Source organism: Comamonas sp. F1-6 (assembly GCF_039581415.1).
GTDB lineage: Bacteria > Pseudomonadota > Gammaproteobacteria > Burkholderiales > Burkholderiaceae_C > Comamonas > Comamonas thiooxydans.
Map to the genome: position 1 here is coordinate 1 of NZ_JBCPWN010000008.1, position 56,568 is coordinate 56,568.

52 protein-coding genes, 1 tRNA gene, 1 other RNA gene and 1 pseudogene (1 of these 55 only partly in view) are annotated in these 56,568 nt (G+C 60.7%); 27 read left to right on the forward strand and 28 right to left on the reverse strand.

The features are described from left to right. Positions 1 to 416: 416 nt before the first annotated feature. A pseudogene (rdgC, locus tag AAIL66_RS10195) lies at positions 417 to 700 on the forward strand (recombination-associated protein RdgC); the annotation flags it as partial. Positions 701 to 1,283: 583 nt separating this feature from the next. Further along, positions 1,284 to 2,477: a GGDEF domain-containing protein gene (locus AAIL66_RS10200; protein WP_343496652.1), complete on the forward strand. Its 1,194-nt coding sequence runs from the start codon at positions 1,284 to 1,286 to the stop codon at positions 2,475 to 2,477. Between the two features lie 247 nt (positions 2,478 to 2,724). Here the strand turns inward: AAIL66_RS10200 and AAIL66_RS10205 are convergent, their stop codons facing one another. After that, positions 2,725 to 3,027 (reverse strand): hypothetical protein, encoded by a 303-nt coding sequence (locus AAIL66_RS10205; protein WP_034357033.1) that lies wholly within the window; start codon positions 3,025 to 3,027, stop codon positions 2,725 to 2,727. A 272-nt stretch (positions 3,028 to 3,299) separates the two neighbouring features. On the opposite strand from AAIL66_RS10205, the gene AAIL66_RS10210 reads away from it, so the two are divergent. Further along, on the forward strand, positions 3,300 to 3,617 hold the full coding sequence (locus AAIL66_RS10210; RefSeq protein WP_343496653.1) for a hypothetical protein: 318 nt from the start codon (positions 3,300 to 3,302) through the stop codon (positions 3,615 to 3,617). An 810-nt stretch (positions 3,618 to 4,427) separates the two neighbouring features. On the opposite strand, the gene AAIL66_RS10215 is transcribed toward AAIL66_RS10210, so the two are convergent. From AAIL66_RS10215 to AAIL66_RS10245, 7 genes are all read right to left on the reverse strand, one after another. After that, positions 4,428 to 4,503 (reverse strand) — tRNA-Val (locus AAIL66_RS10215). Between the two features lie 14 nt (positions 4,504 to 4,517). Continuing rightward, positions 4,518 to 4,790, reverse strand: a complete 273-nt coding sequence (locus tag AAIL66_RS10220; protein ID WP_003056615.1) for an HU family DNA-binding protein — start codon at positions 4,788 to 4,790, stop codon at positions 4,518 to 4,520. Positions 4,791 to 5,197: 407 nt separating this feature from the next. Next, positions 5,198 to 5,761, reverse strand: a complete 564-nt coding sequence (gene pgsA, locus AAIL66_RS10225) for a CDP-diacylglycerol--glycerol-3-phosphate 3-phosphatidyltransferase (protein ID WP_003066269.1) — start codon at positions 5,759 to 5,761, stop codon at positions 5,198 to 5,200. Positions 5,762 to 5,821: 60 nt separating this feature from the next. After that, positions 5,822 to 7,774, reverse strand: coding sequence for an excinuclease ABC subunit UvrC (gene uvrC / locus AAIL66_RS10230; RefSeq protein WP_343496654.1), 1,953 nt, complete (start codon positions 7,772 to 7,774; stop codon positions 5,822 to 5,824). A gap of 205 nt (positions 7,775 to 7,979) precedes the next feature. Then, the gene (locus AAIL66_RS10235; RefSeq protein WP_034357028.1) at positions 7,980 to 8,966 is read right to left on the reverse strand and encodes a tripartite tricarboxylate transporter substrate binding protein; all 987 of its coding nucleotides are present in this window, start codon (positions 8,964 to 8,966) and stop codon (positions 7,980 to 7,982) included. Positions 8,967 to 9,045: 79 nt separating this feature from the next. Then, positions 9,046 to 10,038 (reverse strand): hydroxymethylglutaryl-CoA lyase, encoded by a 993-nt coding sequence (locus AAIL66_RS10240; protein WP_343496655.1) that lies wholly within the window; start codon positions 10,036 to 10,038, stop codon positions 9,046 to 9,048. Continuing rightward, on the reverse strand, positions 10,035 to 11,267 hold the full coding sequence (locus AAIL66_RS10245) for a CoA transferase (RefSeq protein ID WP_052088887.1): 1,233 nt from the start codon (positions 11,265 to 11,267) through the stop codon (positions 10,035 to 10,037). The genes AAIL66_RS10240 and AAIL66_RS10245 overlap by 4 nt, the downstream gene beginning before the upstream one ends. Before the next feature lie 164 nt (positions 11,268 to 11,431). Here AAIL66_RS10245 and AAIL66_RS10250 point away from each other — a divergent pair, with 164 nt between their 5' ends. From AAIL66_RS10250 to AAIL66_RS10275, 6 genes are all read left to right on the forward strand, one after another. After that, positions 11,432 to 12,346, forward strand: a complete 915-nt coding sequence (locus AAIL66_RS10250) for a LysR family transcriptional regulator (protein WP_343496656.1) — start codon at positions 11,432 to 11,434, stop codon at positions 12,344 to 12,346. A 4-nt stretch (positions 12,347 to 12,350) separates the two neighbouring features. Beyond that, complete coding sequence (gene earP / locus AAIL66_RS10255) at positions 12,351 to 13,472, forward strand: elongation factor P maturation arginine rhamnosyltransferase EarP (RefSeq protein WP_343496657.1); 1,122 nt, start codon at positions 12,351 to 12,353, stop codon at positions 13,470 to 13,472. 194 nt (positions 13,473 to 13,666) lie between these two features. Beyond that, positions 13,667 to 14,221 (forward strand): elongation factor P, encoded by a 555-nt coding sequence (gene efp / locus AAIL66_RS10260; protein WP_003056627.1) that lies wholly within the window; start codon positions 13,667 to 13,669, stop codon positions 14,219 to 14,221. Between the two features lie 170 nt (positions 14,222 to 14,391). Beyond that, a complete protein-coding gene (aat, locus tag AAIL66_RS10265) occupies positions 14,392 to 15,141 on the forward strand; it encodes a leucyl/phenylalanyl-tRNA--protein transferase (protein ID WP_034357018.1) in 750 nt (249 codons plus the stop codon). Between the two features lie 28 nt (positions 15,142 to 15,169). Then, positions 15,170 to 15,940 carry an arginyltransferase gene (locus AAIL66_RS10270; RefSeq protein ID WP_034357015.1) on the forward strand — a complete coding sequence of 257 codons (771 nt, stop codon included), beginning with the start codon at positions 15,170 to 15,172 and terminating at the stop codon, positions 15,938 to 15,940. Between the two features lie 98 nt (positions 15,941 to 16,038). After that, positions 16,039 to 16,872 carry an IclR family transcriptional regulator gene (locus AAIL66_RS10275; protein WP_003080783.1) on the forward strand — a complete coding sequence of 278 codons (834 nt, stop codon included), beginning with the start codon at positions 16,039 to 16,041 and terminating at the stop codon, positions 16,870 to 16,872. Positions 16,873 to 16,982: 110 nt separating this feature from the next. On the opposite strand, the gene pbpG is transcribed toward AAIL66_RS10275, so the two are convergent. The 7 genes from pbpG to AAIL66_RS10310 all read right to left on the reverse strand — a co-directional run bounded on the left by pbpG (position 16,983) and on the right by AAIL66_RS10310 (position 26,450). After that, complete coding sequence (pbpG, locus tag AAIL66_RS10280; RefSeq protein WP_034357008.1) at positions 16,983 to 18,197, reverse strand: D-alanyl-D-alanine endopeptidase; 1,215 nt, start codon at positions 18,195 to 18,197, stop codon at positions 16,983 to 16,985. Positions 18,198 to 18,309: 112 nt separating this feature from the next. Further along, positions 18,310 to 19,848 carry a 2-isopropylmalate synthase gene (locus AAIL66_RS10285; protein WP_343496658.1) on the reverse strand — a complete coding sequence of 513 codons (1,539 nt, stop codon included), beginning with the start codon at positions 19,846 to 19,848 and terminating at the stop codon, positions 18,310 to 18,312. Between the two features lie 103 nt (positions 19,849 to 19,951). After that, positions 19,952 to 21,625: a 2-isopropylmalate synthase gene (leuA, locus tag AAIL66_RS10290; protein ID WP_034393178.1), complete on the reverse strand. Its 1,674-nt coding sequence runs from the start codon at positions 21,623 to 21,625 to the stop codon at positions 19,952 to 19,954. 231 nt (positions 21,626 to 21,856) lie between these two features. Continuing rightward, entirely contained in the window at positions 21,857 to 22,726 is an 870-nt protein-coding gene (pssA, locus tag AAIL66_RS10295) for a CDP-diacylglycerol--serine O-phosphatidyltransferase (RefSeq protein ID WP_003056635.1), read from the reverse strand. Between the two features lie 199 nt (positions 22,727 to 22,925). After that, on the reverse strand, positions 22,926 to 23,942 hold the full coding sequence (gene ilvC, locus AAIL66_RS10300; protein WP_003056637.1) for a ketol-acid reductoisomerase: 1,017 nt from the start codon (positions 23,940 to 23,942) through the stop codon (positions 22,926 to 22,928). A 73-nt stretch (positions 23,943 to 24,015) separates the two neighbouring features. Continuing rightward, the gene (gene ilvN, locus AAIL66_RS10305) at positions 24,016 to 24,507 is read right to left on the reverse strand and encodes an acetolactate synthase small subunit (protein WP_003056638.1); all 492 of its coding nucleotides are present in this window, start codon (positions 24,505 to 24,507) and stop codon (positions 24,016 to 24,018) included. 155 nt (positions 24,508 to 24,662) lie between these two features. Then, a complete protein-coding gene (locus AAIL66_RS10310; RefSeq protein ID WP_034383852.1) occupies positions 24,663 to 26,450 on the reverse strand; it encodes an acetolactate synthase 3 catalytic subunit in 1,788 nt (595 codons plus the stop codon). Positions 26,451 to 26,715: 265 nt separating this feature from the next. Here AAIL66_RS10310 and AAIL66_RS10315 point away from each other — a divergent pair, with 265 nt between their 5' ends. The 6 genes from AAIL66_RS10315 to AAIL66_RS10340 are packed head-to-tail and all read left to right on the forward strand — an operon-like array spanning position 26,716 to position 30,167. Then, positions 26,716 to 27,285 carry an RNA polymerase sigma factor gene (locus AAIL66_RS10315; RefSeq protein WP_003066234.1) on the forward strand — a complete coding sequence of 190 codons (570 nt, stop codon included), beginning with the start codon at positions 26,716 to 26,718 and terminating at the stop codon, positions 27,283 to 27,285. Further along, positions 27,282 to 27,737: a DUF3619 family protein gene (locus AAIL66_RS10320; RefSeq protein ID WP_034356997.1), complete on the forward strand. Its 456-nt coding sequence runs from the start codon at positions 27,282 to 27,284 to the stop codon at positions 27,735 to 27,737. Before AAIL66_RS10315 ends, AAIL66_RS10320 begins: the two co-directional genes overlap by 4 nt. Positions 27,738 to 27,759: 22 nt before the next feature. Continuing rightward, positions 27,760 to 28,575: a DUF3106 domain-containing protein gene (locus AAIL66_RS10325; RefSeq protein WP_034356994.1), complete on the forward strand. Its 816-nt coding sequence runs from the start codon at positions 27,760 to 27,762 to the stop codon at positions 28,573 to 28,575. Between the two features lie 58 nt (positions 28,576 to 28,633). After that, on the forward strand, positions 28,634 to 29,167 hold the full coding sequence (locus AAIL66_RS10330; protein WP_034356991.1) for an RDD family protein: 534 nt from the start codon (positions 28,634 to 28,636) through the stop codon (positions 29,165 to 29,167). A gap of 11 nt (positions 29,168 to 29,178) precedes the next feature. Beyond that, entirely contained in the window at positions 29,179 to 29,577 is a 399-nt protein-coding gene (locus tag AAIL66_RS10335) for a diacylglycerol kinase (protein WP_034356988.1), read from the forward strand. Further along, a complete protein-coding gene (locus tag AAIL66_RS10340) occupies positions 29,574 to 30,167 on the forward strand; it encodes a TIGR00730 family Rossman fold protein (RefSeq protein WP_034356985.1) in 594 nt (197 codons plus the stop codon). The genes AAIL66_RS10335 and AAIL66_RS10340 overlap by 4 nt, the downstream gene beginning before the upstream one ends. 143 nt (positions 30,168 to 30,310) lie before the next feature. Here AAIL66_RS10340 and AAIL66_RS10345 read toward each other — a convergent pair whose 3' ends face one another. Together AAIL66_RS10345 and AAIL66_RS10350 are read right to left on the reverse strand one after the other, a co-directional pair. Beyond that, positions 30,311 to 30,649, reverse strand: coding sequence for a P-II family nitrogen regulator (locus AAIL66_RS10345; RefSeq protein ID WP_343496659.1), 339 nt, complete (start codon positions 30,647 to 30,649; stop codon positions 30,311 to 30,313). 51 nt (positions 30,650 to 30,700) lie between these two features. Beyond that, complete coding sequence (locus AAIL66_RS10350; RefSeq protein ID WP_343496660.1) at positions 30,701 to 32,347, reverse strand: NAD+ synthase; 1,647 nt, start codon at positions 32,345 to 32,347, stop codon at positions 30,701 to 30,703. Between AAIL66_RS10350 and AAIL66_RS10355 the strand changes: the two genes are divergently transcribed. Continuing rightward, positions 32,346 to 33,707 carry a GNAT family N-acetyltransferase gene (locus AAIL66_RS10355; RefSeq protein WP_343496661.1) on the forward strand — a complete coding sequence of 454 codons (1,362 nt, stop codon included), beginning with the start codon at positions 32,346 to 32,348 and terminating at the stop codon, positions 33,705 to 33,707. The genes AAIL66_RS10350 and AAIL66_RS10355 overlap by 2 nt on opposite strands. Before the next feature lie 60 nt (positions 33,708 to 33,767). On the opposite strand, the gene AAIL66_RS10360 is transcribed toward AAIL66_RS10355, so the two are convergent. From AAIL66_RS10360 to AAIL66_RS10375, 4 genes are all read right to left on the reverse strand, one after another. After that, the gene (locus AAIL66_RS10360) at positions 33,768 to 35,537 is read right to left on the reverse strand and encodes a methyl-accepting chemotaxis protein (protein ID WP_343496662.1); all 1,770 of its coding nucleotides are present in this window, start codon (positions 35,535 to 35,537) and stop codon (positions 33,768 to 33,770) included. Between the two features lie 435 nt (positions 35,538 to 35,972). Beyond that, the gene (locus AAIL66_RS10365; protein WP_343496663.1) at positions 35,973 to 37,736 is read right to left on the reverse strand and encodes a methyl-accepting chemotaxis protein; all 1,764 of its coding nucleotides are present in this window, start codon (positions 37,734 to 37,736) and stop codon (positions 35,973 to 35,975) included. A gap of 138 nt (positions 37,737 to 37,874) precedes the next feature. After that, positions 37,875 to 38,402: an inorganic diphosphatase gene (ppa, locus tag AAIL66_RS10370; protein ID WP_003056663.1), complete on the reverse strand. Its 528-nt coding sequence runs from the start codon at positions 38,400 to 38,402 to the stop codon at positions 37,875 to 37,877. Between the two features lie 226 nt (positions 38,403 to 38,628). Beyond that, complete coding sequence (locus tag AAIL66_RS10375) at positions 38,629 to 39,153, reverse strand: Mpo1-like protein (RefSeq protein ID WP_045839647.1); 525 nt, start codon at positions 39,151 to 39,153, stop codon at positions 38,629 to 38,631. 61 nt (positions 39,154 to 39,214) lie between these two features. On the opposite strand from AAIL66_RS10375, the gene AAIL66_RS10380 reads away from it, so the two are divergent. The 6 genes from AAIL66_RS10380 to AAIL66_RS10405 all read left to right on the forward strand — a co-directional run bounded on the left by AAIL66_RS10380 (position 39,215) and on the right by AAIL66_RS10405 (position 44,529). After that, positions 39,215 to 40,027 (forward strand): Crp/Fnr family transcriptional regulator, encoded by an 813-nt coding sequence (locus AAIL66_RS10380; RefSeq protein WP_045839648.1) that lies wholly within the window; start codon positions 39,215 to 39,217, stop codon positions 40,025 to 40,027. A gap of 182 nt (positions 40,028 to 40,209) precedes the next feature. Further along, on the forward strand, positions 40,210 to 40,791 hold the full coding sequence (locus AAIL66_RS10385) for a DUF2889 domain-containing protein (protein WP_034357051.1): 582 nt from the start codon (positions 40,210 to 40,212) through the stop codon (positions 40,789 to 40,791). A gap of 97 nt (positions 40,792 to 40,888) precedes the next feature. Continuing rightward, positions 40,889 to 42,031: a GTP 3',8-cyclase MoaA gene (moaA, locus tag AAIL66_RS10390; RefSeq protein WP_343496664.1), complete on the forward strand. Its 1,143-nt coding sequence runs from the start codon at positions 40,889 to 40,891 to the stop codon at positions 42,029 to 42,031. Further along, positions 42,024 to 42,689 (forward strand): molybdenum cofactor guanylyltransferase MobA, encoded by a 666-nt coding sequence (mobA, locus tag AAIL66_RS10395; RefSeq protein ID WP_034393159.1) that lies wholly within the window; start codon positions 42,024 to 42,026, stop codon positions 42,687 to 42,689. The genes moaA and mobA overlap by 8 nt, the downstream gene beginning before the upstream one ends. Before the next feature lie 86 nt (positions 42,690 to 42,775). Beyond that, on the forward strand, positions 42,776 to 44,149 hold the full coding sequence (locus AAIL66_RS10400) for a molybdopterin-binding protein (RefSeq protein ID WP_343496665.1): 1,374 nt from the start codon (positions 42,776 to 42,778) through the stop codon (positions 44,147 to 44,149). A 53-nt stretch (positions 44,150 to 44,202) separates the two neighbouring features. Then, positions 44,203 to 44,529, forward strand: a complete 327-nt coding sequence (locus AAIL66_RS10405; protein WP_343496666.1) for a thioredoxin family protein — start codon at positions 44,203 to 44,205, stop codon at positions 44,527 to 44,529. Between the two features lie 27 nt (positions 44,530 to 44,556). Here AAIL66_RS10405 and rnhA read toward each other — a convergent pair whose 3' ends face one another. Together rnhA and AAIL66_RS10415 are read right to left on the reverse strand one after the other, a co-directional pair. Beyond that, positions 44,557 to 45,006 carry a ribonuclease HI gene (gene rnhA / locus AAIL66_RS10410; RefSeq protein ID WP_003066200.1) on the reverse strand — a complete coding sequence of 150 codons (450 nt, stop codon included), beginning with the start codon at positions 45,004 to 45,006 and terminating at the stop codon, positions 44,557 to 44,559. Beyond that, the gene (locus AAIL66_RS10415; protein ID WP_034356964.1) at positions 45,003 to 45,836 is read right to left on the reverse strand and encodes a class I SAM-dependent methyltransferase; all 834 of its coding nucleotides are present in this window, start codon (positions 45,834 to 45,836) and stop codon (positions 45,003 to 45,005) included. The genes rnhA and AAIL66_RS10415 overlap by 4 nt, the downstream gene beginning before the upstream one ends. A 19-nt stretch (positions 45,837 to 45,855) precedes the next feature. Between AAIL66_RS10415 and gloB the strand changes: the two genes are divergently transcribed. After that, on the forward strand, positions 45,856 to 46,629 hold the full coding sequence (gene gloB / locus AAIL66_RS10420; RefSeq protein ID WP_034356961.1) for a hydroxyacylglutathione hydrolase: 774 nt from the start codon (positions 45,856 to 45,858) through the stop codon (positions 46,627 to 46,629). After that, positions 46,629 to 48,161 (forward strand): transglycosylase SLT domain-containing protein, encoded by a 1,533-nt coding sequence (locus AAIL66_RS10425; protein WP_343496764.1) that lies wholly within the window; start codon positions 46,629 to 46,631, stop codon positions 48,159 to 48,161. Before gloB ends, AAIL66_RS10425 begins: the two co-directional genes overlap by 1 nt. A gap of 130 nt (positions 48,162 to 48,291) precedes the next feature. On the opposite strand, the gene recR is transcribed toward AAIL66_RS10425, so the two are convergent. From recR to dnaX, 3 genes are all read right to left on the reverse strand, one after another. Beyond that, on the reverse strand, positions 48,292 to 48,882 hold the full coding sequence (gene recR / locus AAIL66_RS10430; protein ID WP_003066191.1) for a recombination mediator RecR: 591 nt from the start codon (positions 48,880 to 48,882) through the stop codon (positions 48,292 to 48,294). Positions 48,883 to 49,010: 128 nt separating this feature from the next. Then, on the reverse strand, positions 49,011 to 49,343 hold the full coding sequence (locus AAIL66_RS10435) for a YbaB/EbfC family nucleoid-associated protein (RefSeq protein ID WP_003066189.1): 333 nt from the start codon (positions 49,341 to 49,343) through the stop codon (positions 49,011 to 49,013). A gap of 27 nt (positions 49,344 to 49,370) precedes the next feature. Further along, positions 49,371 to 51,530: a DNA polymerase III subunit gamma/tau gene (gene dnaX / locus AAIL66_RS10440; protein WP_343496667.1), complete on the reverse strand. Its 2,160-nt coding sequence runs from the start codon at positions 51,528 to 51,530 to the stop codon at positions 49,371 to 49,373. A 103-nt stretch (positions 51,531 to 51,633) separates the two neighbouring features. Between dnaX and ffs the strand changes: the two genes are divergently transcribed. Further along, positions 51,634 to 51,729, forward strand: an RNA gene (gene ffs, locus AAIL66_RS10445) — signal recognition particle sRNA small type. Positions 51,730 to 52,064: 335 nt separating this feature from the next. Here the strand turns inward: ffs and rimO are convergent. Continuing rightward, a complete protein-coding gene (gene rimO / locus AAIL66_RS10450) occupies positions 52,065 to 53,471 on the reverse strand; it encodes a 30S ribosomal protein S12 methylthiotransferase RimO (protein ID WP_343496668.1) in 1,407 nt (468 codons plus the stop codon). A gap of 735 nt (positions 53,472 to 54,206) precedes the next feature. Here rimO and AAIL66_RS10455 point away from each other — a divergent pair. Together AAIL66_RS10455 and AAIL66_RS10460 are read left to right on the forward strand one after the other, a co-directional pair. Then, on the forward strand, positions 54,207 to 54,587 hold the full coding sequence (locus tag AAIL66_RS10455) for a MerR family transcriptional regulator (protein WP_034356949.1): 381 nt from the start codon (positions 54,207 to 54,209) through the stop codon (positions 54,585 to 54,587). Between the two features lie 75 nt (positions 54,588 to 54,662). After that, positions 54,663 to 55,250: an NAD(P)H-dependent oxidoreductase gene (locus tag AAIL66_RS10460; RefSeq protein WP_059440463.1), complete on the forward strand. Its 588-nt coding sequence runs from the start codon at positions 54,663 to 54,665 to the stop codon at positions 55,248 to 55,250. Between the two features lie 174 nt (positions 55,251 to 55,424). Here AAIL66_RS10460 and AAIL66_RS10465 read toward each other — a convergent pair whose 3' ends face one another. Then, positions 55,425 to 56,568, reverse strand: partial view of a site-2 protease family protein gene (locus AAIL66_RS10465; RefSeq protein WP_343496669.1) — the 3' portion only. It continues 968 nt past the right edge of the window; 1,144 of the gene's 2,112 nt are visible here — the last part of the coding sequence; the start codon falls outside the window, past its right edge; its stop codon occupies positions 55,425 to 55,427.

A 56,568-nucleotide genomic window follows, 5' to 3' on the forward strand; every position in this document is an offset into this window, starting at 1 on the left:
TCAAAAATATCAGCAACTTGCCCGCACAAGCAGATGAGCCAACCCTCCCCATCAAGACGCTGAGCGATGAATTCGCGTGCCCCGGCATGCACACCGGGCGGCTGGATGAAAAGACCGTTCAATGCCTGAAAGTGAACCAATGACCAGAATCCCCAGTGAAGCAAGCCGCGATTTCACAGTGCTCGGCTGGCCAGCCCTGTCATCTGGAGCGCCTGCCGAGCGCTACATCCAGCCCTGGGACAGCTATGACGGTAAAGAGTTGCGGCGCACACCGGGCATTAGCCGCTTTCGTGTGTTTGAGCTGCCAAGCCGCGCCATGGCCTGCTGATCTACTCCAACAACACGCTGCTCCCCTACCCCCACCCCATCGACAACACGACCCGCTGCTCAGCGGGTTTCGCTTTTCTGGAACCAAGGTGCTCAAGAGCATGATCATTTACCGCATTGCCAAGAGCTGGCAAAACAATCTGCAGGTGCAGGAGGATGGCCTGCAAAGACAATGTTCGAGGAGTGCGGCGCGCCCCACGAACGCGCCGCTGGCTGAGCAATGGGCCATGCGCTTCATGACCGAGACCAAAGTGCTGCCGGCCAGCGGCTCAACCGCAAAGTCAACGAGAAGGCCAACCGCCGCAAGCCTGGCAAGAAAGAGCTCCGCGATCTCAAGGATGAGCTTGAGCTGGATCTGCTGCCCATGGTCTTCGCCAGTGGCTGACATGCGCGCCCAAGGAGCGGAGCTCTAGCGCCCACGTCGCCTGGCATCCAAGGCGGATCACAAAGGCTGGGAGGTGGCATCCAGCCCGAGAAGCTGGATGAGGCAAACCCATAAACGGCTTTGCCAGATGACACAGAAGGCAGACGACAAGCCACCGGAGCCCTCACGAAGCCTCATGGCTTCGCACTGCAGTGCACAGCCAGCCGTACACCCTTCAAAAGGCCGCCCAGCAATACAAGAAGCTGGCCATAAAGGCAGGCTGGCTATTCTGATTCAGGAGATTAAAAAGGTCACTGCATAAGCTTCAAAAATCGCACGGAAGTTACATGCTAGCGATGAATGCGAATCAATAACCTGGAACGATTTTCATTCATAGCAGAAAGTCTTGGCATTGACAATTTTTGACTGATTTACCACTCCAAACAAGAAGCAGGCTGACATAGATGAGGGAGAACGCACGTTGTAATAAATTGTGACGCCAATAGCGAAGCACATGTACGGTGAAAGTAGATTGTCGCTTTTCGCTCAGGAACAGGCGTTACCGCTCTTCGATCGAGGAGGCTCTGGTCATATGTTCGCGAATAACGACCTCTTGGTTCTGACGCCACCTCTGGCGATCTTTGTTCTGGCAGTCATATTGGTCGTGGCCTGGCTCGCCCAACGATCTCAGCGCTTTCTGCTTTGGCAATCTTGCGCCTATTCACTCACTGCACTGCCTCTTGCAGCTCAAACCTTGATGCCCCTGGAGGAGCTCACTCGCTTCGCACTCCTGATTGGCAGTTTCTACCTGCTGAGCGCTTGGTGCCTTGCGAAAAGTTGGGCAGAGAGATGGCGTGTATCGGCCCAGCCACTTGTAGCGCTATTGATTGCCAGTATCACTTTAGCTGCGTTGTATTACTTTAGCCGGATCAACCCCAACGTCTGGGCTCGAGTGAACTCCTTCAGTGTTGGTTCAGGCCTTGTTTTACTGCTACCTATCCTCCAGGTCTATTCAAGGAAGAGCTCATTTGACTGGCTCGACAAGTCACTGCTCTGGCTGAGCATCATTTTCACAGCCTACACCCTTACTCGACCCATGATTATTTCGCTGCTGGGATACCCGGATCCGCAGTCATTTCCAAGATCGCCGTATTGGCTCTTGACACTGGTGAGCATATTGAACTTCGCGATACTCTTTACCGTGGTCATGACCGCCATTGCCGCAAAGGAAACTGTTGGCAAACTACAGAAAGAACGTGACCTTGATACTTTGACCCAGATATTGAATCGCAGATCCTTCCATGAATACGCCTTGAAGCTTTTAACCGACGTGAGGCTCTATCCCATGGCGGTGCTGGCCTGTGATATAGACCACTTCAAACGAATCAACGATACCTGGGGCCATGAATGTGGCGATAAGGTGCTGCAGCTTGTCTCCACGACTCTGCAAAACCATGTACGAGAGCGCGACCTCGTCGCACGGTTCGGTGGCGAAGAGTTTGTGATTCTGTTGACCGACATCGCACTGCGAGATGCAGAAGAAATTGCTCAACGCATCCGACGAGACCTCAGCTCGAATAAAGACACTCTTCTCTCCGGCACAAAATTGACCATGAGCTTTGGGATTTCATCGATCACCGATCCATCCCAGCTGGACCATGCCTTGAGAGAAGCCGATCAGCTTCTTTATCAGGCAAAAAATGCCGGACGTGATCAAGTGCATGTATCGGGAGTGAGTTATCCAGATATCTCTATCGAGAGCACTCATCCCAGCCTCGACCCGTAGTTGCAAGATGACCTGCCGCAGCGCTTTGTGAAAACCCTGCAGCGGGAGCTTTCCCAGCCTGCCACTGAGCGGGCTTTTGGCGCTCGAGCAATGCTCAAGAACATGATCATTTAGTGCCCTGCCATCGACTGGCAGGGCGATCTACAGGTACAGGAGGATGTGCCCCACAACAGACCTTTTTTGCCGACTGCTACTGCTCCACACAGGAGCAGCTCGGAGGTCGCCCATCTTCGCAACCGCTTGGCGGTCAAAGCCAGGAAGCCAGCATCACCTCAATATTCGACCGTATTTTTTCAAGCGTCTCCTTAAAGCGCTTGCCCTCCTCGGCCAGCCTCTCGTAATCGGACTCTTGCTTGCTCTTTAGGGCCGCGAGATGCAGATCTAACTTAGCGCGCTGCCTCATGGCTTGATCCAAAAGCCTCTCCGCTTCCACTTGATCGGCAGCGTTCGCACTCATTTTCTGTGCACGCTTCATCAACACATCGATATGAACCAAGTCCGCTTCAGACTCGCGAATGTGTCTTTCAGCCATCTGTTCAATCGTTTCCATGGCGACCTCCTAGCTAGGGACCGTCGCGTGAAGAGTCCTGCCAAACTGGTTGATATTCCGGTCCTCTCGGAACACACCCATCAAATCAGCCATTCCCTCGCTGTTGCCCTAATCCATAAGGTACCGCATCTGCCCAGCCCACAACAAGTGGGCGCTACCCAACACCATGAGCCCAATGCGCAAAACCGCTGGATTGGAATCTTCAGCACCAGCAATCTCCAGCTTCTCAAGCTGAGCAGCCAGCCACCAAGCAGGCTCGTTTTCTGGAGCCAATGCTTACACCTCAATTCGTGCGGGCACTGCCTGCCAAGCTGATGATTGACCTGTTGACCGGTGCCTGTGATGCCAGTACAGGCATTGAGCAGGCCAGCGGCCGCTCCATTGACACGGGGATCAACCATGACCTGACGCAGTCGGCGCGCACGATGCCAACAACGCCCCTAAAGACTCGCCACTATCGCGCGGACATTCGGAAGATGTACCGCGCGAAGCTACAGGCGGGTAGCCGTAGACCTGCTGAACGTATCCGGCTCACCGGCAAACGCGAGGTAACCGTGGACATAATGCTGCGCATGCTCATGCATGCGTGAGCGCTATAGCGCCCAGGACTTCCCGCCGAGCTACATCATCGATCACCAGGCTGCAGAAGCCTTCCGCAAAAACGACCCGGGAGCGAACGGTCGGCAACAGCGTCAACCCTCTGGCTGATCGTGGCCGGGAACAACAACGAAGCGAGCCCGCACAAACAACCAAATGAGCAGACTTCCTAGCAGTCCTATCCAGTCCCAGTCTTTAAGGCCGTGGATTAGGATTCGCAGGAGATGGCTCAGGCCTCGGCACTGCTGCTCCAGGATCTGGCTGTGGTCGCTGTATTCCCTCCATTGCCGGCGGCCGCGTTTCCAGTTCAGGCTTTGGTGCTTTGTCATCGCAGGCGCTCAGCGCGCCAGCGGCCACCAGCAACGCAATAGCAGATAGAGATTTCATGATTGGCCTCCTGTCATCGAACACATGAGCATGCTAGGCCGACCAGTTACGCGAAATGGAGCCAATTTTGCAAAACTCACACCCTGAGACACTCATCAGTATTCGCTCTGATTTCACCTTATTTATGCTTGTCCGATGAGCGAGACACCAATCTAGAAAGCTCCGGAGACACTTGAAAAGCAGGTATGAGAGCGAGAGCGTAAGAAGCCCGAAAAGATGTAACCCCGGCCCGCCGCCGCGGGCTTTTCTCAAGCGGCCATGAGCTCTCCTGCCGGGCGCCACGCCAGGCTCAGGCAGCTTGGCAAGCAACGATTTTGGTTGGTAGAGGCGGCTTGTGGAGGCTATTTGGGTTGGTAGAGAGGGCAAAGAAAAAGGGCTTAGATCGCTCTAAGCCCTTGATTTCTTTAGTTTTTTAGTGGTGGGTCCTGACGGTCTCGAACCGCCGACCTACTCCGTGTAAAGGAGCCGCTCTACCAACTGAGCTAAGGACCCACTAAAACTGGGTGTCAGTTCAGAGCATCTTTCAATGCTTTGCCCGGACGGAATTTAGGCACCTTGGCCGCTTTGATCTTGATGGAATCGCCGGTGCGAGGATTACGACCGGTGCGAGCTGCACGCTTGCCAACAGCAAATGTGCCAAAACCAACAAGCGATACTGTACCACCTTTTTTCAGTGTTTTCTTCACTGCGTCGATCGTGGAGTCCAGTGCACGCGCAGCTGCGGCCTTGGAAATATCGGCGTTGTTAGCGATGTGCTCAATCAGTTCGGTTTTATTCACAAGATGCCTCTCGAGAAATAAGTGAATGGAATGTCTCTGCAAACGCAGACCTTGCGTAGCAAGAAACCAGTCGCGATGAAGACGGAAGCCAGCCTATCAGTTTCTGCGTATGGGCAAGCCCATTTCTACCTGAAGCCGCTGACATTTTTGACGCCAACTCGCGCTGCGCATTCCAGCGACAGAACCAGATTCTATGCGGTTTTTGAGCGGGTTCGGCCATCCACAGCGGCTTTTTTCAAGCTTCTTCCGTGTCGGCTTCACCGATTGACAACAATTGACAAAATCTGCAGTCCGATCAAGTCATGCAAGGCACCGCCGCAAAGTCTTTTTGCCGCCCCGAAAGCAGCCCGCCAGATAGCAAAAAGCGCTTGATGAACAAGCGCTTTCAGAGAGGTCCATTTCGGATTTCAGAGCCTGGCACGAATTTCGGGCAATGCCTTTTGCAGGTAGTAGACCATGGACCAGACGGTCAGCACCGCTGCAATCCAGATCAGCCACTGCCCCCAGACGCCGGTATCGATCACTCCGAACGCCACTCCGTCATAGAGCAGAAAGGGAATGGCCACCATCTGGGCCATGGTCTTGGCCTTGCCGATCATGTGCACGGCCACGCTCTTGCTGGCACCGATCTGAGCCATCCATTCACGCAGCGCCGAGATTGCGATCTCGCGTCCGATGATGATCAGCGCCACGAACACATCGGCGCGTTGCAGATGAACCAGTACCAGCAGCGATGCACAGACCAGAAATTTGTCGGCAACGGGATCTAGAAAAGCACCGAATGCCGATGTCTGATTGAGCTTGCGCGCAAGATAACCATCGAACCAGTCGGTGGCGGCAAACACGATGAACATCACGGTGGCGATGAGATTGCGGGTCGCCTGATCCAGCGGCGCGTAAAACACCCCCACGATGAGCGGAATCGCCACGATCCGCGTAAGGGTCAGCACAGTAGGGATGGTGAAGAACATGGGTGTCATTGTGTCACGAGCACGCAGCGCCAGCGCGGATTCGCGCTCGCGCAGCCTGCATCAATGCAGTGCCTTGTAGATTTCTTCGGCCAGCGTTGCGGAAATGCCCTCCACCGTCATCAGATCGTCCACGCTGGCATCGGCCACGCCGCGCACGCCGCCAAAACGCTGCAGCAATCGCGCCCGCTTCTTGGGCCCCACGCCGGCAATGTCTTCCAGAGAGCTGCTGCCTGTGCGCACCTTGGCGCGGGCCGCGCGCATGCCGGTGATGGCGAAGCGGTGCGCCTCGTCGCGAATCTGCGCCACCAGCATCAGCGCCGCCGAGTCATGGCCCAGGTAGACCTTGTCGCGTCCATCGGCAAACACCAGCTCTTCCAGGCCGACCTTGCGGCCCTCGCCTTTTTCCACGCCCACGATGCGCGACAGATCAAGGCCCAGTTCCGTGAACACCTCGCGCGCCATGCTGACCTGGCCCTTGCCGCCGTCGACCAGCACCAGATCCGGCAGATGCGGCTGCTTGCCGGTCAGCTCGGCGCCGCCCGCCTCGCGCTGCGCCTCGGCCACGGGCTTGTAGCGACGCGTGAGCACCTGGCGCATGGCCGCATAGTCGTCGCCGCCGGTGATGCCTTCGATATTGAAACGGCGGTAATCGCTGCTCTGCATCTTGTGGTGATGGAACACCACGCAGGACGCCTTGGTGCTTTCACCGCTGGTGTGCGAGATATCGAAGCATTCGATGGTCAGCTCGTCGAGATTCTCGACCGGCAGGTCCAGCGCCTCGGCCAGCGCACGCGTGCGCGCCTGTTGCGAGCCTTCCTCGGCCAGCAGACGGGCCAGCTGGATGTCGGCATTTTTCTGTGCCATCTCCAGCCAGATGCGGCGCTGCTCGCGCGGCTGCTGGACCACGGTGATGCGCACGCCGGTCTGGTCTGTCAGCAGTTCCACCAGTCGCTTCTCCACAGGATGGCTGACGATGAGCGTGGGCGGCACGGCCACGCCGACATAGTGCTGAGCGATGAAGGCCTCCAGCACCAGCTCCTCCACGGGCCGCGCCTCGGCCGCGGCGTCCACCTCGTCCTCGCTGGAGTAGACCGATGCGGCATCGCCCAGATTCGCCGGGAAGTAAGGCCGATCGCCCAGGTGGCGGCCGCCGCGCACCATGGCCAGGTTGACGCAGGCGCGGCCGCCCTGCACGCGCACGGCCAGGATGTCCACATCCTTGTCGTCGGTGGTTTCGATCGCCTGCTGGTGCAGCACGCGCGACAGGGCCGTGAGCTGGTTGCGCACCTCGGCCGCCTGCTCGAACTCCAGCTTGTCGGAGTGCGCCATCATGCGCGCTTCAAGCTGCTGCAGCAGCTCGCTGGTTTCGCCGCGCAGCATGGCCTCGGCATTGCGCACATCCAGCGCATAGGCCTCGGGCGATATCAGATCCACGCAGGGGCCTGTGCAGCGCTTGATCTGGTAGAGCAGACAGGGCCGGCTGCGGTTGGCGAACACCGTGTCTTCACAGGTGCGCAGCCTAAAGACTTTCTGCAGCAGCTGAATGCTTTCCTTGACCGCCCAGGCACTGGGGTAGGGGCCGAAATAGCGGTGCTTCTTGTCCACGGCGCCGCGGTAGTAGGCGATGCGCGGGAACTCCTGAAACGCCGGTTCGCCCTCCTTGCCGTCACGATGCGCCACACCGGTGATCTTGAGATATGGATAGCTTTTGTCGTCTCTGAACAGGATGTTGTACTTGGGGTACAGCGTCTTGATGAGGTTGTTTTCCAGCAGCAGCGCCTCGGCTTCTGAGCGCACCACCGTGGTCTCCAGACGCGCGATCTTGCTGACCATATGGCCTATGCGTGTGCCGCCATGGTCCTTCTGGAAATAGCTGGAAACGCGGCGCTTGAGGTTGATGGCCTTGCCCACATAGAGCAGGACACCGGCAGCATCGAAATAGCGATAGACGCCCGGCAATGGCGGCAGCGCGGCCACCTGGGCCAGCAGTTCGGCGGAATGCGTGGAAGACATGGGCGCTATTGTCTGCGCATGTGGACGAATCCGGCAGCAAGCGGCTCAAACGACCAGGCAGTCTGTAGCACCTCAATAAAAGGAGCTGCTAGCGCCTGATCAGATTGAATTTCAGATAGTTTTCAACCTGAAATCTTTATCAATCGAGCGATAGCAGCTCCTTTTTTAGAGCCAAGGATGCAAGGAAATCCCTGCGGCTTGCAGCTTACTCGGCTTCGATCTTGGACGACTTCACCACCTGCGCCCAGTTGCCGTATTCGGTCTTGACCATGGCCGCCAGTTGCTGCGGGCTCATATAGTCCGCCGTGGCGCCCTGCTCTTCGGCCTTTTTCCTGAAGGCAGGATCCTCCACCACCTTCTTGATATCGGCTGCCAGCTTGTCGATCACGGGCTGCGGCGTAGCCTTGGGCGCAAACACGGCAAACCAAGAGGTGGCGTTCACGCCCGGATAGCCGGCTTCAGCCGTGGTGGGCACATTGGGCAGACTGGGCAGGCGCTGCTTGCCCGTTACGGCCAGCACGCGCAGCTTGCCGCTTTGCACATGGGGCATGAAGGGAGGCGCGGTGCCGAAGGTCAGGTCCACCTGGCCGCCCAGCAGGTCCTGCAGCGCCGGGCCTGTGCCCTTGTAGGGCACGTGCACCATCTTCACGCCGGCCTGCTGCTCCAGCATGGCGCCCGTCACATGCTGCAGCGAGCCGTTGCCCGACGAGGCATAGTTGAGCTTGCCGGGATTGGCCTTGGTGTAGCTCACCAGTTCGGCCAGAGTCTTCACCGGCAGCTCGGAGCGCACCACGATGATCTGCGGTGCCGACAGCACATTGGCCACGGGGGCAAAGTCGCCCTGCTCCCAGCTCTTGGCCTTGGTCAGGTGGGGCGAGATGACGTGGTAGCCCGAGTACTGCATCAGCAGCGTGTAGCCGTCGGCATCCGCGCGCTTGACCAGATTGGCGGCAATGGCGCCGTTGCCGCCACCCTTGTTGTCCACCACAACCGATTGCCCCATCACCGGCGCCAGCGCCTGTGCGGCCATGCGGCCGGCCAGATCTGTGGTGCCGCCTGCGGCTGCGGGCACGATCATCAGCACGGTTTTGCTGGGATAGCTGCCCTGGGCCATGGCCGGGGCGCTGGCCAGACCGGCGGCGGCAGTAGCCGCAGCCAGCATGAAATAAAGGCGTTGACGTTGAACAGTCATGTTTGTCTCCTTGTTGGAATGTTGAACTGCGCCAGCTCCTTCCCCCGAAAGAGCCGCTGCAGCGGGGGCAGAAACCGTCTCAGGCCCTGGCTTGGGCGCGTTCCTTGATCTCGGCAAAATCCGCGGGCGGCCGGTGCAGATCCCAGCGCGCACCGGCCTTGACGATCTGGCTGGGCGTCTCGTGGCCGATCAGTGCGGGCAGGCTGCGCGCGGCCGCCACGATTCGGGCCAGGTCCGTGCCGGTGTCGTAGCCCATGAGCTGCAGCGCATGCACGATCTCTTCGGTGCAGGCATTGCCCGAGGCGCCCGGCGCATAGGGACAGCCGCCCAGACCGCCAATCGAGGCGTCGAAGCGATCCGCTCCCGCAGCGATGGAGGCCAGCACATTGGCCAGCGCCATGCCGCGCGTATTGTGGAAATGCAGGGTCAGGCCCAACTGGGGCCAGCGCGCCTTGAAAGCCTGGACCATGGAATGCACCTGGCTGGGATAGGCCATGCCCGTGGTGTCGCACAGCGTGATGCCCTGCACGCCCAGATCGGCAAAGCGCTGCACCCAGGCCAGCACTTCGGCCTCGGCCACATCGCCCTCCATGGGGCAGCCAAAGCAGCAGGAAAGCGACACGTTGACGGGCGTTGCCGCCTGCTGCGCCGTGGCGATCACCTGCCTGAGCGCCTCGAAGGACTGGCTGCGCTGCATGCGCAGATTGCAGAGGTTGTGCGTCTCGCTGACCGACATCACCAGATTGAGCTCGTCGGTCTGCGCATCGATGGCGCGCTCCGCGCCGCGCACATTGGGCACCAGCGCCGTATAGACCGTGCCCGGTCGGCGCGCAATCTCGCGCATCACGATCTCGCCGTCGCGCAGGGCCGGGATGGCCTTGGGCGAGACAAAGGCCGTGACTTCGATCTTGGACAGGCCCGCCTCGGACAGCGCATTGACCAGCGCGATCTTGTCCTCGGTGGACACAAAGGCCTGCTCCATCTGCAGACCGTCGCGCGTACCGACTTCGTTCATATGGATGCGACGACCCGCACCAATCCACACCGTAGCATTCAGGTCGGCGGCCATCATTGGACAATCCCCTTGGCGCGCAGCTGCGTGATCTGCTCGGCGCTCAGGCCGATCTCGGCCAGCACGGCATCGGTGTCGTCGCCCACATGGGGGGCGCTGCTGCGCACTGTGCCCGGCGTCAGCGAAAGCTTGGGCACCACGCCGGGCACCTGCAGCTCGAAACCATCGCGGGTGCGCTGGGTCAGGATCATCTCGCGTGCCTGGTAATGCGGATCCTCGGCAATATCTTTGGCCGTGTAGACCTTGCCGGCCGGCACGCGTGCCGCGCCCAGCTCGTCCATCACCGTCTGCACGCTGCGTGCCTGCGTCCAGGCGCCAATCGCGGCATCGATCTCGGCCACGCGCTGGACTCGGCCCGCGTTGTCGGCCAGATCGGGCGCATCGGCCAGATCCTGACGGCCGATGGCCGTCATGAGTCGCTTGAAGATGGAGTCGCCATTGCCCGCCACCAGCACCCAGCCATCCTGGCAGGGGTAGGCATTCGAGGGTGCAATGCCCGGCAGCGCGCTGCCGGCGGCCTCGCGCACGGCGCCAAAGGCACTGTACTCGGGGATCAGGCTCTCCATGATGTTGAACACGGCCTCATGCAGGGCCACATCGATCACCTGGCCGGGACCGCCGTTCACCTTGCGGTGATACAGAGCCATCATCACGCCGATCACGCCGTGCAGGGCCGCCAGCGTATCGCCGATCGACACGCCCACGCGTACCGGCACCCGGCCCGGCTCGGCCGTCAGATGGCGCAGCCCGCCCATGGCTTCGCCGATCACGCCAAAGCCCGGCAGATCGCGATAGGGGCCGGTCTGGCCGTAGCCAGAGATGCGCAGGATCACCAGGCCTGGGTTGATGGCGTGCAGCTCCTCGGGCGACATGCCCCAGCCCTCCAGCGTGCCGGGACGGAAGTTCTCGACCAGCACGTCTGCTTCGGCAATCAGCTGACGCGCCACGGACTGCGCCTCCTGCTGGCGCAGATCGAGAGCGACCGAACGCTTGTTGCGCGACTGCACCTGCCACCAGACGGAGGTGCCTTCCTTGATCAGGCGCCAGTTACGCAGAGGATCGCCAGCACCGGGCGCTTCGATCTTGATGACATCGGCCCCAAACTCGCCCAGGGTCTTGCCACAGAAGGGGCCGGCAATCAGCTGGCCCATTTCCACCACTTTCACCCCTTCCAGCGCGCGCGGCGTGGCAGTCTGTGTGGCAGGGTCTTGGATATTCATCGTCGTCATCCGTTTGTCTCTCGATGGTTGTCTTGCTGTGCCGCTTTGCGTTGACCAACACCAGGCAAAACGGCTTTTCAATCATCTTGCCCTTGAAGATCAGTCCTGCAAAACGCTGAAATGCGAAGCTGCCATCGCATTTGGGCATAGCCAGGCGGGATAATGCATGTCTCATGAAACTGGACCCGATCACCCTGCGCCTGTTTGTGGCCGTGATGGAGGAGAGCGCCATCGCGCGTGCCGCGGCACGCGAGCACATAGCCCCCTCGGCCGCCAGCCGCCGCCTGGCCGAGCTGGAGGATCAGCTGCAGCTTGAGCTGTTCACACGCAGCAACCGTGGCAGCCAGCCCACGGCCGCCGCCTATGCCCTGCTGAACATGGCGCGCGGCGTGCTCAACGAGCTGGACGGCATCGCCACGCAGATGAAGGGCTATGCCCAGGGCGGCGAGCAAGGCCTGCGCGGCCATGTGCGGGTAATGGCGAATATTTCCAGCATCACCCAGTTTCTGCCGGCCCAGCTGCAAAGCTTTCTGAGCCGGCACCCGCTGGTGGACGTGCGGCTGCAGGAGCGCGTGAGCACCGATATCGCGCGCGCCGTGGCAGACAACGAAGCCGATATCGGCCTGCTCAACAACGGCAGCTACGGCAGCAAGATCAGCCTGCGCCCCTATCGCCGGGACCGGCTGGCCGTGGTCATGCCTCGATCGCATCCGCTGGCCGGCGAGCACAGGCTGCGCCTGGAACAAGTCCTCGAGCATGATCTGATCGGCATGCATGCCGACAGCGCACTCAACCATCTCATCACCCGCTCTGCCGCCGACCAGGGCCTGCAGCCGCGCCTGCGCATGAAGGTCACCGGCTATGACGCCCTGTGCCTGATGGTGGCCGCCGGCCTGGGCGTTGGCATTCTTCCCGAGGGCAGCGCCCATATCTACATGGGCGCCCTGCCCTTGCGCTGCATCCGCCTGGACGAAGTCTGGGCCGAGCGCCAGCTCATGCTCTGCGTACGCTCCCAGGACGCACTCTCGCCCGTCGCGCAACTGCTGGTCGAGCACCTTTGCCAGAGCGCCTCAACCGATAAAAACTGAACCCATGCCTGATTTCTCACCAATGCCTCTGCCCGCCCCCGGGGCGCCCCATCCGTCGCTGTGCTGGGACATCTTCTGCCAGGTCATAGACAACTTTGGCGACGTGGGCGTGTGCTGGCGCACAGCCGCAGAACTCGCCGCACGCGGCCAACATGTACGCCTGTGGATGGACGATGCCAGTGCCCTGCAATGGATGGCACCTCAGCCCTGGCCTCCGGGCTTGAGCGTGCATGCCTGGCCTGTGCAAGCTGCTGACATCCCTGCGCCAATCGGCGATGTGGTCATCGAGGCATTCGGCTGCGAGATTCCCGCAGCATTTCTGAGCGCCATTGCAGACAAGGCGTCGAAGAGCAAGCCTCCAGTCTGGATCAACCTCGAATATCTCTCGGCCGAAGACTATGTGGAGCGCTGCCATCGCCTGCCCTCACGCATCATGAGCGGCCCTGCTGCCGGGCTGACACGCTGGTTCTTCTACCCCGGCTTCACGGCTGCCACCGGCTCGCTGGTGCGCGAGCAGAACCTGGCACAGCGCCAGCAGACCTTCATGGCGCAGCGCGAATCATGGCGCCGCGCAGAAAGCATTCAGCATGACGAATGCGCCGTCTCGCTGTTTTGCTACGAGCCTGCCGCCCTGCCCCGGTTGCTCGCGCAGCTCTCGGACAAGCAGGCGCTCAATGCCAGGCTGCTGGTAACCCCGGGACGCGCAACGGCTGCCGTGCAGGCGCTGCCCGAAGCGCAGCAGATGCAGCCGGTCTATCTGCAAGCCCGCCCTCAGGCCCGGTTCGACGAAATGCTCTGGGGCTGCGACCTGAACCTGGTGCGTGGCGAGGATTCCCTGGTCCGCGCGCTCTGGGCCGGCCAGCCCATGGTCTGGCAGATCTACCCTCAGCATGACAACGCCCACCACGACAAGCTAAATGCCTTTCTCGACTGGCTCCAGGCCCCGGACAGCCTCAGGCGCTTTCACCACACCTGGAACGGCATGACCGCACCGCAAACATTGCCTTTGCTGACGCGCGAAATGCTCAATGAATGGGCCTGCTGCATCAGGGCTGCGCGCAGCAGATTGACGGAACAAACCGAGCTGATTGCGCAGCTTCAAGCTTTTGTCGCCGAAAAAAGCTAAAATCCACGTTTTGCCTCTCTGAGGGCAGTCGCAGCCGGTATGCCGAGCGATCTTGCTTTCGGGGTCGCGCCCCGCCGCGGTACATGCGGCAGGCCCCGCCGCCGCACCTTTGATGCGTTGCTTTCTCCAGCGACCATTGCGAACAGCTTGCCTGCCGTGTAGAGCGGCTCCAACCTTTCAAACGCAAGCAAGCCATGAAAATCGCTCAAGAAATCCGCGCAGGCAATGTGATCATGTTCGGCAAGGACCCCATGATCGTTCTGAAGACCGAATACGCTCGTGGCGGCCGTGGCGCTGCTACCGTGCGCATGAAGCTCAAGAGCCTGATCGGCAACTTCGGCACGGAAAACGTGTTCAAGGCCGACGACAAGATCGACAACGTGATCCTGGACAAGAAGGATTGCACCTACTCCTACTTCGCCGACCCCATGTACGTGTGGATGGACGAAGAATTCAACCAGTACGAAGTCGAAGCCGAAAACATGGCTGACGCACTGAACTACCTGGAAGACGGCATGACTGCCGAAGTGGTGTTCTACGACGGCAAGGCCATCTCCGTCGAGCTGCCCACCACCATCGTGCGCGAAATCACCTGGACCGAACCCGCCGTCAAGGGCGATACCTCCGGCAAGGTTCTGAAGCCCGCCAAGATCGCTACCGGCTTCGAAGTGGCCGTGCCCCTGTTCGTGTCTCAAGAAGACAAGATCGAAATCGACACCCGCACCGGCGAATACCGCAAGCGCGTGTAATGTGGCGGCAGCTGCCGCAGCTGCTTCCCGGCAAAAGGCTTCCTTCAGGAAGCCTTTTTTCATTTCCACCTCCGACAGCGGGATTACGCCAGCCGCCTTCGTCCGCCGCGACACTCAAAACCGCTTCAGTCTGTGCAAGACTAAGGGCAGTCCATCCACTCCCACTGCCAATGACGCACTCCCTGCCCTGGCTGCAGCCCGAACAAGAATTTCCCCCCATTGATCAGACCTGGGGGGAGAGGGATCCCATTCCAGGGCTGCTCGCCGCCGGCAACACCCTGGATGCCGCCCGCCTTCGCACGGCTTACAGCCAGGGAATCTTCCCTTGGTTCAGCGAGGGCCAGCCCGTGCTCTGGTGGTCCCCCAATCCACGCATGGCCCTGCATCCCGACGAGTTTCGTCTGCACCGCAGCCTGCGCAAAAGACTGCAGAAATTTCGCAATGATCCGCGCTGCGAAATTCGCATCGACAGCGCTTTTGCCACGGTGATGCAGCATTGCGCCCAGACCCCGCGCGACGGCCAGAACGGCACCTGGATTGTGCAAAGCATCGTCGATGCCTATACCGAGCTGCATCAGCAGGGCGCTGCACACAGCGTGGAAACCTGGATCGACGGCCAGCTGGTCGGCGGCCTTTACTGCGTGGCACTGGGCAGAGCGGTTTTTGGCGAATCCATGTTCGCACTGCAGACCGATGCCTCCAAGATTGCACTGTCGGCGCTGGTGGCCCTGTGCAGGGCTCATCAGGTGCCGCAGATCGACTGCCAGCAGGCCACCGCACATCTGTCTTTCATGGGCGCTCGAGAAGTCACAAGAGCGCAGTTCGCCCGAACCGTTCAAGCCCAGGCCCAGCTGCCCGATATGCAGTGGCAATTCAGGCCCATATACTGGGAACAGTTGCTGAGCCATACTGAGGCTTGACGCACCGCATCTGCAGCCGAGTCCGATCATGACGCACCCGAACGACCTCCCGCTACATGCCCTGCAGTTCTATGCCACGGCAGCCTATCCCTGCAGCTATCTGCCGGGCCGGCTGGCACGCTCTCAGGTCGCCACACCCAGTCACCTGATTCAGAACACCACCTATTCGGAACTGGTCACGCTGGGCTTCAGGCGTAGCGGCATGTTCACCTATCGCCCCTATTGCGATGGCTGCAAGGCCTGCGTTCCTCTGCGAATTCTGGCCCAGGAGTTTCGCCCCAGCCGCAGCCAGCGGCGCGCTGCAAAACAGCATGGGCAACTTGTCGCCTCCATTCAGCGCCTGCACTACTCCGACGAACACTACCAGCTCTACCTACGCTACCAGCAGCACCGCCATAGCGGCGGCGGCATGGACAACGACAGCGTGGACCAGTACACGCAGTTTCTGCTGCAAAGCCGGGTCAACTCCCGATTGGTCGAGTTCCGCGAGCCGGGCGCAGAAGGTCAGCCCGGCACACTCAAAATGCTCTCCATTCTGGACGTGCTGGAGGACGGGCTGTCGGCGGTCTACACCTTCTACGATCCGGAGGACCACGCCAGCTATGGAACCTTCAATGTGCTGTGGCAAATTCAGCAAGCCAAAGCCATGAACCTGCCTTATGTCTATCTTGGCTACTGGATCTCCGAGAGCCAGAAGATGCGCTACAAGGCCAGCTTTTTGCCACATGAGATCCGCCAGGGCGAGCTATGGCAGCGCGTAGACAGGCAAAGCATTGTGCGCTCGCAAATTGAAGAGTGACGCTGCAAAAAACAGCACATGGATATATGAGCGGATGACATGGCTGCACGGCTGCAGCACCGCTAGAATGCCCTCATCCCGCAAAGTATCTCCAACGCATGAAAAAAGACGACCTATCGGCCTCCGCAAAGCCCAGCGTCCAGGTTCTGGAACGCATGTTCACGTTGATCGACGTGCTGGCATCGCGTGAGGAAGCGGTTTCTTTGAAGGAGATCAGCGAACGCACGGGCCTGCATCCATCGACCACGCACCGCATACTCAATGACCTTGCACTGGGCCGCTTTGTGGATCGCCCCGAATCGGGCAGCTACCGCCTGGGCATGCGCTTTCTGGAACTGGGCAACCTGGTCAAGGCCCGGCTGAATGTACGTGAAGTGGCGCTGACCCCCATGCGTCAGCTTTACAAGCAGATTCAGCAACCCATCAGCCTGTCCGTGCGCCAGGGCGACGAGATTGTCTATGTGGAACGCGCCTACAGCGAGCGCTCGGGCATGCAGGTGGTACGCGCCATTGGCGGCCACGCGCCTTTGCATTTGACCTCCAACGGCAAGCTGTTTCTGGCAGCTGACGATTCCCAGCAGGTGCGCGCCTACGCCATGCGCACCGGCCTGCCCGGCAAGACCCATTTCAGCATCACCCAGCTGGGTGACCTAGAACATGAGCTGGCCAAGGTGCGCCAATACGGCATTGCCCGCGACAACGAAGAGCTGGAATTGGGCGTGCGCTGCATGGCAGCCGGCATTTACGACGACCAGAGCAAGCTGATTGCGGGCCTGTCTATCTCTGCCCCAGCAGACCGCCTTGACGAGAGCTGGGCCCCCAGATTGCAGGCCACGGTGCAGGAAATTTCCGTGGCGCTGGGTTTCAGCGGCACACGCCCGGCCCCGGCTCAGGCCGCCCCCAACCCCTATAGCCGCAGCCAGCACAGTTGAATACAGGGGCGCCTCTCGCAATCTGCAAAGGGACTGGAATTCCATTTCAGATGTAGACCCAATAAAAAAGCGCTACCTGGGTAGCGCTTTTTGACTGGACCTTTACCTGCTTAGCCCCTGATACGGCTTGCAATCGTATTGCTGGCGGTGGGCCCCTTGCTTTCCATCCAGTGGCGCACGCGCTCGGCATCTGCCAGGCGGCTGAACTTGCCTGCGGAATCCAGGAACACCATGATCAGCTTGCGCCCGGCCACATGGGCCTGCATCACAAGGCAGCGTCCGGCTTCGGAGATATAGCCGGTCTTTTGCAGGCCGATATCCCAGTTGTCGCTCTTGACCAGACGGTTGGTGTTGTTGAACTGCAGCGTGCGGCGACCGACGGCCACTTCATAGCCGGGCGATGTGGAGTACTCGCGCATCAGCGGATCGGCATGCGCCACCGCCACCAGGCGCGCCAGATCGCGTGCGCTGGACTGATTGCTGCTGGACAGGCCGGTGGGCTCCACATAGCGCGTGTCCTTCATGCCCAGTTGCAGCGCCTTGGAGTTCATCAGCTGCACAAACTGCGCCAGACCACCGGGATAAGTGCGTCCCAGGGCATGGGCAGCACGGTTCTCGCTGGACATCAGCGCCAGATGCATCATCTCTGCACGCGTCAAGGTGGTACCGACACGCAGGCGGGAGCTGCTGTGCTTTTCGGTGTCCACATCGTCCTGCGTGATGGTGATCATCTCATCCATGGGCAGGCGGGCCTGAGAGATCAGCAGACCGGTCATCAGCTTGGTCAGCGAGGCAATCGGCAGCACGGCCTGATCGTTCTTGCTCAGCAGCACCTCATGTGTGTCCTGGTCGATCACATAAGCCACGCTGCTTTGCAGATCCAGGGGATCCGAGACGGAGTGAAGACCCGCCATCTGCCCATAGGACAGACGTGCGGGCTCGACTGCCGTGGCAGTTGCTGCTGCCGCAACCGTAGCGCCAGCGGCTCCTGCCCTGGCCAGACGCTTCTTGCCGCCGGTCTTCTCGTCTCTTTCGGCCTTGGCTGCTAGAGAAGTCTTGCCGCCCTTCTTGCTTGCAAGCTTGGCGTCTGCCTTTTCCGGCTTGCCTTTGGCGACCTTTGCGCTTTTGGGCTGCGCTGCGGCACGAACCTTGCCAGCCGGCTCCTTGGCCGCTTTCTTAGCCGAAGCCGCAGCAGCCACGGGCTTTTTGGAGTCTTTTTTGGGCGTCGCCGCATGCGCTGCCGGAGCAGCCAGAGCGCAGCTCAACAGAGCCAAAGACACCACCTGGGTGAGTTTTGCAAGGCGAAATGGACGCAGCAGCTGCATGCGATACTCCAGACAACAAGGTGTAAGGATTTAATTCAATCAAAAAAGTTGTGCAGTGACAAGCACTTGCACAACCTTCTCGATAATCTGAGTGAAATTATAAATCCAGCAGTCAACCTTGTGCTGCAACAACTTCCTGATTGCTATGCAATTTGTTCAAAGCGCTCAGATATGCCTTGGCCGATGCGACCACAATATCGGGGTCAGCACCCACTCCGTTGACGATGCGACCACTGCGTTGCAGGCGCACCGTCACCTCGCCCTGACTCTCGGTTGAGCCGCTGATGGCATTGACGGAATACAGCACCATTTCGGCACCGCTCTTGACTTCGGACTCGATGGCCTTGAACGAGGCATCGACCGGACCATTGCCCTCGGAGCTGGCCTTGATTTCCCGACCTGCATTGCTGAAGACCACGCTTGCATGTGGGCGCTCACCCGTTTCGCTCTGCTGGGCCAGCGAAATGAACTGGAACTGATTGTCCTGGTGCTCCGCGCCTTCGGCATTCACCAGCGCCAGAATGTCCTCATCAAAGATTTCGCTCTTCCGATCCGCGAGTTCCTTGAAGCGCGTGAAGGCCTGGTTGATGGCAGCTTCGCTGTCCAGTTCCACCCCCAGCTCCTGCAGGCGCTGCTTGAAGGCGTTGCGACCGCTGAGCTTGCCCAGCACGATCTTGTTGGCCGCCCAGCCCACATCCTCGGCACGCATGATTTCGTAGGTATCACGCGCCTTGAGCACGCCATCCTGATGAATGCCAGAGGCATGGGCAAAGGCATTGGCTCCCACCACCGCCTTGTTGGGCTGAACCACAAAGCCCGTGGTCTGGCTGACCAGGCGGCTGGCGGCCACGATATGCTGGGTATCGATATTCACGTCGAGACCAAAGTAATCCTTGCGCGTCTTGATGGCCATGACTACTTCTTCAAGTGAGCAGTTACCTGCACGCTCGCCCAGCCCGTTGATGGTGCATTCGATCTGGCGCGCGCCGCCGATCTTCACGCCCGCCAGCGAATTGGCAACCGCCATGCCCAGGTCGTTGTGGCAATGCACGGACCAGACGGCCTTGTCGCTGTTGGGCACGCGCTCGCGCAAGTTGCGAATGAACTCGCCATAAAGCTCGGGAATCGCGTAGCCCACGGTGTCGGGCACGTTGATGGTGGTTGCACCCTCCTTGATGACGGCCTCGATCACGCGCGCCAGAAAATCGGGTTCGCTGCGATAGCCGTCCTCCGCGCTGAATTCGATGTCTTCGATGAGATTGCGCCCGAAGCGCACGGCCTGCTTGGCCTGCTCCAGCACCTGCTCGGGTGTCATGCGCAGCTTTTTCTCCATGTGCAGCGGACTGGTGGCGATGAAGGTGTGAATGCGAGCGCGGTTGGCACCCTTCAAGGACTCGGCCGCACGCGCGATGTCGCGGTCGTTGGCGCGGGAGAGCGAGCAGACTGTGGAGTCCTTGATGGCACGCGCAATGGCCTGGATGGACTCGAAGTCACCATTGGATGCCGCGGCAAACCCTGCCTCGATCACATCGACCTTGAGGCGCTCCAGCTGGCGTGCAATGCGCAGCTTTTCATCGCGCGTCATGGATGCGCCGGGCGACTGCTCGCCGTCACGCAAGGTGGTGTCAAAAATAATGAGCTGATCGGACATGGTGGGGACTCTCTATGTAATGGCGCCGGTAGACGCCTGTTTTGACTGGAGGATTGCCGACAAAAAAGCCGGTGCGCTTTTGGCGACACCGGCTTTGAACCTTTTATGCGGCTACCGCCTCTTCGGCGACAGCAGGGACGCGCTGCACTCCCGAGATGATGGCGCGCAACGAGGCAGAAACGATATTGGCATCGACCCCGACGCCATAGCAGACCTGAGCGTCATCCACGCGCAGCTCCACATAGGCAATCGCCTTGGCATTCGCTCCCTCGCCAATCGCATGCTCGGCATAGTTGAGCACGCGCACATTGCGGCCGACGTTAGCCGACAGCGCCTGCACGAAGGCATCAATGGGGCCCGTACCTTCGCCTTCCAAAAAATACTTTTCTCCGGCGATCTCTATGTGGGAAGTCATATTGACAACGCCATCTGCCTCGCTCAGGCGATATTGAGGAGCCTTGACAGTGTTGACCCCATATTCGCGCTGGAACAGCTCCCACAGATCCGCAGCCGACAATTCCTTGCCGCTGGCATCCATCTCGCGCTGCACGACCTGGCTGAACTCGATCTGCAGGCGGCGAGGCAGCTGAAGCCCATATTCGCTCTCGAGCAGATAGGCAATACCACCCTTGCCCGACTGGCTGTTCACGCGAATCACTGCCTCATAGCTGCGTCCCAGGTCCTTGGGATCGATGGGCAGATAAGGCATATCCCAGATATCGCCTTCCTTGTGGGCGGCGAAAGCCTTCTTGATGGCGTCCTGGTGGGAGCCGGAGAAGGAGGTGTAGACCAAGTCACCCACGTAAGGGTGACGAGGATGCACGGGCAACTGGTTGCAATGCTCAACCGTTGCGCGGATATCGTCGATGTCGGAGAAATCCAGGCCGGGGTTCACGCCCTGGATATACATATTGAGCGCCACATTCACCACGTCCAGATTGCCGGTGCGCTCGCCGTTGCCGAACAGGCAACCTTCCAGGCGGTCCGCGCCGGCCATCAGGGACAGCTCGGCAGCCGCCGTTCCCGTGCCGCGGTCGTTATGCGGATGGACCGAGATCACCACGCTGTCACGGCGCTTGATGTTGCGATGCGTCCACTCCACCATGTCGGCAAAGATATTAGGCGTTGAGTGCTCCACGGTGGTGGGCAGATTGATGATGCACTTGTTCTCGGGCGTGGGCTGCCAGACGTCGGTGACGGCGTCTATCACGCGCTTGGAGAACTCCAGCTCGGTGTCCGAATACATTTCGGGCGAGTACTGGAAGGTCCATTTGGTGTTGGGGTGCTGGGCCGCGATGTCCTTGAACATCTGGGCATTGGTCACAGCCAATTCCACAATCTCGTCTTCAGTCATGTTCAGCACCACGCGGCGCATCACGGGAGCCGTGGCGTTGTAGAGGTGGACGATGGCGCGGGGCACACCTTCGAGCGCTTCGAAGGTGCGGCGAATCAGGTGCTCACGCGCCTGGGTCAGCACCTGCACGGTCACGTCGTCGGGAATGCGGTTTTCCTCGATGAGCTTGCGCATGAAGTCGAACTCGATCTGCGAGGCCGAAGGAAAGCCGACTTCAATTTCCTTGAAACCGATCTTCACCAGTTGCTCGAACATGCGCACCTTGCGCTCGATGTCCATGGGCTCGATCAGGGCCTGGTTGCCGTCACGCAGATCCACGCTGCACCAGACCGGGGGCTTGGTGATGACCGCGTCGGGCCAGGTGCGATCGGTCAGACGCACGGGGGCGAAAGCGCGGTATTTGGTGGAAGGGTTTTGCAACATGGTGAGTCTCTTTAGTCGAAATTAGAGGAAATTGAACCCAGCTCCAGCGACGCCCAAAAGCAAAAACGGCCCGTCGCTGATGCTACGGGCCGCCAAGTAGGGTGTGTTTGTACGCGCGCGCTACTTTCTCTGCCCGTTGGACATTAGTAGTAGAGCTAGCGACAGGTTTTGCATGCGGCTCACTTTAACACAAGAAAAGTTGACAGGGCCAGGATTTTTTGGGGCCGCGCTTCAATCGTCGTGCAGACCACGCTCATCGGGCTCGTCCTTGGAGGTCGCCACAATGCTGACCTGCTCACCCTTGGCACGGCGCCAGACATAGATCACATAGCCCGAGACCGAGTAGCCGACAAACACCAGGAAGAGCATGGTTGCAGGCTCGATGCTGACCACGGCCATCAGCAGGGCCACCACCACCAGCGAGACGAACGGCATGCTCTTGGCGCCGCCGATGTCCTTGAAGCTGTAATAGGGAATATTGGTGACCATGGTCAGACCTGCGAACAGCGTGATGGCGAACATGATCCAGGAGAGATCGGCCCTGTCCGTGGGATAGCCGCCAAACCAGGAAATCACATCGCCGAAGATGGGTACATCACGATGGGAAACCATCAGCGCACTGGTCAGCCAGATAAAGCCCGCCACCAGGGCCGCAGCCGCAGGCGAAGGCATGCCCTGGAAATAGCGCTTGTCCACCACGGCCGTATTCACGTTGAAGCGCGCCAGGCGCAATGCGGCGCAGGCGCAATACACAAAGGCGGCAATCCAGCCCCAGCGCCCCAGGGGACGCAAGGCCCATTCATAAGCAATCAGCGCGGGCGCGGCACCGAAGGACACCATGTCGGAGAGCGAGTCCATCTGCTCACCGAACGCGCTTTGCGTGTGCGTCATGCGCGCCACGCGACCGTCAAGACTGTCGAGCACCATGGCGCAGAAAACGCCCACGGCCGCCAGCTCGAACTTGTTGTTCATGGCCATGACGATGGCGTAGAAACCGCCAAACAGCGCTGCCAGCGTGAACAGATTGGGCAGCACATAAATGCCTTTGCGCGGCTTGCGCGGCATTCCACTCAGATCGGCAGAATCATTGCTGTTTTGCATCAAACAGACCTCCAGTGCTTGCATGTCAACTGCATGCAGCTATTAAAACGATAGTATTTCAAGCATGGCCATCATGGCCATGTCCCTGCCACCAGTGTACCCGCCACACAGATCGCATCCGGAATGAAAAAAGGCCACCTCAAAGGTGGCCTCTTGCCCAAGCGCAGTCATCCGGCTCGCGCCGAATGACCTGCCTGCATTAGTTGCGGGTCTGGTCGACCAGCTTGTTCTTGGAGATCCAGGGCATCATGGAGCGCAGCTGGCCGCCCACTTGCTCGATGGCATGGTCGGCGTTCTGGCGACGACGGGCAGTCATCGAAGGATAGTTCAAACGACCTTCGCTGATGAACATCTTGGCGTATTCACCGCTCTGGATGCGCTTGAGGGCGTTGCGCATGGCCTTGCGGGATTCTTCGTTGATGACTTCGGGGCCGGTCACGTACTCGCCATACTCCGCGTTGTTGGAGATGGAGTAGTTCATGTTGGCGATGCCGCCTTCATACATCAGGTCAACGATCAGCTTGAGCTCGTGCAGGCACTCGAAGTAAGCCATTTCGGGAGCGTAGCCAGCTTCGGTCAGCGTCTCGAAGCCCATCTTCACCAGTTCCACGGCACCGCCGCACAGCACGGCCTGCTCGCCGAACAGGTCGGTCTCGGTTTCTTCCTTGAAGTTGGTTTCGATGATGCCACCCTTGCCGCCGCCGTTGGCGGAAGCATAGGACAGGGCCACGTCACGGGCCTTGCCGGACTTGTCCTGGTAGATGGCGATCAGGGAAGGCACGCCGCCGCCCTTCAGGTATTCGGAGCGCACGGTGTGGCCGGGGCCCTTGGGGGCGACCATGATCACATCCAGATCGGCGCGGGGCACGACCTGGTTGTAGTGCACGTTGAAGCCGTGAGCGAAAGCCAGGGTAGCGCCGGACTTGATGTTGGGCTCGACGTTGTTCTTGTACACCTCGGGGATGTTCTCGTCGGGCAGCAGGATCATGACCACGTCGGCAGCCTTCACCGCGTCGTTCACTTCCATCACGGTCAGACCGGCCTTGCCGACCTTGTCCCAGGAAGAGCCGCCCTTGCGCAGACCGACCACAACCTTCACGCCGCTGTCGTTCAGGTTTTGAGCATGTGCGTGGCCTTGGCTGCCGTAGCCGATGATGGCAACAGTCTTGCCCTTGATCAGGCTCAGGTCACAGTCCTTGTCGTAGAAAACTTTCATGATGGCTCCAGGTCTCTTATCTTGAGGGGGTTAAAAAGGTTTGTTCAGATTCAAAAGTGGTGCAACGCAGCCATTAGACACGCAGAATGCGTTCGCCACGACCAATACCCGAGGCGCCTGTGCGAACGGTCTCAAGGATGGCAGTGCGATCAATGGCTTGCAGGAAGGCGTCGTTCTTGGACTGGTCGCCGGTCAGCTCCACGGTGTAGCTCTTCTCGGTCACGTCGATGATGCGACCGCGGAAGATGTCCGCCATGCGCTTCATTTCCTCGCGTTCCTTGCCCACGGCACGCACCTTGACCATCATCAGCTCGCGCTCGGTGTAGGCACCTTCGGTCAGGTCCACCACTTTAACCACTTCAATCAGTCGATTCAGGTGCTTTGTGATTTGCTCAATCACATCGTCCGAGCCCGTGGTGAGGATGGTCATGCGCGACAGCGAGGGGTCCTCAGTCGGTGCGACAGTCAGGGATTCGATGTTGTAGCCACGGGCGGAAAACAGGCCCACGACGCGCGACAGTGCTCCAGGCTCGTTCTCGAGCAGCACGGCAATAATGTGTTTCATTGGGAGATTCCTCTTTTCGCCGCCCTCCCCTGACACCGGTAAGTGCCAGGCTCGGCGGACAATAGATTCGTCAAAAAATGCTATTTAAAATATAGCTGCTTGTGCTTGATATGTAAGTGCTTGAGGCCGATTTTTTCAAAACCGGCTACCCGGCATCACAGATCGTCGGCGCCCAGCAGCATTTCCGTGATGCCACGGCCGGCTTGCACCATGGGGAACACGTTCTCGGTCGGATCGGTGCGGAAGTCCAGGAAGACCGTCTTGCTTTCCTCGCGCACGATACGGCGCGCCTCGCGCAGCGCAGCCTCGACATCGGCAGGCTTCTCGATCAGCAGGCCACGATGGCCAAAGGCCTCGGCCAGCTTCACGAAGTCGGGCAGCGAATCCATATAGCTGCTTGAGTAGCGACCCGAGTATTCAATTTCCTGCCACTGGCGCACCATACCCAGGAAGCGGTTGTTCAGCGCACAGATGACCACCGGGGTGTTGTACTGCTTGCAGGTGGCCAGCTCCTGGATATTCATCTGGATCGAGCCTTCGCCCGTGATGCAGAAGACTTCGGAGTCGGGCTTGGCCAGCTTGATGCCCATGGCGTAAGGCAGGCCCACGCCCATGGTGCCCAGACCGCCGGAGTTGATCCAGCGACGGGGTTCATCGAAGCGGTAATACTGCGCCGCCCACATCTGGTGCTGGCCCACATCGGAGGTGATGTAGGCGTCGGCATCCTTGGTCATGTTCCACAGCGTGTCGACCACGTACTGGGGCTTGATGACTTCGGTGTTGGACTTGTCGTAGCTCAGGCAGTCGCGGCTGCGCCAGCCTTCGATGGTGCTCCACCATTGGCCCAAAGCCGCCTCATCGGGGCGCTGTGCCGACTCGCGCAGCATGGCGATCAGCTCGTTGAGCACGTCCTTGACATCGCCCACGATAGGCACATCCACCTTCACGCGCTTGGAGATGGAGGAAGGATCGATGTCGATATGGATGATCTTGCGCTCCACCGACATGAAATGCTTGGGATTGCCGATCACGCGATCGTCAAAGCGCGCACCCACGGCCAGCAGCACATCGCAGTTCTGCATGGCATTGTTGGCTTCGATGGTGCCGTGCATGCCCAGCATGCCCAGGAACTTCTTGTCGCTGGCCGGGTAGGCGCCCAGGCCCATCAGCGTATTCGTGACCGGGTAGCCCAGCATGTCCACCAGCTGACGCAGCTCGTTGCAGGCATTGCCCAGCAGCACGCCGCCGCCGGTGTAGATATAAGGGCGCTTGGCCGTCAGCAGCAGCTGCAAGGCCTTGCGGATCTGGCCTGCATGTCCCTTTTTGACGGGGTTGTACGAGCGCATTTCCACTTTTTCAGGATAGCCCGTGTACAGCGCCTTCTTGAAGGACACATCCTTGGGAATATCCACCACCACAGGGCCGGGACGGCCGGTGCGGGCGATGTGGAAAGCCTTTTTCATGGTCTCGGCCAGCTCGCGCACATCCTTGACCAGGAAGTTGTGCTTGACGATGGGACGCGTGATGCCCACTGTGTCGCACTCTTGAAACGCGTCGGTACCGATGTAATTGGTCGATGTCTGACCCGCAATCACCACCATGGGGATGGAGTCGGTATAGGCGGTGGCAATGCCCGTTACCGCATTGGTCAGGCCGGGGCCGGAAGTCACCAGCGCCACGCCCACCTCACCGGTGGCACGCGCAAAACCGTCGGCTGCATGCACGGCCGCCTGCTCGTGGCGCACCAGCACATGCTGAATGCTGTCCTGCTTGTAGAGCGCGTCGTAAATATAGAGAACTGCCCCGCCAGGGTAACCCCACAGGTGCTTGACACCTTCAGCCTGAAGAGACTTGATGAGGATTTCGGAGCCCATCAATTCCTGGGCGCTCTTGGGGGATGATGCGGCGGCTGCAGAGGCCAGCTCGGCTTTGGAGATTTCCATGATCAACCTTTGTGAATTTCTCTAACGAAAAACCTTCGGTGCCCTTAGCCTGAAGCCCTTGTGAGGCCGGTTTAGGACTTAAGACCACATGCCATGGACGTTTGTGTATACGCCGGACCGTGATCCGTTTGCTTCTTTAAGTTGAAGATCATTATCGCACTGCAACAAGACCTTCAAATGCAGTACACAAAAAAACATCATCGGATGCGATAATCTGCCGCTTTCGCCACTACCTAACTCCCGCTTTCTCCAGGGTTACTCTCTCTTGGCCACAGAACAAGAACTGTCTGCATTCCTCAAAGACGTTGAAAAGCGCGCCTTCAAACGCAGCGTTTTCCATGTCCGCGACGAGGAGGCCGCCCTGGATATCGTGCAGGACAGCATGCTCAAACTGGCCCAGCACTATGGGGACAAACCGGTCAATGAACTGCCCATGCTGTTCCAGCGCATTCTGTCGAACAGCACTCTTGACTGGTTTCGCCGCCAGAAGACCCAGAAAGCCGTTTTCACTCACTTCAGCGACCTGGAGTCTTCCGTAGACGGGGACAGCGACTTCGACTGGCTGGAAACCTATGCCACCAACAGCGACGAATCCGCCGCCAGCAACGCCGAGAGCCTGACCGAACGCAAGCAGACACTGCAAAGCATAGAAAAAGAGATACAGGAGCTGCCTGCGCGTCAACGCGAGGCCTTTCTCATGCGTTACTGGGAAGAGATGGATGTCGCAGAGACTGCTGCCGCCATGGGTTGCTCTGAAGGCAGCGTCAAAACCCATTGTTTCCGCGCCATTCAAACATTGAGCAAGGCACTCAAGGCCAAAGGAATCGAGTTATGAAATCCGCGCCCACCCTCCGGCAAGAACAGACCGCCGACCGCATCGCCCGTCAAATCACTGCCCGCCTGAGCGAGGGCGAAGCCTTGCTCCCTTACGAAATTACCGAACGCCTGCGCGCCTCCCGCGAGCAAGCCGTGTCCATACGTCGCCGCGAAGCGTCTGTACTGCGCGTTCAGACCAGTACTGCAGCATCTGCCCAGGGCAGTACCCTGACACTGGGCAACCCCGACGAGGGTAACGGCTGGTGGCGCACCCTGGTCTCGGCCATCCCCGTTTTTGCACTCATTGCGGGCCTGGTAATCTACAACTCCGACACCGAACAAAGTATGCTAAGCGAAGTCACCGAGGTCGATACAGCCTTGCTGACCGATGATCTGCCCCCTGCTGCCTACTCTGACCCTGGCTTCATCCAGTACCTCAAGACCTCGGCAGCCACCCCATCAGAACACTAAACAGCCTGCCACCTCTGCCTTGATGCCCACTGAGAAGCGCTCCCTCCTGAAACCCGACAACACCGCCGCCATCATGGCGGCGCTGTTGTTGGTGGCCTTGAGCTGGACAGGATGGAATGTCGTACAGCAAGTCAGGCTGGCACCCAGCTCCGTCCCCCCCGCCACGGTAGCTGCATCCAGATCCATGCATGCAGACCCGTCCACGCGCCAGAGAGCCTCGGCGCAGGCCTCGGGTCCACGCTGGGGCGAACTCAGCAGCCACCAGCGCGAGATTCTGCAGCCGCTGCAAGAGCGCTGGGCCATGATCGGCTCGGTGCAGAAGCGCCGCTGGATTGCCCTGGCGGATGGCTTTGACAAACTCAGCGAGCGCGAACAGCAAAAGCTTCATGACCGCATGGAAGCCTGGTCCGGCCTGAGTGCTGCCCAGCGCAACCAGGCCCGGCTGAATTTCGCCATTACCAACAAGCTCGCGACTGACAAGCAAGCCCAGTGGGAGGCCTACCAGGCTCTGAGCGATGAAGAAAAGCGACTGCTGGCCGCCCGCGCCACTCCCAAGGTGGTAAGCGCCGCACCGGCCATCAAGCCCGTGCCTTCCAAGAAGCTGGCGCGCATTCCTGCTGCCACGGCCTCCCCCAATACGGTGCCGAATCTGCCCAAGATTCCACCCGCAACCATTCATCACCCACCACCGCCCGTGCCCGCAACACCAGCCATGGTGGAGACGCACCCCATCCGTACGCCCTCGGTGATTGTGGAGACGGCTCCCGTGGACATTCCTCGCGCCACCCCGATCACCCTGCCTCCGCTGGATGCGCCAAGTCAAGACGCGCACCAATGACAGTGTCGGTGCGGCAACCGAGCGCCAAGCCCGCTGACCTGAGCCCTACAATGCCCTCATGCAGCAAGACACCCGGCCGGCAGCCTCATCGACTCCTGACTTCATAGCACCAAGCCTGCGTCGCCGCATGGCTTGCTGGCTTTATGAAGGCATGCTTTTGTTTGGCGTGGTGTTCATCGCCGGCTATTTGTTCGGAACGTTGTCTCAGACGCGCAATGCACTCGACAATCGGCATCTGCTGCAGGCCTTCATGCTGGTGGTGCTGGGGATCTACTTTGTCTGGTTCTGGAGCAAGGGCCAGACGCTGGCCATGAAGACCTGGCATATCCGCGTGGTCGATACCCAAGGTCGGCCCCTGACGCAAACCCGCGCCCTGCTGCGTTACGCAGCCAGCTGGATGTGGTGGCTGCCACCGCTGGCCCTGCTCTACCCGTTGGGCCTGCCGCCACTGGAGGTTCTGGTGCTGCTCATGGGCTGGATTCTGATCTGGGCGCTGCTGAGCCGCTTTCACCCCAGAAAGCAGTTCTGGCACGACGCCTGGGCCGGCACCCAGCTGGTGCATCAGGCCCCCACTCCCAAACGCATCCGCTGACCCGCCCCTCCATGAGTACCTCCTCACCCGACCCCGTCAACCCGCAAAAAAGCCGTACCGGACTGTCCCGGGTGCTACATGCCGGCGGCTACTCACTGGCTGGCCTCAAGGCCGGCTGGCATGAAAAAGCATTCCAGCAAGAAGCAATCTGTGCTGCCGTCATGATTCCTCTGGCGCTCTGGCTGGGCCAGAGCTGGGAGCAGACAGCGCTGCTGGCCGGCACCGTCATCCTGGTGCTCATTGTGGAATTGCTCAATACCGGCATAGAGGCAGCCATAGACCGTATTGGGCCCGAATGGCACGAGCTGTCCAAGAAAGCCAAGGACATGGGCAGCGCTGCTGTATTTCTGGCCCTGTGCCTTTGCGGAGCCGTCTGGGCTGCCGCTCTTTATCACCGTTTCATCGTATGACTCAACCCGCTTTTTCCATTTGCGTGTACTGCGGCTCACGCCCCGGCACCAACCCTCAATTCACCGAAGTCGCCAAGGCCGTGGGCCAATGGATAGGCTCGCGCGGCGGCCAGCTGGTCTATGGCGGTGGACGCAGCGGCCTGATGGGCGTGGTGGCCGAAGCCACGCAACAAGCTGGCGGCCGTGTCGTCGGCATCATCCCTCAGGCACTGGTCGACAAGGAGCTGGCCAACCAGGCCTGCGACGAACTGCACATCGTCAAGAACATGCACGAACGCAAGGCCATGATGGCCGAGCGCAGCGATGCCTTCGTGGCCCTGCCCGGCGGCATCGGCACGTTTGAGGAGCTGTTCGAAGTCTGGACCTGGCGACAGCTGGGCTACCACGACAAGCCCGTCGGCATTCTCAATGTGGATGGCTATTACGACGCCATGCTGCAGTTTCTTCAGTCCTGCGTGGGCAACGGCTTCATGGGCGAGTGGCAGATGGGCCTGGTCGAAAGCAGCAGCGACACCTCGGCCCTGCTGCAAAATCTCGTCCAGAATGCCGGCAGCCAGCTGGATACACCGCCTCTGCGCTCGGTAATCTGAGCCCTGAAAAACACTGCAGGGCGTCATCCGTCGGCCCGTAGCGCTGCCGACAGTGCGCACACCCGGCCCCAGACCATGAAAAAAGCCAGACTCAAGGTCTGGCTTTTTGCCTGGGGCGCATGACTGGGGCGTGACATGGCGACTTAGACAGCCGTGTCGTCCAGCTCACCCGTACGGATGCGCACCACGCGCTCCACGGGGGTGATGAAGATCTTGCCGTCACCAATCTTGCCGGTGCGCGCGACGTTGACGACAGCATCCACGCAGTGGTCCACGTCTTCATCTCGCACCACGACTTCGATCTTCACCTTGGGCAGAAAATCCACCACATACTCCGCGCCACGATAGAGCTCGGTATGGCCTTTCTGGCGGCCAAAACCCTTGACTTCGGTCACGGTCAGACCATTCACCCCACACTCGGCCAGGGCCTCGCGCACTTCCTCGAGCTTGAAGGGCTTGATGACGGCGGTAATCATTTTCATGGGGCTAGTTCCTCAATGGATTGAAATCGGCAAAACACCGGAGGCAGAACCTCAGGCGCGAAATTTGTTGGTGATGGGGTAGCGCCAGTCCTTGCCAAAGCTGCGCATTGTCAGACGTGGACCGACCGGCGCCTGGCGACGCTTGTACTCGTTGATTTGTATCAGACGCGTGACCCGCTCCACATCCGCAGGCGCAAAACCCTCGGCGACGATGGAGCTTATGCTCTCGTTGTTTTCCATGTAACGGGACACGATGGCATCCAGCACCTCGTAGTCCGGCAGGCTGTCCTGATCCTTCTGATCGGGGCGCAGCTCGGCGCTGGGCGGACGCGTGATGATGCGCTCGGGAATGGGATCGAGCCCCGTGCCGAAGGGATCGTTGGCATTGCGCCAGCGTGCCAGCGCAAACACCTCGGTCTTGAACACATCCTTGATGACGGCAAAACCGCCGGCCATGTCGCCGTACAGCGTGCAGTAGCCGGTGGACATCTCGCTCTTGTTGCCCGTGGTCAGCACGATGGAGCCAAACTTGTTGCTCATGGCCATCAGCAGGGTGCCGCGAATACGGGCTTGCAGGTTTTCCTCGGTCGTGTCTTCGGCGCGTCCGGCAAAAGTGCCAGCCAGCGCTGCCTTGAATGCTTCGAACTGCGGCGCGATATCGATCTCTTCGTGCTGCACGCCCACGCGCTCGGACATTTCGCGCGCATCAAGCCAGCTGATATCGGCCGTATAGGGCGAAGGCATCATGACCGTGCGCACCTTGTCCGCACCCAGCGCATCCACGGCAATGGCCAGCACCAGGGCCGAATCCATGCCGCCCGACAGGCCGATAAGCGCACCCGGAAAACGGTTCTTGCCCACATAGTCGCGCACGGACAGCACCAGCGCCGACCAAAGCGCATGATGGTGGTTCAGCTGGGGCTTGACTTGCCCCATCAGCTTCACGCGCCCATCCACCAGCTGCGCAGCCATCATGGGCAGCTCTTCCTCGAAGGCCGCCGCACGCGCCGCCACCTGACCGCTGACGTCCACCGCAAACGAGCAGCCGTCGAACACGACCTCGTCCTGGCCGCCCACCAGATGGGCATAGACCAGGGGAACCGCATTTTCCATGGCGCGCTGCGCAATCACCGCCTCGCGCTCGGAGGGTTTGCCGCTATGGAACGGCGAGGCATTGATGACGGCCAGCAACTGGGCGCCTGCGGCCACGGCCGCCCGCGCAGGGCCGGCATGCCAGGCGTCTTCGCAAATCAGCAGTCCGACCTGGATCCCATCCAGCTCGAAGACACAGCTTTCCTCACCGGCCGCAAAGTAGCGCTGTTCGTCGAACACGCCAAAGTTGGGCAGCAGTTGCTTGAAATAGCGCGCAATCTGCTGACCATCGCGCAGCACGCTGGCAGCGTTGAACAGTTTCTCACCTTGCTCATCGCGCTGCGGGTGACCGATGACCAGCGCCAGCCCCGGCCATTGGGCACTGGCTTGCTGCAACTGCTGCAGGGCCGCATCGCAGGCTTCCAAAAATGCCGGACGCAGATACAGGTCCTCAGCCGCGTAGCCACACAGGGCAAGCTCGGGCGTGAGCAGCAGGCGGGCACCGTTGGCATAAGCTTCAGCAGCAGCGGCGATGATTTTCTGGACATTGCCAGAGAGGTCTCCCACAACAAAATTGCGTTGGGCACAGCAAATGGAAAGCGTCATGAAAAGCAAGCTAGGCGGTGAGGCCACCAGCCCCCGCGACAATCAGGGCATGGCCGAAAACAAGATTATCACTCGCGTGCTTGCCAGCGTGCAGCAGCTGGACGCACAAACCTGGAATGTGCTGCTGGCCTCTCAATCCACGCCCACGCCCTTCATGCGCCACGAATACCTGGCAGCCATGGAGCAAAGCGGCAGCGCCACGCCCGATACCGGCTGGATCGCCCGGGTCATCACCGTCTGGGACGGCGATGAGCTGCTGGCGGCCTGCCCCCTCTATATCAAGACCCACTCCTACGGCGAATATGTGTTTGACTGGGCCTGGGCGCGCGCCTATCAGCAGCATGGCCTGCCTTACTACCCCAAGGGATTGCTGGCCGTCCCCTTCACGCCCGTGCCAGGCTCCCGCCTGCTGGCACGCAGCCAGGCACTGCGCGTGGCGCTGGTGCATGCCGTCCAGGCCTGGGCAGCCGAGCAGCAACTGTCATCGCTGCACCTGCTGTTTGGCGATGCCGACGATCTTGCTGCCTGCGCCGCAGCCGGCTGGATGCAGCGCAGCACGGTGCAGTTTCACTGGACGAACACGCCGCCCGCGCTCCCTGCGGCGAGCACCACACTGCCCGTAGAGGCAGAGCACGCCAGCATGCAGACCTGCGCCGGCACTGCGACAACACCGTCCCGCTGGAAGGACTTCGACGACTTCCTGGGCTCTCTGAACCAGGAAAAGCGCAAGAAAATCCGCCAGGAGCGGCGCAAGATACGCGAAGCCGGCGTGAGCTTCAAAGCCATGCAGGGTAGCGACATCGGTGCGCAGGACTGGTCCTTCTTCTACCGCTGCTATGAGCGCACCTACCTGGAGCATGGCAACCCGCCGTATCTGACACCGGAGTTCTTTGCCTCCATGGCCTCGGCCATGCCCGAGAACTGGGTGATGTTCATCGCCGAGCGCGACGGACAGTCTGTAGCCTCAAGTTTGATAGCTATTAACGCTTTGCAATCAACGGTTTCAGCATCAAAACCATTGTTTTTTGAGGATAGACAGGCGCAAGCAGCTATCAATAACAAGGTCGCCTATGGCCGCTACTGGGGCGCTCTGGAACGGATCGACAGCTTGCATTTCGAAGCCTGCTACTACCAGCCCATCGAATGGTGCATCGCCAACGGCTTTGCCCGCTTCGAGGGCGGCGCCCAGGGCGAGCACAAGATGGCCCGCGCGCTGCTGCCCGTGGAAACACCGAGCGCCCATTGGGTGGCCCATCCCGCTTTTGCCGATGCCATCGAGCGTTTCCTGCAGCGTGAGAGCGAAGGCATGGCTCAATATGTGGAAGAGCTGCAATCCCATAGTCCACTGCGCAAGGCCTGAAGGTGGAGACAAAAAAAGGCCGCTTTGCAGCGGCCTTGAAGCTCAGACTCCAGGAGACATTCAGAAGGTTTCCCAGTCATCCTCATCCAGCGAGGACTTTTGCGCATTGCGGGTAGGAGCGGATTCGCCAGCAACAGCGCCCCCCATCAAAGAGCGCGGGGCTGCCGGCATGGGGGCAGGACGGGGGGCCACACGACGGACAGCTGCCTGACGCGCCGGGGTGGCAGCGGCGACCACGGCCGGCGCCGCTGCACGGGCTGCAGCCTTGGGTGCCTGGTCATAAAGCGCACTGGCAGGTAGCTGGAAAACCGCCACAGCCTGAACCAGATCCTGCGCCTGCTTGCGCAGCGCACCAGCGGCTGCAGCACTTTCCTCCACCAGCGCCGCGTTTTGCTGCGTCGTCTGATCCATCTGCGTCACCGCCTCGCCAACCTGGGCCACACCCTGGCTCTGCTCCTGGCTGGCGGCACTGATCTCGGCCATCAAATCCGTCACCCGGCTGATCGCCGACACGATGTCGGCCATGGTGGCACCGGCCTTGTCCACCAGCTGCGTGCCCTGCTCCACCCGCTGCACGCTGGTGCTGATCAAGGCCTTGATTTCCTTGGCAGCTTCGGCACTGCGCTGGGCCAGGGTACGCACCTCGCCCGCCACCACGGCAAAACCACGGCCCTGCTCACCGGCGCGCGCTGCTTCCACGGCCGCATTCAGCGCCAGAATATTGGTCTGGAAGGCGATGGAGTCGATGACGGTGATGATGTCGGCAATCTGCTGGCTGCTGTTGTTGATGCCCTTCATGGTTTCCACCACTTCGGCCACCACGGCACCGCCATGCGCTGCCACCTGGGAAGCATTCACCGCCATCTGATTGGCGGCACGGGCGTTGTCGGCGTTCTGGCGCACGGTAGAGCCCAGCTGCTCCATGGAGGCGGCGGTTTCCTCCAGCGCACTGGCCTGCTCCTCGGTGCGACCGGAGAGATCAGCATTGCCCGAGGCAATCTGCGAACTGGCCGAGGCCACGCCTTCCGCGTTCTGGCGTACCGAGCGCACGGTCTGCACCAGACTGCTTTGCATACGCTCCAGGGCGCTAAGCAAGCGGCCTGTTTCGTCCTCTCGCTCCACGCGGATGACGCCGCTCAGATCCCCATTGGCCACACGGTCCGCGGCCTGCACCGCCTGCTCCAGCGGCGCACGGATGGAACGCACCAGCCAGATGCCTGCCCCTGCAGCCACCAGCACCGCAATCAAGGCAGCCAAGGCAAGCATGCTCACAGCCCGGTCGTAAACCCTCTCCGAAGCCAGAGTCTCGCCCTTGGCCACATCGCTGTTGAACTTGATCAGCTTTTGCAGGGTCGCCGAAGACTGTTCATAGAGCTTGAGAGATTCGCCTCCCAGCAGTTGCTTGGCCTGCTCTTTATCGCCTCGACGCGAAATTTCGAACAGTTGCTTGTTCAACTCCACATAATGCTCTCTCTCGCGCAGGAACTGCGTGTAGAACTCGCGCTCCTCGGCAGTGACAATCAAAGGTTCATAGAGCTTTTTTGCCTCCGCCAGGTGTTTCTGCAATTGCTCGAATTGAGCTTCCACCTGAGCCATATAGCCGGTCTCGTCATTATTGACATGCCGCAACTCGAGCAAGCGGGTGCGCGCCAGGTCGGTATTGAGTGTATTGATCACTTCCACACTGGGCAGGGCATTGCCGGTGATGGTTTCAGCACTGGAGCGCATGGAGCGCAGCTGCAGCAATGCCATGGCAACCACCACGACCAGCAGCAAGACCAGAACCCCGAACGTACCGAGAATCCGCGTGGAGATTTTGATGCTTTTCATTGATTGCACCTCCCTCTATTACCAATTAGTTTTTATAAATACTTCTTTTGAATCCATGCCCACGAAGCGCAAGGATTCAATGTTTCTGCTCGATCGGGAAATATCTCTCTGAGCGGCATACCAGAGATGGAATGGTCCTTGATACCGGTTTATATGTTTTCAATTGTTTCCAGTTTCATATTCCTTGCCTATCTTCACGAGCCTACAGTCATGTAGGCAGTCACTTACGCCGCACTTGAGTTACTGAAAGTTACCAATCAGTGACAACAGAGATTCTCGATGCCATGGCAACCTACATAGCCTTGAAAAAGCATCAAGCCACCCCTCTTCTTGATCAATATCAAGACAGTTTGAGGAAAGCTTGTAAAAAAACCCGACAGCATTCGCTATCGGGGTTTTGAGACGGAAGCCGTTGAAACCGGCAATACCTCGACCTCAGAACTGCTCCCAATCCTGGTCATTGCTCAAGGCGGGCTGAGCCGTTTTGACCGGCGCAGGCACAGCCTTGCCCGGGCCTTGATCGGCTAACGCCGCAGCCCGCGGGCCAGCGCTCATGCCGGCCTTTGCAACCGGCTCGACCCGATTTTTCAGCGCCGCAGCGGCAAAGCTCTGTGCCTGATTCCCCAACTGAAAAATCGCCACCGAATCGACCAGCGCCTTGGCCTGGCGCTGCAAAGAATCGGCGGCCGCCGCACTCTGCTCCACAAGGGCCGCATTCTGCTGCGTGGTCTGATCCATCTGGGTGACGGCTTCACCCACCTGGGCCACGCCCTGGCTCTGTTCGCGACTGGCCGCGCTGATCTCGCCCATGATGTCGGTCACGCGGCCTATGGCCGTCACGATTTCGGCCATGGTGTCACCGGCCTTGTCCACCAGTTGCGAGCCTTGCTCCACGCGCTCCACGCTGGCATGGATGAGCTGCTTGATTTCCTTGGCCGCCTCGGCGCTGCGCTGGGCCAGCGTGCGCACCTCGCCCGCCACCACGGCAAAGCCACGGCCTTGCTCGCCGGCACGCGCGGCTTCCACGGCCGCATTCAGGGCCAGGATATTGGTCTGGAAGGCAATCGAGTCAATGACGCCGATGATGTCGGCGATCTGGCGGCTGCTGTCGTTGATGCCCTTCATGGTGTCCACCACCTGGGCAACCACATCCCCGCCTCGACCCGCGACATCGGAGGCATTCTTTGCCATTTGATTGGCTGTCTGGGCATTGTCGGCGTTCTGGCGCACGGTCGAACCCAGTTGCTCCATGGAGGCCGCCGTTTCCTCCAGGGCGCTGGCCTGGCTTTCGGTGCGCGCCGAAAGATCCGCATTGCCCTGAGCGATTTCGCTGGACGCAAGGGCCACGCCATGGGCATTGCCGCGCACATCCTGGACCACGGAGGACAGTTGCCGACGCATGTCTTCCAGCGCATTGAGCAGCAAGCCCATTTCATCGCGGCGCTGGTTCTTCACCACCATGCCCAGCCTGCCGGCAGCCACGGCCTGCGCCAGCTCAACTGCCGTGGCCACAGGAGCCGTGATGGCGCGTGTCATCGCAATGCCGACCACGGCGGCAAACAGCACCACCAGCGCCAGCGTACCGAGCAGCCAGTAGCGGGCCAGCTCGAAACTGGACTTTTCGGCCTGCTGGGCCTGAGCCGCGTTCTCGAGCTGCAGCGTCATCAGCTTGCCCGTGCTTTCCGCCAGCTGGCTGAAGGCCTGTTCGGACAGCCCTGCAAAAAACAGCCCCAGCTCGTCGGCCATACCTGCCTGGCTGTCCACGGTGTTGTAGTCGCCATCGCGTGCCCGCGCCAGCAACTGCTCGTGCAGCTTCAGGAAATTCGCCTTGTTGGCCTGATAGCCCTCGTAGGCCTCGCGCAGCGGCGGGCTGGCAATCAGCTCATGGACTACCTTCTCCTGCTCGGCAATGGTTTTCAGGCGCTGCTGGATCTGCTGCTCGTAACCTTCGATCTCGACCAAGGTGCGAGCGGTGGCGATGCCTGCCTCATGGCGGCGCAGCCGGTTGTACTCGGAGCGCATGGAGGCTGCGTTGTAGACACTGGGCAGCGCCACTTCGGAAACCTCACGGCCCGCAGCATGAATGCTGGACAGCTGCAACCAGGCCACCAGGCCGAGCAATGCAGACAACAACACCAGCGCCGTAAAGCTGATGCCCAACTTGGTCCCCACGCGCCAGTCCGAAATCTTCCAACTCATGCGCATCCCCTCGTATATATCGATACAGGCAATAAAAAACGCACCAAGCGATGTCCGCCGGGTGCGTTTCAAATTGTATATATGCAGATAGCGAGGCTTCTCTGCAAGTAAAGGTTAGAGACCCTTTACTAGTTTGGATCAGCCCTTGTAGTTGGCGATACCGTCCACGATTTCCTTGTGTGCCGCGTCCACGCCCTTCCAGCCCAGAACCTTGACCCACTTGCCCTTTTCCAGATCCTTGTAGTGCTCGAAGAAGTGGGCAATCTGCTGCAGGGTCAGCTCATGGATGTCGCTGAGGTGGTTGATCTTGTCGTAGGAAGGCAGCAGCTTCTGTGTGGGAACGGCCAGAACCTTGCCGTCGACGCCGGATTCGTCTTCCATCTCCAGAATGCCGATGGCACGGCAGGGCACCACCACGCCGCTGGGCAGGGGGAAGGGAGTCATCACCAGCACGTCCACGGGGTCGCCGTCGCCAGACAGGGTCTGGGGCACATAGCCGTAGTTCACGGGGTAGTGCATGGCAGTGCCCAGGAAACGATCCACGAACAGGCAGCCGGATTCCTTGTCCACTTCGTACTTCACGGGAGCCGAGTTGGCCGAGATTTCGATGACGACGTTGAAGACTTCAGGCGTCTTGGAGCCGGGGGTCACATTGTTCAGAGACATGATGGTTGGGAGAAGTAATACAAAAAGCCCGCCAGAGCCAACAAAGCATCGGCACCTGAGGGTCAGCCCGCGATTTTAGGCGCATGACCCTAACGCTGGCATTACATGTTTGAAAGATGCGCGTGCAGTCGTGTATTCCCGCCGGGCAGCCTCGCCCACTTCAATCATGAAAACCCACTCAAACCAATACCCATAAATCGGTGTCAGCTCTCAGAACAAGAGCATGTCAGGCGCTCACCGGGTGGCGGCGACGCACGGGCCCGCTGCGCTGCTCCACCGCAGCCTGCACCTCCTTGCGCAGGCCCAGAGCAAAACCCAACTCGGCCGCCACAAACAGCGGGCCTATCAGCAGGCCCATCACATCGTCAAGAAAAGCGGGCTTGCGTCCTTCCCAGTAGTGACCGATGAACTGGATCACCCAGCCCAGCACAAACAGGCCTAGCCCCCAGGCCAGCCAGCTCCCCATGGGCTGCGCGGCGACAGGAGTCGCCAGCGCCAGCATGGCGGCCAGCAACACGCTCATGAACAGGCCGTATCGCCCGTCGAGCCGCCAGTAATACACTGCTGCAGCAACCGCTGCCAGCAGAGCCAGCGAGATCGGCATGCCGCCAAGCGCTCCCCATTGCAGCCTGGCCAGCAGAATCACCACCGCCTGCATGATCATGGGCACACCGATGTAGTGCGTGACGATATTGCGCGGGTCGCGGTGGTAGTCGGCGTAGTTGGACAGTTGATCGATTAGGGTTTTCATCGCTGTATCTCCTTGTCGCTTGTCAGAGCATGGTGGCGCAGCATCAACCTTGCCGTCTGTCATGCCACCGACACAAGCGCTAAACCCTTCACCCAGGCCTGCACTGGCCTCAGTGCCCACTGCACGCAAGCGCGGCAGCTTCGAGCATGTCAACTCCAATGATCTCTGGGCCATCGTGCAGGCCGGCCGCTGGTTCCGCTCGCTGCCGCCGGAATTGACCGCCCAGATGCAGCAACTGGCCCAGCCAAGGCTGCTGGCCGCCGGCGAATGGCTGTTTCGCCGCGGCGATGCCCCCTGCGGCCTGTATGCGGTGGCCAGGGGATCGCTCAGCATCTCCGGCACGGCAGCGCTTCAGGAAAACACCCGCACGGCCTTGCTGACCTTGATCGAGCCGCCGAGCTGGCTGGGCGAGATCGCCCTCTTCGATGGCGAGCCCCGCACCCACGACGCCTGCGCCAACACCGCCTGCGCCCTGCTGCATATCCCTATACCGCCGCTGCGCGAATGGCTGGATGCCAACCCGCATTGCTGGCGCCACATGGCCCTGCTGCTGACCCACAAGCTGCGTGCCAGCCTGATCGCGCTGGAGGAGCAGACCGTGCTGCCTGCACCGCAGCGCGTGATGTGCCGTCTGGTGCAAATGGCCATGGGCCACGAGCAATGGGCCGACCGCATGCGCACCCACCGCGAGCTGGCCGTCTCGCAGGAGCAGATCGCACGCATGCTGGGCCTGTCACGCCAGACCACCAACCAGATCCTGCAGGAGCTGCAGCAGGCCGGCTGGCTGCAACTGCGGCGCGGCAAGCTGGAAGTTCTCGACCTGGCCGCACTCAAGGCCGCAGCACTCACCGGGCAAATCCCTACTAGCAGCTAGGCGCTGCCGGCCTGGTTCGGGGTCGCCCCCGCCCCGCTGTCCGCTTGGTGCTGGACAAGCCTGCTATCTCTTTGATAATGAAATCGGGTCTGATGCACCAGACCCGGCTCAAGATCATCGCGGGCGACCCAGCCGAGTTCCGACATGCCGTCGTTGTCGCCCGCCATAACAACGGATACCCCATGCCCCTGTCTCCCAGTGCCAGCCGCAAGCCAGTCCCCATCAATATGCGCGACGTCAAATACCGGGGCTATGCCCGCGATGACGGCATGTGGGACGTGGAAGCCGAGCTGATCGACCAGAAAACCTATGACATCGAGCTTCATGGCCGCCGCAAAGTGCCAGCGGGCAAGCCGATTCACCATATGTGGATCCGCCTGACCATCGATGCCGACATGGTGGTGCACGGCATAGAGGCCGCCATGGACGACCACCCCCTGGGCCACTGCCCCCAGGCCACAAAGTCCATGCAAAAGATGGTGGGCTGCTGCATAGCCCGCGGCTGGCGCCGCGCCATTGCCGACAATCTGGGCGGGGTAGTGGGCTGCACGCATCTGCGCGAGTTGCTGTTCAATATGGCAACACCCGCTTTTCACACCGTGCTCAACCAGTTCGGCCCCAATGGCTCGGGCCTGCCGCCACGTCATCTGGGTCAGTGCCTGGGCTGGGACTTCAACGGACCCGGCGTGGCCGAGTTCTACCCCGAGTTCAAGGGCTGGAAGCCGCTCTCTCAGCAACCCGTGAAAACCACTACAAAAGACTGATCCACAATACCATCAAGCGCCACCAGCTATCAATTTTGATAGCCCACAACAAGCCCGCAGCCGGCCCGGACTTCACTCTTGCGGCACAATCGAGCCCATGGCAGAACGTGTGATCCCCTTGGTCGATGAGCGTGCGGCATCCCGCAGCGCAATCGTCCCCAGCCCCCTGCAGGCCCCTACCGGGCTGCTGCAGGATCAATGGGGACGGCCTTTGCGCGACCTGCGCATCAGCGTCACCGACCGCTGCAACTTCCGCTGCAACTACTGCATGCCCAAGGAAGTTTTTGACAAGAACTACCAATATCTGCCCCACAGCTCGCTGTTGAGCTTCGAGGAAATTACGCGCCTGGCCAGGCTTTTTGTCGCCCATGGCGTGCGCAAGCTGCGCCTGACCGGCGGCGAGCCGCTGCTGCGCAAGAACATCGAAGCCCTGATCGCCCAGCTGGCCGAGCTGCGCACGCCCGACGGCCAGCCGCTGGACCTGACACTGACCACCAACGCCTCGCTGCTGGCGCGCAAGGCACGCGCTCTGAAGGACGCCGGCCTGAATCGCGTGACCGTCAGCCTCGACGGACTGGACGACGCCGTGTTCCGGCGCATGAACGATGTGGACTTCCCCGTGACCGATGTGCTGGCCGGCATCGAGGCTGCACAGACCGCGGGCCTGTCGCACATCAAAGTGAACATGGTGGTCAAGCGCGGCACCAATGACGACCAGATTCTGCCCATGGCCCGCTACTTCCGCGGCACGGGAATCACGCTGCGATTCATCGAATACATGGACGTGGGAGCCACCAACGGCTGGCGCATGGACGAGGTGCTGCCCTCCGACGAGGCCATAGCCCGTCTGCGCGCCGAACTGCCGCTAATCCCGCTGGCACCCAGCGCCCCGGGCGAGACCGCCGTGCGCTGGGGCTATGCCGATGCCAGCGGCCGACATGATCCGCAGCTGGGCGAGGTGGGCGTCATCAGCAGTGTGACCCACGCTTTCTGCGGGGACTGCAACCGTGCACGCCTGTCCACCGAGGGTCAGCTCTATCTGTGCCTGTTCGCCAGCCAGGGCTGGGATTTGCGTAGCCTGCTGCGCACCGGTGCCAGCGATGCCGAGATTGCAGCCGCCATTGCCCCCATCTGGCAACAGCGCGACGATCGCTACTCGCAAATGCGCAGCGAAATGCCCCCCGATATGGCGCCAGTGCGGCAAGGTCGGCGCATCGAGATGAGCTATATCGGTGGCTGACTCACGCATCACCCCCGAGCAGATCACCGGTTGCGTGCTGGCCGGAGGACGCGGTGCGCGCATGGGCGGTGTGGACAAGGGCCTGCAGAGCTTTCAAGGCTTGCCACTGGCACTGCATGCATTGCAGCGCCTGGCTCCGCAGGTCGGCCCCTTGCTCATCAATGCCAATCGCAATACAGCAGCTTACGCCGAGCTGGGTCGGCCACTGGCTGCCGAGGTCTGCGCCGACAGCCTGCCCGACTACCCAGGCCCGTTGGCGGGCTTCATGGCCGGCCTCGCGCATTGCCGCACGCCATGGCTGCTGTGCGTGCCCTGCGATACGCCGCTGCTGCCCCTCGATCTGGCTGCGCGAATGCTGGCGTCGCGTGGCGATGCCGATATCGTCATCGCTCACGGCTGGGATACCGAGCATGCCCAGCCGGGGCAGCCGCCGCAACTGCGCCCCCAGCCCGTGTTCTGCCTGCTGCGGGCCGGACTCGCCTGCAGCCTTGAGCGCTTCATCACCAGTGGTGGCCGCAAGATAGACGCCTGGACCGGCCAGCATCACAGCGCCCAGGCCGTATTTGACCGCCCCGGGGACGAACAGGCCTTCAGCAACGCCAACACGCTGGCCCAGTTGCTTGATCTGGAGCAAATCGCCCCCGAACGCCAATCCTGAGTCACCGGCACCACCAGCCAAAAGCGTAAAGTGCCACGCAGCCCCATGGCCGCATCCGTCATGAGGTTTTTTTATTTTTTGCTGTTATGACTGCGACTTTTCAACCTGCCGCTTCCACCAGCGCCCAGACGCTGACCACTGACCAGGTACTGCAACAGCTGCAAGCCTTGCTGCAGCCGCTGGGTGCGATCGCCGAGGTGGAAGCCGTCGCCCTGCCCGATGCACTGGATCGTGTGCTGGCAGCCGATGTGATCTGCCCCGTCAACGTACCACCCCACGACAACAGTGCCATGGACGGCTATGCCTTTGCCGGCAGCGAACTGGAGCAGGCGCGGCCCGGCCAGCCGCTGATGCTGCGTGTGGTGGGGACAGCTCTGGCAGGAGGGCCTTGGCAAGGCCGGCTTGGCGCGGGCGAATGCGTGAAGATCATGACGGGTGCGGTCATGCCGGTGGGTGCGGATACCGTAGTCGCCCATGAGCAAGCCAGCTCTGGCGAGGAGTGCATTCAGTTTGACGCCAGTGCCCTGCGTGCAGGTGCCAATCGTCGCCTGCGCGGCGAAGACCTGGAGCAAGGCTCTGTGGCACTGCAGGCCGGCCAGCGTCTCACACCAGCCGCCCTGGGTCTGCTGGCCAGTCTGGGACTGGGCCAGGTCAGCGTGCGACGCCGCCTCAGCGTGGCTTACTTCTCCACCGGCGACGAGCTGCTGAGCCCAGGTGCCGAGCCGCGCGAGGGAGCCATCTACGACAGCAACCGCTTCAGCCTGCAGGCGCTGTTGCGCCGGCTGGGAGCCCATGTGCTGGACCTGGGGGCCGTGCCCGATGAACCGGCCGCACTGGAAGAGCGCTTGCGCGAAGCAGCCACCCTGGCCGATGTGGTGCTGACCAGTGGCGGCATCAGCGCCGGTGAGGCCGATCACACCCGTGCGATGCTTCAGCGCCTGGGCACTGTGCAGTTCTGGCGGGTGGCCATGCGTCCCGGTCGGCCACTGGCGGTGGGCCTGCTCGCTCCCGCCGGTGGAATCTCATTGACCAGATCAACAGGCATCCCGATCAAGACAAGCGCAAACAGCTCACAAAATCTGAGCAATCCACCGCCCACTCAGCGCCCTGCGGTGCTGCTGGGACTGCCCGGCAACCCGGTGGCCGCCATGGTGAGCTTTCTGATGTTTGTGCGCCCGGCCCTGGCCATGCTGGCAGGCGAACGCAGCCCCTCCGTGCCATTGCTGCAGGCGATCAGCCGCGAGCGCCTGCGCAAACGCCCGGGCCGCACCGAATATCTGCGCGGCGTGCTCGAACTCAATGAGAAGGGCCAGGCCGCCGTGCGCACCACGGGACCGCAAGGCTCGGGCGTGCTCAGCTCCATGGTCGCCGCCGACTGCATCATCGTGCTGGACGATGCACGCGGCGACGTCCAGCCCGGAGAATCCGTCAATGTCCTGCTGCTGCAGGGGCTGATCTGAAGACGGACTTTCTGCCTGGTCTTCTACCCTCGATCCATTCTGGGAAATATTTCATGCCATACCAAGCCACCCACTGGGCCACAGAACCCACAAGGCAGGCCATCGATGCGCTCAAGGGCGCGAATTTGCTGGAATTCGGCACCCCCTGGTGCGGCCACTGCCAGCGCGCCCAGCCGCTGTTGCAGGCTGCGCTGGCAACCCAGCCAGAACTAGCGCACATCAAGGTGGAAGACGGTCCCGGCCGGCCGCTGGGCCGCAGCTATCGCGTCAAGCTCTGGCCCACGCTGATTTTTCTGCGTGACGGCAAGGAAGTAGCGCGCATCGTGCGCCCCGAATCCGAGCAACAGATCCAAGAAGCGCTGGCACAAATCACGAGCTGAGCCAGCGCATCTACCCCGGCTCCTGGCTCAGCCCTTCTTAAGTGCCAGCTCCACGCCCTTGTTGGCAAGCGCATCGGCGCGCTCATTGCCGGGGTCTCCGGCATGGCCCTTGACCCAGCGCCAGTCGATGCGGTGGCCGCTGCCCTGCACCAGCGCGTCCAGCTGCTTCCAGAGCTCGACATTCTTGACGGGCTCCTTGGAAGCGGTAACCCAGCCCTTGGCCTTCCAACCCTGGATCCACTCGGTAATGCCTTTGCGCACGTACTGACTATCCAGATACAGCACCACATCGCAGGGACGCTTGAGCGCGGACAGCGCCTCAATCACGGCCTTGAGTTCCATGCGGTTATTGGTGGTTCCCAGTTCACCACCGAAGAGTTCCTTCTGTGCCGATCCGGCCTGCAGCAATGCGCCCCAGCCGCCAGGGCCGGGATTGCCCTTGCAGGCACCATCGGTATAGATCACAACTTGATTCAATTTTCTTCCTTGTTACGCCAGGACATGTCCGGCGGCTGCCTCTGGGTCACGGGCGCCTTCATGCCGGCCGGCACGCTGCTCTTGCGCCAGCTCGGGCTCATCAGCCGCATGCCCTGCACACGCTTGACGGCCACCACGCAATAGACGCCCCCCATCACCGGCCAGCAGCGGTGGCCCAGGCCTTCCATGAACTGCCAGCGGCTCAGCCACTTTTCACTTTGAGTGGCAGGACGATAACAGCCAAATTGCACTGCTTCGATCTCGAAGCTCAGCAATCGCAGCCAATCGCGCAAACGCCAGTAGCCCACACCCAGGCTCAAGTCCGGCAAATAGCCCGCACTGCGCTCCACCCGGCGCTGCAAGCCCAGCAGGCTTGAGGGGTTCAGCCCGCTGATCACCAGCCTGCCTTCCGGCACCAGCACGCGTGCAGCCTCGCGCAGCGCGGCATGCGGATCGTTGCAAGCCTCCAGCGTATGCGGCATCAGCAACAGGTCGAGGCTGGCCTCGGCAAAAGGCAGGGCTTCCGGGGCGGTTCTGAGCGCCGGCATCAACGGGGCAGAATTCTGTGCTTCATCAGCGGGCGGCTGCTGCTGCGACACTGCAGTCGCCCTCGCTTGCGCTACAGTGCCTGCTTTTGCATCCGGAACGGGATCGAGACCCTCCAGCGCCAGCCAGCGATGAGGCATGCGATTGCTGCGCAGTCCTTGCAGCTGCGGCAAGCCCAGCTGCAAGGCGTGGTAGCCAAAGATATCGGCCACCGCCTCGTCAAAGCGCTGCTGCTCCCATTTCAGGAGATAGTGCCCGAGGGCTGAATCCGTCCAGTGATGCATCTCTATAATTTTGCAGCTCATGAACCTGTTGCCCATTCCCGCTTTTTCCGACAACTACATCTGGATGCTCCACGATGCAGAACATGCCGTGGTCGTCGATCCGGGTCAGGCCGAGCCTGTGCTGGCCACCTTGGCACAGCGGGGTCTGAAACTGCAGGGCATTTTAGTCACCCACCATCATGCCGACCATGTGGGCGGCGTGGACGCCATTCGCGCGGCCACGGGTGCTCCGGTCTGGGGCCCCGCCTACGAGACCCTGCCCGAGCCCGTGACGCGCGTGCAGGGGGGCGACCACGTGGAGCTGCTAGGCGGCCCCTGGCAGGTCATCGATGTGCCGGGGCATACCAGCGGCCATATCGCCTTCTTCAGCACCCGGGCGCAAAGCCAGCCCCTGCTGTTCTGCGGCGACACACTGTTCTCGGGCGGCTGCGGTCGCCTTTTCGAAGGCACGGCAGCGCAGATGCAGGCCTCGCTGGACGCACTGGCCGCCCTGCCCGGCAACACGCTGGTGTGCTGCGCACATGAGTACACAATTTCCAACCTGCGATTTGCGCAGGCCGTGGAACCAAACAACCCGGAACTGGCTCAGTATCTGGAACATTGCCAGCAACTGCGCAAGAGCGGGCAGCCGACGCTACCCTCCACATTGCAGACCGAGCTGGCCATCAACCCGTTCATGCGAAGCCGCGCTGCAGATGTGATCGCAGCCGCCGTGCACCATGATCCTCAAACCAGGCCCGAGGAGCCCGCCAGCGTTCTGGCTACCTTGCGCCAATGGAAAAACGTTTTCTGATGAAGCTGCTATCCACCCTGCTGCTGACAAGCGCACTGATATTGACTGGCTGCGCCACCACCAGCAGTGTCGACCCCATGTATCCCAATGGCCCGCTCAAACCCCTGGGCCAGGGCAAAGTCGGCAGCGCTGAAGTCGCTGAGCTTGAAGCCACAGGCGACCTCTGGGTACGTATCCGCAAGGGCTTTGCCATGCCCAACCTTGAGCAGGATCTGGTCCAGAACCAGGAGCAGTGGTATGCCACGCGCCCCGACTACATACAGCGCATGACGGAGCGGTCGAGCAAATACCTGTTCCACATCGTCGAGGAACTGGAGCGCCGCAACATGCCGACAGAGTTGGCGCTGTTGCCTTTCATCGAGAGCGCCTTCAACCCTCAGGCCGTCTCCAGCGCCAAGGCCGCCGGCATGTGGCAGTTCATGCCGGCCACGGGCACCTATTTCGACCTCAAGCAGAATGTCTTCCGCGATGATCGCCGCGATGTGCTGGCCTCGACCCGCGCCGCGCTCGACTATCTGCAAAAGCTCTACAACATGTTCGGCGACTGGCATCTGGCCCTGGCCGCCTATAACTGGGGCGAAGGCAGCGTGGGCCGCGCCATCAAGCGCAATGAAAAGCTGGGCCAGCCCGCAGGCTACCTCGACCTGCAGATGCCGGCCGAAACCCGCAATTACGTGCCCAAGCTGCAAGCCGTCAAGAACATCGTGGCCGAACCCGAGAAGTTCAACACCGAGCTTCCCATCATCGAGAACCACCCCTATTTCCAGGCCGTGGATCTCCCGCACGACATCGACGTTGAGCTGGTGGCCAAGCTGGCCGATTTGAGCGTCAAGGACTTCAAGGCACTCAATCCCAGCTTTCACAAACCGGTGATCTTTGCGCGCGCCACGCCACAGGTGCTGCTGCCCTGGGACAACGCCAAGGTTTTCCGCCGCAATCTGCAGGCCTATAGCGAAGGCCAGTTTGCCAGCTGGACGGTATGGACCGTGCCCACCACCATTACCGTGGCCGAAGCCGCCCAGCGTGCAGGCCTGGGCGAAGCCGACCTGCGCGCCATCAACAACATCCCGCCGCGCATGCTGATCAAGGCCGGCTCGGCTCTGATGGTGCCGCGCGATGCCAACGTCAAGACCGATGTGCCCGGCCATGTGGCCGACAACGGTCAGATCTCCTTCGCCCCCGAAATCGTGACCGTGCGCACCACGGTCAAGGCGCGCAAACGCGATACCCTGGTCAGCGTTGCCAGCCGCTATGGCATCAGCGTCTCCAACCTCGCGGACTGGAACGACCTCAAGTCCACGGCATCCTTGCGCCCCGGCCAGTCGCTGATTGCCTACCTGCCCAGCCGCGCAGCCCGCAGCGCACGCGCCGAAGCCAACGACAGCCCACGCGAGTCAGCCCGCAACACCCGTGGCGGCAGCAAGGTGGCAGCCTCCAGCAAGAACGCCAGAACCAGCAGCGCGCCCGCTCCCCGTGGCGGCAAGAGCGAACCCAAGGCACGTGGCGGCACACCAGCCAAGAAGCGCAAATAATCTTCGCCGCCCGCCAAAAAGCCCGCTGTTCGTAAGAACCGGCGGGCTTTTTTATCTCTGCTCATTCAAAGAAATCGATAGCAGCACACGCCTGATATAGAAGCGCCGGCTCCCAATTCAAGCGATATTTTCAGCGCCTGTCCACCAGCGCGTGGGCAATCGTGCCCAGATCCACATATTCAAGTTCGCTGCCTATCGGCACGCCACGCGCCAGCCGCGTGACCAGAATGCCGCGCGACTTGAGCGCCTCGCTGACAGCATGGGCCGTGGCCTCACCCTCTGCCGTGAAGCTGGTAGCCAAAATCACCTCCTGCACCACGCCATCACAGGCACGCTCCAGCAACTGCTTCATGCCGATTTCCTTGGGGCCCACGCCGTCGAGCGGGGACAGCCGCCCCATCAGCACATAGTAATAGCCCTGATAGGCCCCCGTGCGTTCCATCGCAGCCAGATCGGCCGGAGCCTCGACCACGCACAACCGAGCCCCGTCGCGCCCGGCGTCATCACAGATGCTGCAGATAGCACCTTCGGTAAACGTATGGCAGCGCTCGCAGTGATGAACAGAGTTCACCGCCGAGTCCAGCGCCCGCGCCAGCTGCAGCGCACCAGCCTGATCACGCTGCAGCAAATGAAACGCCATACGCTGCGCCGACTTGATGCCCACACCCGGCAGTCGGCGCAAGGCCTCGATCAAGGCGTCCAGAGATTGCACATCAGACACAGGCTTGTCCTTTCAGTCACCAGAAAAAAGGCGATCTGCCACTACGCAGATCGCCATTCATTCCCCTGCCCACAACACTTGCATGCCCTAAGTCGGGGAAGCGGCACTGCCGCTCAGGGGGAAATCCGTCAGAACGGGAACTTCATCCCGCCGGGCAGGCCGGGCATACCGGCAGTGATCTTGCCCATCTTCTCGTTGGAAGTCTCTTCGGCTTTGCGCACAGCCGCGTTGAAGGCGGCAGCCACCAGGTCTTCCAGCATGTCCTTGTCTTCGGCCAGCAGGCTGGGGTCGATGGTGATGCGCTTGACGTCATGCTTGCAGGTCATCACGACCTTGACCAGACCGGCACCGGATTCGCCTTCGACTTCGATATTGCCCAGCTCTTCCTGAGCCTTCTTCAGGTTGTCCTGCATGGCCTGAGCTTGCTTCATCAAACCGGCGAGTTGTCCTTTGTTGAACATGAGAATTCCTTCTTTTGTTGAAACGCCTTATTCAGGCTGAATAGATATGGGCTTGATGCTACCGGGCACGATTTTCGCGCCAAAGTCTCGCATCAAGGTTTGAACCTGCGGATTGCTTTTGACAATGTCCTCGGCCAGCAACTGGCTGGCTTTTCTTTCCAGGGCCAGTCGGCGGGCGGGACTATCCGTCACGGGCCCCTGCTCGACCTGCAATTGTCGCGCATGACCGGCCGCTTCCAGCGCAGCACGCAGACGATCACGTGTGCCAGCCTGATTGAGCGAGTTGGACTCCACGCGCAGCCGCCACAGATCGCCGTCACGGCCCAGAAGTTGAGACTGCAGCGCCAGCTGCCGCGCCACGGCCACCACGGCTTCGCTCTGCAGCAACTGCTGCACCACGCCAAACCACAGATCGCCCTCGGCTGTGCGTTCCACAGGGGCTGCGTCCTGGGCCGTACTGACATAGCCGCCGCTTGCGCTCTGGGCCGCCGGCTCGTCAGACTCCATGGGCGGCATGGCATGCGGGGGCTGTCCGACATCCAGGTCGGCATCATCGCCCCAGCGCCCATCGTCAGACCAGCCCTCATCGGGCATGCCTGCCCAGGCCGCCTCGCTGGCATCCTGCTCTTCGGGAGCATCAGCCATATCGCTGCCCTCTGCACTCTCGGACGCATCGTCGACAGGCGTCTGGTCTACCTCGGCGACGGCCTCCTGATCCTCAGCAGGCATGTTTTGCCGAACCGCAGCAGGCTCAGGCCTCACTGCAGGAGCAGGCAAGCGGGTCGACTCCGGCACTGCCTGCATCACCGGCCTTGCGACGGAATACGCTGCGGAATCCGAGCGATCGGCAACAACTTGAATATGTTCTGGCTCGGCCATGCCGGCCACTGACGCAGGCTCCTGCGCCGGAGCGGACTCCAGTGCGGATTCCACCACCGGCTGCACGGAATGAACCTTGGCCGGTGGCACCTCCATCGCCGCTGGCGGTGAAGCCGGAGGCTGCTGAATCGGATTCGGAGCCTGGACAACAGGCCGGCTAGGCCTCAGCGCCGGAGTTTTTTTTTCAGCCGTGCCGGCTTCGGCGTTTTCAGGCTTGAAAGCCAGCAACCGCAGCAGTGCCATGGTCAGTGCAGCGTACTCATCCGGGGCCAGCCCCAGTTCGGCACGGCCGTGCAGGCAGATGCTGTAGAGCAGCTGAGTCTCGTCGCGCGGCATCAGACTGGCCAGTCGGTCTACTTCGGCGGCCTCCGGGTCGCTGGCATCCAGCGGCATATCGGGTACGGCCTGCAACACGGCCATGCGCTGCAGCACGGCGCACATTTCCTCCAGGGTCGATGCAGCAGACAGACCGTTGTGGCGCAGCTCTTCGGAGATTTCAACCACCGTACGCCCATGACCCTGCGCTAAGGCATCGATCAGGCGAAAGACATGGCTGCGATCCACGCTGCCCAGCATCTGGCGCACCGTCGCCTCCTGCAACTGCCCGCTGCCAAAGGCAATCGCCTGGTCGGTCAGACTCAGCGCATCGCGCATGGAGCCACGCGCAGCACGCGACAGCAATCGCAGCGCCTGAGGCTCTGCCGGCACGCTTTCCTTGTCCAGCACATGGGTCAGGTGCTCCAGAACCGTCTCGGGCGCCATCGGGCGCAGATTGAACTGCAGGCAGCGCGAGAGCACAGTGACCGGCACTTTCTGCGGATCGGTCGTGGCCAGCACGAACTTCAGATACTCCGGAGGCTCTTCCAGCGTCTTGAGCATGGCGTTGAACGCGGTGTTTGTCAGCATGTGCACCTCGTCGATCATGAAGACCTTGAAGCGCCCCTGCACCGGCTTGTACACCGCCTGCTCCAGCAGGCTCTGCACCTCATCCACACCCCGGTTGGACGCAGCATCCAGCTCGGTGTAGTCGGGGAAACGCCCGCTATCGATTTCAGTGCATGCTGCACAAACCCCGCAAGGGGTTGCGGTGATTCCACCGTTACCGTCCAGGCCCTGGCAATTCAGGGACTTGGCCAGAATGCGCGACACCGTGGTCTTGCCCACGCCACGTGTGCCCGTGAACAGATAGGCATGGTGCAGACGCTGCTGGGTCAACGCATTGGTCAGAGCCTGAACCACGTGCTCCTGCCCCACCATTTCGGTGAAGGTACGAGGCCGGTATTTGCGAGCAAGCACTAAATAAGACATAGCCTCTGATTCTACGGGGCCGGGGCATGCCAACAAGCCTGCTCCTGGAATCTCATTTCACAGCTCGCGGAGCTGTGTCGGTTTTGCATCTATAATCGAATGTGACGGGCCTCCTCGCATGGGGAAGCAGCCAACCGGGTCAGGTGGGGAACCAAGCAGCCCTAACTGTGGATACAGTGCCGAGATCAGGCTCGTCACCTTTCGATGGAAACCTCTTTACAGACAAGAGGCTGTCTTCCGAGAAAGGCAATTCCTCACATGAACAACAAATGCTGCAGTGCTTCTCCCGGGAAAAGTACAGGAAAAGTGTTTCGTGCTGACGTCATGCCCTGGGTCTCAAATCGACCCCGGGGGCGGTGCCGTCCCGATCAGAACCGAATCTGAACCCTTCATTGCATCAGGATCTCCCGCAGGCCATTGGCAGACAAGAGCGGCAACCAAGAGGCCAAGAGATCAGATGCAAAAAAGGCCGCAGTCGCGGCCTTTTTGTCTCTACTGGATTGAAATGGCGCCGCACAGTGACGCCATGAAAATTCAAACCGGAACGCCCACCAGATCATGCCCCTGCGCGCCCACGATGCGCACGCTGATCAGCTCGCCCACCTTGTAGGTCTTGCTGGCCTTCTCGGGCGGCTGGATATGAACCACACCATCGATCTCGGGAGCATCGGCATAAGTCCGGCCCACACCGCCCTTTTTGCCCAGGCTGACAGCCTTGTCCACCAACACCTTCATGACCTGACCCACGCGGCGCTGCAGACGCTTGGTGGAGACCTCCTCGGCCACCTCCATGAAGCGCGCACGACGTGCTTCGCGTACTTCTTCAGGCAGCATGCCGGGAAGTTCGTTGGCGGTGGCGCCTTCGACGGGGCTGTAGGCAAAGCAGCCGGCACGGTCGATCTCGGCTTCGCGAATGAAGTCCAGCAGATGCTCGAACTCCTCCTCGGTCTCGCCGGGAAAGCCGGCAATGAAGGTGGAACGAATCACCAGCTCGGGGCAGATCTTGCGCCACTCGCGGATACGGTCCAGGTTCTTTTCGCCCGATGCGGGTCGCTTCATGCGCTTGAGCACATCGGGGTGGCTGTGCTGCAAGGGCACATCCAGGTAAGGCAGGATCTTGCCCTCGGCCATCAAGGGCAGGACCGCATCCACGGTGGGATAGGGGTAGACATAGTGCAGACGCACCCAGGCACCATGCTGCTGCGCCAGCTTGCCCAGCTCGTCGGCCAGCTCCAGCATGCGGGTCTTGACGGGCTTGCCGTCCCAGAAACCGGTGCGGTACTTCACATCCACACCATAGGCCGAGGTATCCTGGCTGATCACCAACAGCTCTTTCACGCCCCCTTCGAACAACGCCTTGGCTTCCTTGAGCACATCGCCGATCGGACGCGAAACCAGATCGCCGCGCATGCTGGGAATGATGCAAAAGGTGCAGCGATGGTTGCAGCCCTCGGAAATCTTCAGATAGGCATAGTGCTTGGGCGTGAGCTTGATGCCAGCATCGCCAAAGCTGCCAGGCACCAGGTCCACGAACGGGTCATGCGGCTTGGGCAGGTGGGTGTGCACGGCGTCCATCACCTCTTGGGTAGCATGGGGGCCGGTGACGGCCAGCACACTGGGGTGCACTTCGGCCACCATGGTGGAGCCGCCCTCTTTGCCAGCCTTGGCACCCAGGCAACCGGTCACGATCACCTTGCCGTTAGCTGCCAGAGCTTCGCCAATGGTGTCCAGGCTTTCCTTGACGGCATCGTCAATGAAGCCACAGGTGTTGACGATGACCAAATCCGCGCCTTCAAAGGTCTTGGAAGTCTGGTAACCCTCGGCGCTGAGCTGCGTGAGAATCAGCTCGCTATCAGTCAAGGCCTTGGGGCAGCCCAGCGAAACAAAGCCCACTTTGGGGATTGCGGTTTGCGTGGGGCTAACGGAGTCGATTGATTTCATTTGATTTTTCCAGCAGCGCAGCGTCTACGCGCCAAGCAGAAATTTTATTTCAACGGCCAAATCAGCAGACTCGACTCTGTTGTTCGAGCCAGCCACACGCACGATGAAAAACTGGTAAACGAAAAAGGCGCTACCGCTTCTATAGCTGTAGCGCCTGTATTCTGGCTGGTTCCACGAGATTCAAGCTCGCGACCAACGGATTAAAAGCCCGAGTCACCAACAAGCATTGACACGGCCCAAAACAGGTTAATCGATTGATTTTACCAGTTGCGCACCCAGGCTGCTCGCGCCCTCCAGGTCTTCCCAGGGCTAAGGTATGCGATGGATGCTTGAAACCTCCCTGCCCTGCCTAGCAAGAGGCATCCAATAGTCGCCCTCAATGCTTGCTGCAGCGAGCGCAGTCAATATGAGCAGATAAAGGAGCGGCAGCAAGGCATTGCTTACTAGAGAAAAGCCGTTAGCAGAGGATTTCCGACACGCACTGGACAACCCTGACGATTGTCGAGTGCCAGGGCCGCGCCGAAATTTGCTGCAATCGCGCCATGGGATTGCCGTAAATTCGCACGATGGCTCCTGACAAGGCCTATGGCCGTGAACCCTTTGTCACGACCACTCGAAATTCATGGGTCAACAACTCCCACAACACATTCAAACGACCCCAGGCATTCATGCCCCCTGAGCCAACAGCACTTTCAGCAAGAAAGATACATACTGCCAAGCGCACGGGAGTCACCTATGCGTATCGGTGAACTCGCCGCACTCACAGGCTGCACGCCCAAAGCGCTACGCCTTTATGAGGCGCACGGCTTGCTCGGCACCGTGGCACGCCAGGGCAGCTACCGCCACTACGAACCGGAAGATGTGCAGCGCGTGCAGTGGATCCGCCAGGCGCTGTCGCTGGGTTTTCGCCTGGCTGCGCTACAGCCGCTACGCAGCATCGACACTCCCTCCGGCGCTGCCGCCGTCCAGACCCTGCTCCAGACCCGGCGACGCGCCATTGCCGACGAACTGGCGCGGCTGCAAGCTGCCGACATCGCCCTGGCGGCATTGTCCATGGAGCTGAGCACATGCAACGGTGCAAAGACATGCGGTTCACCAGAGCCACTCTCCATTTGACGTTGTAGGGCTTGACTCTGTCCCCAAGGACAAGGTGATGCTGGCGGCTTACGAACTCAGCCCGCCTCTATCGCCATGTCCCGTCGCATCCTCATCATCCTCGGCCAGCCCTCCACCAACAGTCTATGTGCCGCCTTGGCGAGCACCTATGCCGATGCCGCGCGCCACGCTGGAGCCGAGGTCCGACTTCTGGAGCTGGGTGAAATGCAATTCGACCCCATCCTGCGCCACGGATACGAGCATAGCCAGCCGCTGGAGGCCGACCTCCAAGGCGCTCAGCTCGACATTACCTGGGCGCAACACCTGGTGTGGGTCTATCCGATATGGTGGGGCGGGCTACCGGCGCTGCTCAAGGGCTTTCTCGATCGCATCTTCCTGCCAGGTTTCGCCTTCAAATACCGAGCCGACTCTGCATTGTGGGACCGCCTGCTGGGCGGCCGCACTGCTGAACTGCTTGTGACAATGGATTCCCCCCCTTGGTACTACCGCTGGGTACAGCGCCAACCAGGTCATCGGCAAATGAAACAGAGCATTCTGGAGTTCAGCGGGATCCGGCCCGTGCATGTGCATAGTTTCGGCCCTGTGCTCAAGTCCAGTGCCGCCAAGCGCGCCGTCTGGATAAAGCGCGTGCACACGCTGGGCACTCGTGCAGGCTTATGCTGACAGCGTCCTTCCTTATCCTTCATCCACCGCTCTTTGCTGCGACAGCAGGGGGCGGTAAGCCCCCCCACTTTCGTTCCGTGAAGCTCCACGCGGCCAAGGAATACGGCCACAGACTGCTGCGGGGCGGATGCATCGACCGGTTGAATCACCGCCCATTGCAGTCATTTATCGAAGCTAAAAACCTGCCTCCCTCCAAAAAACACTCGTCGCAGTTTTCACAAACTGCGCCGCAGCCGCTTCCCATTGGCCGCGAATGCTGACTTTGCCACGCCAGCGGTGTTGCAAAACAGCGTCTGTTTCGAGCGGTGTCACCACATCCAGCACCACTCTGTAGACCGGACGCTCCGGGTATAGGGTGCCTTGCATGCTTCGGACCTGAATCATGCCTCCAGCTGCCGCAGACAGCGCAGCCTCCGAGAGGGTACGACTCGCATCCTGATCAACGCTGCGCACCGTCAAATCCAGTACCGGACCCACACCAGCGTCAGCGATAAAAATTGCGCTGTCGCCGATGCTGATGCGTTGAATATCTTCTTCCTGCACATAGACAAGAACCTCCAGCCGATCGCCGCCCACGACTCTACCCAGCAATTCATTCCGGACCAGCCAGTCTCCCGGTCGAAGATCCGGATCCACGTCGCGCAGAACTCCAGTGCCCGAGGCATTCAGACGGTATCGACTGGCTTCGGTTTCTACTGCCTGCTGTTGAGTAGCCGCCTGCAGCTGACGCTCTTGCAGAACCTGCCAGTCCCTGCGCAGCTCAGAGTCGAAACCTGCTGCCGCTATTTGCTGCGAATACTGGGTCCTCTGCGCATCGTTTTGAGCCTGAGCGGCCTTGAGAGCCGGAGAGTCCAGCATAAAGACAGGGGCATCAACCTTGACCATGCGTGCGTCGCCAAACATTTGCTGCTGCAGCTGCGATGCATCAAGCGCATGCAAAGGCCAGATTTCGCTGGATTGCAACATACCCTCGGTGCGGATTGGGGCAGGCAGGGGCAGCCAGCAAAGCGCAATAAGTGCAAAGGCTCCGATGGCACTCCAACGTGCTCTTCGACTACGGACGATCTGAGGCCAGCGCAAATACCATGCTGCAATCTCGGACCAGAGAGGCTTGGCAATGAACCACACAATCTCCACCAGAAACAGCAAGATGCCCAGCGCCTTGATGAAGAAGTGATAGACCAAGGCGGCAATACCCAAAAAAAGAACCAATCGATAAATCCAGGTAGCCCAGGCAAACAAGATGAGTCCGCGACGTTTGGCATCGGCAAAAGACTCCGGGGGAGGTTCACCGAGCTTGAATAATTTCTCTCTGAGA

Bases quoted from the DNA above. Each gene is read 5' to 3' on its own strand.
- AAIL66_RS10250 (WP_343496656.1), top strand. From the start codon at position 11,432: ATGAAACTGGACCCGATCACCCTGCGCCTGTTTGTGGCCGTGATGGAG.
- efp (WP_003056627.1), top strand. From the start codon at position 13,667: ATGAAAATCGCTCAAGAAATCCGCGCAGGCAATGTGATCATGTTCGGC.
- ilvC (WP_003056637.1), bottom strand. From the start codon at position 23,942: ATGAAAGTTTTCTACGACAAGGACTGTGACCTGAGCCTGATCAAGGGC.
- pssA (WP_003056635.1), bottom strand. From the start codon at position 22,726: ATGCAAAACAGCAATGATTCTGCCGATCTGAGTGGAATGCCGCGCAAG.
- AAIL66_RS10365 (WP_343496663.1), bottom strand. From the start codon at position 37,736: ATGAGTTGGAAGATTTCGGACTGGCGCGTGGGGACCAAGTTGGGCATC.
- AAIL66_RS10460 (WP_059440463.1), top strand. From the start codon at position 54,663: ATGTCCCGTCGCATCCTCATCATCCTCGGCCAGCCCTCCACCAACAGT.
- AAIL66_RS10455 (WP_034356949.1), top strand. From the start codon at position 54,207: ATGCGTATCGGTGAACTCGCCGCACTCACAGGCTGCACGCCCAAAGCG.
- AAIL66_RS10385 (WP_034357051.1), top strand. From the start codon at position 40,210: ATGCCCCTGTCTCCCAGTGCCAGCCGCAAGCCAGTCCCCATCAATATG.
- AAIL66_RS10235 (WP_034357028.1), bottom strand. From the start codon at position 8,966: ATGACTGTTCAACGTCAACGCCTTTATTTCATGCTGGCTGCGGCTACT.
- AAIL66_RS10415 (WP_034356964.1), bottom strand. From the start codon at position 45,836: ATGCATCACTGGACGGATTCAGCCCTCGGGCACTATCTCCTGAAATGG.
- AAIL66_RS10285 (WP_343496658.1), bottom strand. From the start codon at position 19,848: ATGTCCGATCAGCTCATTATTTTTGACACCACCTTGCGTGACGGCGAG.
- ppa (WP_003056663.1), bottom strand. From the start codon at position 38,402: ATGTCTCTGAACAATGTGACCCCCGGCTCCAAGACGCCTGAAGTCTTC.
- AAIL66_RS10345 (WP_343496659.1), bottom strand. From the start codon at position 30,649: ATGAAAATGATTACCGCCGTCATCAAGCCCTTCAAGCTCGAGGAAGTG.
- pbpG (WP_034357008.1), bottom strand. From the start codon at position 18,197: ATGCAGCTGCTGCGTCCATTTCGCCTTGCAAAACTCACCCAGGTGGTG.
- AAIL66_RS10275 (WP_003080783.1), top strand. From the start codon at position 16,039: ATGAAAAAAGACGACCTATCGGCCTCCGCAAAGCCCAGCGTCCAGGTT.
- AAIL66_RS10350 (WP_343496660.1), bottom strand. From the start codon at position 32,347: ATGACGCTTTCCATTTGCTGTGCCCAACGCAATTTTGTTGTGGGAGAC.
- AAIL66_RS10205 (WP_034357033.1), bottom strand. From the start codon at position 3,027: ATGGAAACGATTGAACAGATGGCTGAAAGACACATTCGCGAGTCTGAA.
- AAIL66_RS10270 (WP_034357015.1), top strand. From the start codon at position 15,170: ATGACGCACCCGAACGACCTCCCGCTACATGCCCTGCAGTTCTATGCC.
- aat (WP_034357018.1), top strand. From the start codon at position 14,392: ATGACGCACTCCCTGCCCTGGCTGCAGCCCGAACAAGAATTTCCCCCC.
- AAIL66_RS10400 (WP_343496665.1), top strand. From the start codon at position 42,776: ATGACTGCGACTTTTCAACCTGCCGCTTCCACCAGCGCCCAGACGCTG.
- leuA (WP_034393178.1), bottom strand. From the start codon at position 21,625: ATGTTGCAAAACCCTTCCACCAAATACCGCGCTTTCGCCCCCGTGCGT.
- AAIL66_RS10210 (WP_343496653.1), top strand. From the start codon at position 3,300: ATGCTTACACCTCAATTCGTGCGGGCACTGCCTGCCAAGCTGATGATT.
- AAIL66_RS10360 (WP_343496662.1), bottom strand. From the start codon at position 35,537: ATGAAAAGCATCAAAATCTCCACGCGGATTCTCGGTACGTTCGGGGTT.
- AAIL66_RS10200 (WP_343496652.1), top strand. From the start codon at position 1,284: ATGTTCGCGAATAACGACCTCTTGGTTCTGACGCCACCTCTGGCGATC.
- AAIL66_RS10330 (WP_034356991.1), top strand. From the start codon at position 28,634: ATGCAGCAAGACACCCGGCCGGCAGCCTCATCGACTCCTGACTTCATA.
- AAIL66_RS10340 (WP_034356985.1), top strand. From the start codon at position 29,574: ATGACTCAACCCGCTTTTTCCATTTGCGTGTACTGCGGCTCACGCCCC.
- AAIL66_RS10310 (WP_034383852.1), bottom strand. From the start codon at position 26,450: ATGGAAATCTCCAAAGCCGAGCTGGCCTCTGCAGCCGCCGCATCATCC.
- AAIL66_RS10435 (WP_003066189.1), bottom strand. From the start codon at position 49,343: ATGTTCAACAAAGGACAACTCGCCGGTTTGATGAAGCAAGCTCAGGCC.
- AAIL66_RS10325 (WP_034356994.1), top strand. From the start codon at position 27,760: ATGCCCACTGAGAAGCGCTCCCTCCTGAAACCCGACAACACCGCCGCC.
- ilvN (WP_003056638.1), bottom strand. From the start codon at position 24,507: ATGAAACACATTATTGCCGTGCTGCTCGAGAACGAGCCTGGAGCACTG.
- AAIL66_RS10425 (WP_343496764.1), top strand. From the start codon at position 46,629: ATGAAGCTGCTATCCACCCTGCTGCTGACAAGCGCACTGATATTGACT.
- uvrC (WP_343496654.1), bottom strand. From the start codon at position 7,774: ATGTCTTCCACGCATTCCGCCGAACTGCTGGCCCAGGTGGCCGCGCTG.
- moaA (WP_343496664.1), top strand. From the start codon at position 40,889: ATGGCAGAACGTGTGATCCCCTTGGTCGATGAGCGTGCGGCATCCCGC.
- AAIL66_RS10320 (WP_034356997.1), top strand. From the start codon at position 27,282: ATGAAATCCGCGCCCACCCTCCGGCAAGAACAGACCGCCGACCGCATC.
- pgsA (WP_003066269.1), bottom strand. From the start codon at position 5,761: ATGTTCTTCACCATCCCTACTGTGCTGACCCTTACGCGGATCGTGGCG.
- AAIL66_RS10240 (WP_343496655.1), bottom strand. From the start codon at position 10,038: ATGATGGCCGCCGACCTGAATGCTACGGTGTGGATTGGTGCGGGTCGT.
- AAIL66_RS10405 (WP_343496666.1), top strand. From the start codon at position 44,203: ATGCCATACCAAGCCACCCACTGGGCCACAGAACCCACAAGGCAGGCC.
- AAIL66_RS10245 (WP_052088887.1), bottom strand. From the start codon at position 11,267: ATGACGACGATGAATATCCAAGACCCTGCCACACAGACTGCCACGCCG.
- AAIL66_RS10355 (WP_343496661.1), top strand. From the start codon at position 32,346: ATGAAAAGCAAGCTAGGCGGTGAGGCCACCAGCCCCCGCGACAATCAG.
- gloB (WP_034356961.1), top strand. From the start codon at position 45,856: ATGAACCTGTTGCCCATTCCCGCTTTTTCCGACAACTACATCTGGATG.
- dnaX (WP_343496667.1), bottom strand. From the start codon at position 51,530: ATGTCTTATTTAGTGCTTGCTCGCAAATACCGGCCTCGTACCTTCACC.
- earP (WP_343496657.1), top strand. From the start codon at position 12,351: ATGCCTGATTTCTCACCAATGCCTCTGCCCGCCCCCGGGGCGCCCCAT.
- AAIL66_RS10375 (WP_045839647.1), bottom strand. From the start codon at position 39,153: ATGAAAACCCTAATCGATCAACTGTCCAACTACGCCGACTACCACCGC.
- AAIL66_RS10380 (WP_045839648.1), top strand. From the start codon at position 39,215: ATGCCACCGACACAAGCGCTAAACCCTTCACCCAGGCCTGCACTGGCC.
- AAIL66_RS10335 (WP_034356988.1), top strand. From the start codon at position 29,179: ATGAGTACCTCCTCACCCGACCCCGTCAACCCGCAAAAAAGCCGTACC.
- rimO (WP_343496668.1), bottom strand. From the start codon at position 53,471: ATGAAATCAATCGACTCCGTTAGCCCCACGCAAACCGCAATCCCCAAA.